The sequence below is a fragment of the Snodgrassella sp. M0110 genome, from assembly GCF_016101465.1.
Taxonomy (GTDB): Bacteria; Pseudomonadota; Gammaproteobacteria; order Burkholderiales; family Neisseriaceae; genus Snodgrassella; species Snodgrassella alvi.
In genome coordinates this window covers 57,672-115,342 of record NZ_JACFQM010000005.1, presented here as the reverse complement: position 1 = coordinate 115,342, position 57,671 = coordinate 57,672, and the positions used below count along the sequence as shown (strand labels likewise).

Sequence of the window (57,671 nt, the reverse complement as noted above, 5' to 3'; positions counted from 1 at the left end):
ACATTGTTGTTACCGAAGATGGCGGTATTGGCTGCCGAAATACCGTCTGTAATAAGGCTCCCCTTCGTATCAAAGTTCCCGCCTGTATTACTGTTACCCAGAGATAAAGTTTTATTTCCTTTAATATGGGTATAGCCTGTTGTTACATTCTTCTGTGTACCATCATCCTTGTTATAGGTAGTAGGTGTCTGTGCGCTGCCGATAGCAATTGATTGCTCACCATCTACCGCATTACCGGAACCGATACCGATACTTTGCTTGCCGGCAAGAATATTATCGTTACCAATGGCTACGCTGGAATCCAGTCCTGCATGAGCCCCTACCCCGACACCTACAGTACCGTCAGCATTAGCCCGTGCCTGCAAACCCAGCGCAACACTTCCCACACCATCAGACTGAGCCACAGAACCCAGAGCAACACCGGACACACCAGTAGCTTCAGATGAAATTCCGATCGCATTGGACGCCCGCCCGGAAGCCACAGCTGCCGCACCAAATGCCTGAGCTCCGCCGGCAGTAGCAGTAGTATTAACACCAAAAGCCAGGGAATAATTACCTGTTGTTAATGAAGCGCAACCATAGGAAAAAGACCCTACTCCATATGCCAATGGCATAACATTATTTTCTCCACCAGTAATTTGGTTCTGAAAACCGGCAGTACCGTATTTTCCACCTATAATAACTGTCGTATTGTTAGTAGCCCATTTTTCTGCTTGAGTGGTTGAACCATACGGTGTGAATTTACCATTCGCAGGAGTCGTAGTTGTAATTACTTTATTCTGTGCAAACCGCAAATATTCTTCTAGTGGGCTAATTCCTTTTTTTCCTGCATTTGAACGACCCTGAACAACATCATGACCACAGTGGTCATCATCGCCTACTATAGAAACTGCACTAAAGCTGGTTTTACTAGCAGACTTGTTAATATACGATCCCCAGAGAGAAGTCCGGTCAGCCGCTGCTACTGTATCAGCAGAATACAAAGATATATTGATCAGCGAGGCAAGTAATCCGAGTCTGAAAGTACAAAGACCCATCCTGGCCAACAGAGATGGCTTAGCAGTATCACTGGAAACCGCATTGGCCTTGGTTTTACTTTTTGCTAATTCAGAAGCGGCCACCCAAGTCTGAGTGGATTCGTTCCATATCGCACGATATATTTTATTCAATTGGTTTACTCCTAATTTTTTAAAATCATGCGTTTATCAAAATTACTTTAATAAATTAAAGATAGATTAAAATTAAGTTAAATTATTCAGAAATATAACATAAATATTTAAATGAATGCGAATGAATAAGTAACATTATTATACTTAAACACAGGCAAAATCATTCAAAAATCTCAGAAATAAATAATTTTAACTATATAATTTATATAATTTTTTTACGTTTATATTTTATCTATTTATTCTTATACGTTATTTGTTTATTTATTATCAAATGTATTATAAAAGCGACAATATATTAAATAAGTTAAATTTTAGTAACGATTAATCTGCATCCGTAATGGTTTAAATTTTTCTATTTAAACTACTATAATATATATATTTTTTGTGACACATTAATTTGTATTCCATTATTATTTATGCTGTTAAGATAAAGTGCTTTTTTTGAAAATAGTATTAATTATTAACAATATAATAAAATTATTATGCAATATTTATATCTTATAAATTAAAACTTTAAAAGCTAATTGATTCATATTAAACAATAGCAAGTCATCAATTTAAATAAATTTTTACGGATAAAATTAAATGCGCCGGACCATAGTTGCTATTTCTGCTTTATAAGAGGAATAAACCAACTATCAGAGAGTTAAACCTGCTCTTAAGTTAGAAAGCATCAGCCAGCCTGTACATAAAGCATCGGCTAGCGGCAACAATTGCTGATTTTTAATCAAAATTTCAGGGATAAATTTTTATCAGCGAGATGGTACAGCTGATGAAATAAGTAAACTATGACCAAAACCAATAGTCGAGCAAACTGCACATTTATCGGTATATGAATTTTGTATTACTGATTCAAACCGTTTGATTTAAATAAAAAATCTTCTCTTCTGCTGTTATCAGATAAGATACGTATTAGTTTAAATAAACCAGAATAAAAAATTTACAGCTTGTGTATAAATCTGTGGATATCATTCTATAGCAGATAATAAATCCACATATAACTACAAATATCGATCAAATATTCCCGAAGATTTTTCTGATGTTTCAATACTTGCTTTATTGACAGCAAATCATGGCAGCAGTTTCCAAATATCAGATTATATTGTTCTTGTTGTAACTCTTTATTAATAAAATATATTTTTATTATCCAAATTAAGAGAAATTTATCTTTTAGTTATTTCTCCACAGATATCTAATCGCAAACTTTCTTCTAATAAAACAAGAAATATTAAGCTTATTCTTTAAGTAGATTGCTGATTTTCAATACCTAGTTTCGCTGAATAAGCAAAAAGAGTGTTCCGTAATAAAACAAAAAATAAGATTATTTACTCTGTAAATTTTTATATTTATCGAATGCTAAGGGTTTTTATATCCATAAATAGTAAAAATATTATCTTTTCTGTTATAAGGTATATTCAGCCGGTTAAGTATTGTCCTGAAAGCTTCTGTTTCATCTAAAACTTCATTTTCCACTAAACGCCCACAATATTTGCTTAATTGCGGGCATACTTTTATCCATTCAATATTAAATAATGCTGATATACCTTCATGATAATAATTTGACCAGTCATTTATCCACCAGGGTATTTTTTCAAAAGAAGGTTCTGCAATATTGTCACCATCGGTAACACATCGCAGTATATACGGAGGCGGAAATGATAATTCTTTAACTGCATATTGAAGTTCAAGCCATTTAATGTCATTCATAAATGAAACAAGTTGCCTTTTTACAATGACGACAGAAACTTTTACTTTTAGCTTATTGATGAAGTTAAACTTTCTAATCTTTTTAAGTGATCATTCATTGCTCAGTTGCTCTTCGTTTAACTGAGGCTTCAATTTTTTTTGCTAGTTCATATATCTCATCTTTTGTCAGCGGAGTTTTGCCTTTGGATTCGCTCTGATTGCCGATTACTGATAATATTAACCAAGGGTGATTTTTTTTACTACTTACTGTATTTCTTGAATCGTCATCAACCACACTATAATATCCATAATCAGATGGTGACTTATCCTGATATTTTATCTCAACCAATCCTGCTATGCCTTGCCGACCATCCATTCTAATTCTTTTATATTTTGGAAATCCTAATAATATTATATTTTCAATATTGTAGTTATTAACATCATAATTATTGTTCCAAAAGCTATTAAATTCTTCTTTGGCATAATTATTCAATGAGTTAGTAAATGAACGAGTATTTTCTGCAAAAGAAATTACAATATCGGGATGTTCATTCAATCGAAATGAGACTGTAAGATTTACAGGAGTACTTGAATCATCATCAGCCACAAAACTATAGGGAAAGCATTTTCCCGCCATTTGCGGTACTTCAAATAAGTTGCGTGTTGAAAAACCATTTATAATTGCTTTAGCGTTTTGTTCATAAAAATCAAAGTCTCTTTTTTTACCTTGATAATCAGAATAGAAAGAATAAATTTTATTATTTTCAGCAAAAATTACACGTGAAGCGACTGTAGCATAAAATCCAAAATTATTTTTTTTATTCCACAATTCTGCTAAAATTTCAGGGTTTTCTTTCTTAACTTGTTGAATAGAATTCTGCATCTTTTTTTTAACGTTAATGAATTCAGTATCAGTCCAATTCGCAGTAATTGACAAGTTATTATGATTATAATTAAAAGTTGATAAAAGCGCCCATTTACCATCTGAAAAATAGACTGGAAATCTTGTTTTAGGTTCAAAATATTTATTGGTAGGATACAATGCAACCTCAATATTATCGGGTAGATCAATCGTATAAGATCCGATGCATTCGGTTTTAAACGACAAATCAGATGCCATCGTAATATTGCTGATAGTCATACAAATTGTTAATAAAATAGCTTTTTTCACGTTGTTATCCTTATATTACTAACCGGATATGGTAAGAAATAGCATTATTTTCACCCTCAGTCGAATGAATTGGTAGCAGTGTAAATAGTTGCTATGGTGACTAATAATAGTCTTATATTCTTCATATAATTCTGCTGCTGAGTTCGGCTTATTTGAAGACATATATTTCCGGCATTGTATATTTCACACTGATAATTCAACCAAGCATATTAAAGGAAGATATTGATGCCAGCACTGACATTCCAGGATACAGATTTTACAGCAGGTTTGCTAAGCCGAACTGATAAATCGGTTAGCAGCGTTATATCTGCTTATTTTTTAATGTCAAACTAACCGGAACAAGCAATAGTACCTGGTACTGAAGTATTTATCTAACCTCAAACACATCATAGGAAATAAGATAAGATACTCAAAAAAGCTGTCGGATTGAATATAGCAGCAGACTGATTATCACTAACTATTGACTTATCAAAAGAAGATTTGGAGCGGATAACGGGATTCGAACCCGCCCGAACTGCTTGGGAAGCAGTTATGCTACCACTACATCATATCCGCACAGCAATTGCTTATTATAAATATGCAATGTTGCCGGTAAGCTTACCGTTGTGGATTATAGCCTTATTAATACCAAACAACCAGATAACATTTCTCTCCAGTTTAGAAATTCAGGATTAGGCACAGCAATAGTTAGCATCGCCTATTCAATATCCGGCTAATTCACTGAGAATTGCAACAGATTATTTTCTCCGTCCATTGAAATTTTGACAGATTATTAGGCCTGATTTGAAATTTACTGATCACTAATAGTTAACATCTTTTCTGGAAAAAATTTCAGCATACTTTTAAATAAAATAGGTGCTTAAAAACCATATTTTTGGCCAGAAATCCGTCGACTGTGGATAAATACTGGATAAATGACTATGTGCAGACAATCCAGTATTGATGACAACTATCATTTTATATGGTGTCTGTTATCAATAATCGATATCTGAATGAGTCATATTTAATTTTGATTATAATTGCTGATAATACACAGTTAATAAAGAATATTCTGATGCTTAAATCCTCTTATTGAAACCTGTTCAAATTTTTCGCATAAAACAGTTTTATACTGATCTCTCAAAATCGTTAGAATATGCCGATTTATTTTAACTGCTGAGGATATAATCAAGTTATAGACAGCATTATCCATAGCATCATTTTTATATTTATCCACAGAATCGATTTAATTACAGTTTTATATTCTTATCATTTGCCTGTGCTAAACTAAAATTGTATATCACCATAATCAAATTTATCTTAATAATTTGATAGTGCATACTAATTATCTGGTTTAGCCAAAAAATTATGTATTCTGTTCGGCTAAACTAAACAGAATACATAATTAAAATATCTGTTGATAAACAGGATAAAATATAAAAATCAGATTTAGTTATCCACAGCTTTTAATGCTTTTGCACCAATATCATGCCGGTATTGCATACCGGCAAATTTTATCGATGCCAGAGCAGTATAAGCTTTGGTTTGTGCAGTTTTGATATCTGCACCTAATCCGACTACACATAATACCCGGCCGCCATGAGTAACCAGTTCATGCCGGGAATTAAGCGCGGTACCGGCATGGAAAACTTTTCCGGTTTGATTAGCTTCAGTAATCCCGGAAATTACATCTCCCTTACGCGGATCCTGTGGATAACCAGCCGCCGCCAGTACCACACCAACAGCAGCCTGATCTCGCCATTCAGCGGTCACCGTATCAAGCCGGCCGTCCAGAGCAGCTTCTATCAGCTCCACCAGATCACTTTGTAACCGACACATAATCGGCTGAGTTTCAGGATCACCAAACCGGCAGTTAAATTCTATGGTATACGGTACTCCACTATCATCTATCATCAAACCGGCATACAGAAAGCCGCGATAAGGGTGGCCGTCAGCCTGCATCCCCTTTACTACAGGTAGAATAATTTCATCCATTACCCGCTGATATACAGCTTCAGTCACTACCGGAGCAGGAGAATAAGCACCCATTCCGCCGGTATTTGGGCCTTTATCGAAATCAAGCAGGCGTTTGTGATCCTGACTGGTAGCCATGGGTAAAACATGCTCACCATCCACCATAACAATAAAGCTGGCTTCTTCTCCCTGTAAAAAATCTTCGATTACCACCCGGCTACCGGCAGCACCCATAGCATTGTCCCGCAACATATCATCTACAGCCTGATGAGCTTCGGCCAGTGTCATGGCAACAATCACTCCTTTACCGGCTGCCAGACCATCAGCCTTGATAACAATCGGTGCGCCTTTCTGACTGATATACTGATGAGCAGCTTCAGCATCAGTAAAAGTCTGATAGGCAGCTGTGGGGATACCCGTTCTAGCCATAAACGCCTTAGCAAAATCTTTAGAGCTTTCCAGCTGAGCGCAATATTGGCTCGGACCAAAAACAGCCAGACCAGCGGCCGTAAATTTATCCACAATACCGGCTGCCAGTGGTGCTTCCGGTCCGACTACTGTAAATGCTATTTGCTGTTCACGACAGAAGGCAATCAACTGCTGATGATCAGATACAGCAAGGTTGAGCAGCTTTGGTTCTGTTGCAGTACCGGCATTACCCGGAGCAACATAAACCGTATTTACTTTGGGAGACTGTGCCAAACGCCAGGCCAGAGCGTGTTCCCTTCCACCGCTGCCGATAACCAGTAATTTCATATACCCCTTCTCCAAAATAAGGTGTGTATGCAGCCAGCCGGCTGCATTTTATAGCATTAACCAGTAATAATATTCAGTTATCCAGTTTAACATCAATCATCCGCAGCTTGCGTAAAGATGACAGCCCACTTTCCAGCTGAGCAAGCGGCAGGCGGACAGACAGACAGCACTGCTGTTGCAGATCCTGCTGTATTATCTGTGCCTGCTGCTGCCGGCACCAGCGCATTGCTTCACTCAAATGAGCATAATCACAATAAAGCCATAATTGCCGGCATACATCCAGACAAATTTTATCAGCAGCTTCTATCGCTGCCGCAGTAGCAGATTTATAAGCATGGATCAGCCCAGGCACTCCCAGCAAAGTGCCACCAAAATAACGTATCACTATCACTAAAACGTCAGTGATATTCGCAGAATCAATCTGTCCGAGAATCGGCCGGCCGGCACTGCCGGCAGGTTCTCCATCATCATTGGCACGATAACGGTTACCGTCTACACCCAGACGCCATGCAAAACAGCAATGACGCGCCTTGTGATGCTGTTCCCGTAAAGTTTGCACATACTGGCGAATTTCTGATTCATCCTGCACCGGATAGGCAAAGGCCAGAAAACGGCTGCCTTTATCTTTAAATTCAGCCTGCGCCGGTGCTGCCAGCGTTGTGTACTGATAAATTGTACTCATTTTTCCGCAATAGCCTGCCTGATTGCGGCCGCAAATGCATCAACTTGTTCAGGCGTGGTATCAAAACTGGTCATCCAGCGTACCTCTCCTTTGCTTTCATCCCAGTCATAAAAATGAAACTGCTGATGCAAACGGGCACGAGCATTAGCAGGTAATATGGCAAATATGGCATTTGCCTGAACTTTTTGAGTAACCGATACTTGCTCAATTGCGGTCAATGATGCAGCCAGCCGCTTTGCCATCAGATTACTGCTGGCGGCCAGATCCAGCCACAGATCGTCTTCCAGCCATGCCAGAAATTGTGCTGAAATAAAACGCATTTTTGCGCCAAGCTGAGCATTAATTTTACGCAGATACGGCATAGCAGCATGAGTATCTGCGCGCATACTGATGATACATTCGCCCTGCAGCATACCATTTTTAGTACCGCCCAGATTAAGCATATCCACACCTGTATCAGTAATCATGGTTCTGGCGTCAGTATTTTCCGCTACCAGTGCATTCGCCAGCCGTGCTCCATCCAGATAAAGCTGCATATTATGTTTATGACAATATTCGGCCAGATTACGGATTTCAGCCACACTATAACAAGTGCCCAGCTCAGTAGTCTGGCTGATATACACAACTGCCGGCTGAGCACGATGTTCCATTCCAAAACCCCAGGCTTGCCGGGCTACCTGTTGCGGGGTTAATTTACCATCATCAGTAGCAACTGTCAGGAGCTTTACGCCGGCCAGATGTTCAGGCGCCACTCCTTCATCACACTGAACATGTGCGCTCTCCGCACAAATCACCGCACCCCAGCGCGGCAACAATGCCTGTAAAGCGGTAACATTGGCTCCGGTTCCGTTAAATACCGGAAAAGCTTCAGCCTGCTCACCAAATAACTGTTTGATTTTCTGTTGCAGAGCAAGCGTATACACATCAGCACCATAAGCAGGCTGATGTCCGCCATTAGCAATTGTCAGTGCCTGGATAATTTTCGAGTGGACACCTGAATAATTATCTGATGCAAATGCATAATTTTGATTATCATGTAATCGGTTCATCGTTTTAAGCTGAATTTTTTATAAAAGACATCATAAAAATTGCCTGAATACTGGGTATATTCAGGCAGTTTACCGGCAATCAGTTACAGCAAACCGGATACTTTTTACCTGTTTGTTTCAAGGCTAAACTGTTGAATAATGTTTCACGTGAAACATTATTCAACAACCATCAGCAATTTAATGTCCGAGAGCCTTTAACTGTTCGAGCAGTTCTGGTACAGCAGTATTTAAATCAGCAACCAGCGCATAATCAGCTACATTAAAAATTGGAGCATCAGCATCTTTATTAATAGCCACAATAACTTTACTGTCTTTCATTCCGGCCAGATGCTGAATGGCTCCTGAAATACCAATAGCAATATATAACTCCGGTGCGACTACTTTCCCTGTCTGCCCTACCTGATAATCGTTCGGAGCATAACCGGCATCCACAGCCGCGCGTGAAGCACCGATAGCTGCATTCAGGGTATCGGCAAGCGAGTTGAGAAGTGCAGCAAAATTTTCAGCACTGCCCAAACCACGTCCGCCACTGACTACCACTTTAGCAGTAGTCAGCTCAGGATGATCTGATTTGGTCAGTTTACGTTCAATAAAACGGCTTAATTCAGGCACAGGAACAGCGGCAACAGATTCAATTGCTGCTTGCCCGCCAGCAGATTCAGCCAGAGCAAATGAGGTAGTCCGGATTGTCAGCAACTGTTTCGATTGTTCACTACGCACTGTCTGCAAAGCATTTCCGGCATAAATCGGATGAACAAATGTCTGACTGTCAATAATGGCAACAACATCAGAAACAGGGGCACAATCAAGTAAAGCCGCAATACGCGGTAATAAATTTTTACCGAAACAAGTAGCTGCTGCAATAATATGATCATATAAATCAGCAAGTTGCACTACCAGCGGAGCTACTGCTTCCGCCAATACCTGAGCATAGTCAGGAGCATCAGCCAGTAATACTTTTCGTACCCCGCTAATTTGCTGTGCCTGGGCAGCGATACCGGCCACATTGTGCCCGGCTATCAAAATATCAATTTCTCCCAGTTGCTGTGCTGCAGATACAGCATGCAAAGTAGCCTCATCCAGACAGGATTGCTGATACTCAGCAATAATCAATACAGACATTAATATCTCCTTTAAATGACTTTTGCTTCGTGATGCAATCTGTCTACCAGCTCGGCCACATTTCCAACCCGGATGCCGGCAGCCCGCTCAGCCGGTTCAGTTACCTTTAACTGTACTAACCGCGGGCTGATATCCACGCCTAGCTCAGCTACAGTTTTTTTCTCAAGCGGTTTCTTTTTTGCCTGCATGATATTCGGCAGCTTGATATAGCGAGGTTCATTCAGCCGCAAATCCGTACTGATTACAGCAGGTAATTTCAGCGCAAGCTGTTCCTGTCCGCCGTCAATTTCACGGGTAACCAGCACTTCATCTGCTTTAAGCTCTATTTTGCTGGCAAAAGTACCCTGCGCAAGCTGCATTAAAGCGGCAAGCATTTGTGCCGTCTGATTGGCATCATCATCAATTGCCTGCTTACCCAGCAACAATAACTGCGGTTGCTCAGTTTCGGCCACCGCTTTTAATAACTTAGCCACGGCCAGCGGCTCGAGCTTTTCATCTGTTTCAACATGAATGGCACGATCAGCACCCATTGCCAGAGCTGTACGCAAAGTTTCTTCACACTGTTTTACGCCTAAAGATACCACCACCACCTCAGTGGCTTTACCGGCCTCCTTTAAACGTACAGCTTCTTCCACAGCTATTTCATCAAACGGATTCATCGACATTTTCACATTGCCAATATCCACATCTGATTCATCAGGTTTAACACGTACTTTCACGTTGTAATCGACAACACGCTTTACCGCTACCAATATTTTCATCTGAACCACCCTTAGATTAATCATAACCGGCAATCATCAGTGATTACCGGTATTCTGATTGCAGATTAACCACCGCAATACAGATAAATCAGCTAATCAGTGTAATTTAATTATGACCACTCACTTATATTTAACCGGATATAGTAACAGAAATACAGGCAAACTGCCGATAATCAATCTGTAATATCTTTTTACCAGTCAGAACCGCTGTGAATAACTGTCAGCCGGCCAGAATTAAATCAGACCGGTTATCTGAAGTTTACATTATGGTTTAATTAGCACCAATAAAAATAGAAATATTCATTCACTCTGATTTCTGCTTCTGAAATAAACACAGCTGCCGCTGAGATCTGTTAGGCAAATATAGTAATTAACTATTGACAAATCATATATTTATCCACTTCCCTACTCTGTTATATTCAGCCACAGTTCAAATATCAGCTCTCAGTCAGCGACAGAATACCAATCTGCGAGTCATATTCCTGAAACAATCAGTCTGATAACCTGTTTTTAAACAGACCAGCAAATAAAAGCTGTTTTAGCCGGTAATAAATAATTATCCACAGGTAGGATCAGTTTATTTTAATTATTGATAATAATTTTTTTAAAATATTTAAAGCTGGCTAACCGGATACACTAGTATATTTCAAAAACATCTTTTTTTTATTCACAAATACACACAATCCAGATAAACAGGGTAAATTTTATATTTATCCGTTAATTTAATTATAAAATTTCATTACAAAATATCAATGTGATGATGGTGATATACCATAATTAAGCTACTGGAAAAAACAAAATCAAAAAAAACAATAAACTGAATAATTTATCCACAATTTATATACAGACATATACACCAATTACCGTACAATACAGCAGTTCTGATTCACAATAATGTATATTGCTTTTATGTCTGATTCTACAGTCAGTACCAGTCCGCACTGGATAATCCGTCCGATTGGTTACATTTATTCTCCCTATAAACAAAAATTTGGGGTTGCCCGGCAGCCCGGTCTGGTACCAGCAGCTCAGGCATATATCGATTTATCCACAGAATTTACTGCTGAATGTGTACGCGGTTTAAGTGATTATGAATATATCTGGATTCAGTTTATTTTTCATGCCACGATTAAAGATGGCTGGCAACCATTAATTCGTCCTCCGAAACTAGGCGGTAAAGAAAAAAAAGGGGTTTTTGCTACTCGCAGTCCGCACCGGCCTAATCATTTGGGTTTATCACTGGTAAAACTGGAGCGGATTGAATGTAACAAACAGATTCGATTGTATGTAAGTGGTGTGGATTTTCTCGATCAGACACCAGTAATTGATATCAAACCCTATATTCCGTTTGTTGAGGCTAAACCTTATGCACATAGCAGTTTTGCACATGAACGCGAATTACTGACAGTTCACTGGTCACAGCATGCATTAAATCAAATGCAATTTTTTTCATTAGATTCAGAATATTTTCAATTAGTTAATCAAAGTCTGGCTCAAGATCCGCGACCGGTGCATCAGCACCATACAGACAAAGTTTTTGTTATGCATCTGGGTAATTTTGATGTTTTATTTCAATTCAGAGATAAATCTGTTGAAGTAACCGGATTACGCGAACATGTCGAAATTTAAAATTATTATTCAAATAAAAATATAAATAATAAATGGATGAAGACAAAGACGAAGCCATACATCCTGTGGAAAACTTAAAATATCACTATAAATCATATTTTTATTTGTAGATAAGTTATTAAATACATCTGCGGATGATTTGTGGATTATGTGGATAATTTTTCTGATACTATTGTTCGCTGTGGATAATTAACAGAAATCAATGCTGATAGCAATAATTTATCCACTGTTTGGCAAATTTCATTACCTTTACCAGTGAAATTCGTTACCATAGGATGGTCGGATTGATCAGGAACAGAATATGCTGCAGCGCACATTGGCAAAAAGTATCAGTGTTACAGGAGTGGGTTTGCATTCCGGGGAACGGGTACGCCTGAGTCTGCATCCGGCTGCTTCGGATAGCGGTATTCGTTTTCGCCGTACGGATCTAAACGGAGAACTTGGCCGGCTTGTGCCACTGACTCCTGAACTGATTAACGATACCCGTTTATCTTCTACGGTTGTTACGCCGGACGGTATTCGTATCGGCACCATCGAGCATATTATGTCGGCATTTGCTGCCTATGGAATCGATAATATTATTGTTGAGCTTAATGCACCGGAAATTCCCATTATGGATGGTTCCAGCTTGCCTTTTATTTATCTGTTACAGGATGCCGGGGTAATTGATCAACCTGTCGAAAAAAGATTTTTGCGTATTAAACAACCGCTGGTACTGACAGAGGGAGATAAATGGGTAAAATTTACTCCGTATGAAGGATTTCAGATTACATTAACCATAAATTTTGATCATCCGGTTTTTAATCGCAGTAACCAGACTTTCCGGATTGATTTTGCCGGACAGTCATATGTTGATGAAATTTCCCGGGCGCGGACATTTGGTTTTATGCAGGAAGTAGAACTGATGCGCAGTCACAATTTGGGGCTGGGGGGTAATCTGAGTAATGCGATTGTAATTGATGATATGGATGTGCTTAATCCTGAAGGATTGCGCTATCCGGATGAATTTGTCCGGCATAAAATTCTTGATGCTGTCGGAGATCTTTATACCCTTGGTCACCCGATTATCGGCGCCTTTGAGGGGCATAAATCCGGCCATGCAATCAATAATGCGCTGTTAAGGCAGCTTTTGGCACAGCCGCAAGCCTATGAATGGGTAACTTTTCCGCATAATTATCAACTGCCGGCCGCATTTCATCAGTTACCGCATGCAGCCTGATTTGCGGCCATGATAATATTCATGTTAAGAATATGTTATAATTACTTAACAAAATCAGGTTAGACTGGCCGGATAATATTTAACCGGCTTCACTTTATTATTCCGGGATATAAATGCAATGGATTATCAAGCTGTTGTAGCGCAATTACTAAACGTAGAAGGTGCACTGGCGGCGGCGGTGGTTGATTATGATAATGGTATGTTGATGGCCGGTAATGCCATTAATAAAATTGATCTGGAAATTGCCGCGGCCAGCAGTACGGAAGTTATCCGTTCTAAAATCAAAACTATGCAGATGCTGGATCTTAACGATGAAATTGAGGATATACTGATCACACTGGGGCAGCAGTATCATCTGATCCGGCCGCTGAAAAAACTGGGCAGCCTTTTTTTGTATTCAGTACTTGATAGCAACCGTGCCAATCTAGCTCTATCGCGCCGGGCGCTGATTGATGTTGAAAAACAAATGGAGCAGTAACCGGATTATATAGATTCGATATGGCTGCTGATTGATTTGAATATGGTTGTTAAACCAGTATTCCGGCTACATGGTTACTAATTAAAAATTGGATTTTTCTGTAATTAATTATTCAGAGTTATATTTTTAATTCAGATTAACAATATGCTATTTATTAATTTAAATAGCATATTGTTTTTACAGTCAGACCATTTTTGCTTCGTACCTTTCTGCATAACATTCTGTTATGCCTTGATTTGGATTTCCTGACTATTCTGCTTTTCTCTGCGAATATGGATACATTTTCTGTATCTGTCTGTTTTGATAAATTAATATTATGGCCGGATCAAATTCTATTCTGCTATGCAGAAACGATAGTACACAAAATACAATTCAGATGATGTGCAAGCGTAATTTAATTGCGGTCAATTTGCTTCGTTTAGCTGATTAATAACTATTTTTACTTTCATCACTGTATTTATTCAAGTGGCTAGTAAACGAAAAGCAAATAATAAATCTAACTGCCTAAAACCATTTATTTGGATCAGATTTGTTTAGGTGTAATAAAAATGCCAATATAATTTTTTAATTTTGAGAGATCGGGTTAATCAGATTACTGTGGTGTTAATAAGACAATAATAACATATAAACAATCTATTTGATTAACATATTTATATATTTAATTTTTGAAATGAATATAAAAAAATAATTAAATTTCAAATATTTATTTTTATAAAAAATATAATTTTTATCGGGTTTACTAAATATCATTTAAATTTGTTCAATACATACAAGCAAGTAGATTATGTTATATTGCTTAAAGATTTAATTTTAAAATTTAACTTTATTTAAGTTTATACAAATTTTGTTTGACGGCATGATTTCTAATCAGGAGTAAACCAATTGAATAAAATATATCGTGCTATATGGAATGAAACGACCCAGACCTGGGTGGCCGCCTCCGAACTAGCTAAGAGCAAAACCAAGTCCGATACCGTAGCCTGCTTGCCAGCCACAGGCATGATAAACAGTAAGTCCCGATTCAGATCAGTCTTTAAACGGAGTCTTATTGCTTCAATTCTGAATTTTTCACTTGTTATTCCGAATGTTTTTGCTGCAAATACGGCACTGGTTGGTGGTGTTAGTTTAAGTCACCCTGGTATTGAAGTAAACTATGCAGATAAAAATGGTAAGGTATGGGCAAGTCATGGTTCTGTAGTTATCAATGGGATTAATGGTTTTGCTAAAGATGGTACAAACTGCAGAGCCGATGAAGTTGCGGGCAGGAGTGATCCGGAGCGTACGGTTACTGGTGCATTAATCTCTGCATTGGACGAATATAGACGCTTTGCTTATCAAAATGATCCGGCCTATGGTACAACAACAACGGCTGTTAATGCGAATAAAGCTGTTCAGCAAGGGGACGCAGCCTCAAATAAAATGCCGGTAGCTTATGGTGTCCATTCTTTTGCATCCGGTTGTGGTGCTTATACATCTGGTAACTACTCAGTAGCATTCGGTACCAACGCCACCGCTACTGCCGGCGGCGCGATGGCCATCGGAACTGCTGCTCTGGCTTCCGGGCGGGCCTCGATTGCTTTTGGTGTCGGCGCTGAAGCTACAGGTGTTTCCAGTGTGGCTTTAGGTTCGGTTGCATCTTCTAATGGTGTGGGTAGTGTGGCTGCCGGTTTGAAATCTCAGGCCAGTGCTGATGGTACTGTTGCCTTAGGTGTGCAGGCACAAGCTACAGCAGATTCTGCCGTAGCTATCGGTAATACAGCTCAGGCCACTGGCGAACAAAGTATCAGTATAGGCTCAGCCAATCAGGTAAGCGGAAACAGATCCGGTGCGATTGGCGGCTCTCAGACAACAACTGCTTATGATTCAGTCAATGGTGAAATTGCAGATGAAGATAAAGATCAGGCAACCGGCATCACAAGAGTAACAGGGAATGACACGTATTCTTTCGGTAATCAGAATGGTACGATTGCTGCTGATAATACTGGTATATTTGGTAATAGTAATTCTGTAGATGTAGCACTTGATTCAAAAGGCCATTCAAAAACTAATGATATAAGAATATTAGGTAATCTGAATAAAGTTTCTGCAAATGCTACCGGGGCCATGATTGTAGGTAATAAAGCTGAAGTTTCTGCTGCTGATGTCCTGGCACTGGGTAACAATATTCGAGTTAGTGGTACGAATGGTGTAGCCATCGGTACAGCGGCTAATGCCAGTTCTGATGACGGCGTGGCTATAGGCAGTAATTCTGCAACTACAGCCGCAGCAGGTGTGGCTGGCTATGATCCTGCTGGTGCGGTTCATGATGCCACATCATCTACCTGGAACAGTACCAGAGGCTCGGTGGCGATTGGTAATGCCAGTGCCGGTGTCACACGGCAGATTACCGGCCTGGCAGCCGGTACACAGGATACTGATGCTGTCAATGTGGCTCAGTTAAAAAGCCTGGGCGATTCTGTGTCAACCAGTCTGTATGATCTGTCTTCTTCAACAGTAAGCCATTTAACTAAAAACGACAAAGAATTAAATGAACTGATAAATACGACCAATTCAACTTTAGTTACATATGACAGCAAGCTGGTAGATACAGCCGGCTTACTGGACAGCCGGCTTACTGAAACTAATAACAAACTTGATGCAATAAATACTTCAGTTTTAACCAGTATCAGCCAGATGCAGGAAAATGCATTACGGTGGAATGACGATGTACAGGCTTATGATGCAGTTCACGGTCAGGCAAATACAGCAAAAATTATCAATGTTGCGGCCGGTGATTTATCGCCAGAATCAACTGATGCTATTAATGGCGGACAGCTTTATAGTACCAATTCAGCATTGAGCAGTTTGTCAACTGTTGCGATAAGCAGTATTTCCACTGCGCTATCGAATTCCACTTCAATGTCTGCTTCAATCAGTACAACCCTGTCAGAAACTTCAAATAAGCTCAATCAGCTTCTGGACAATACTTCAACCAGCATGAATCAATTAAGCCGGGATGCACTACAGTTAAAAGATGGTGTATTTGATGCTGAACGTGACGGAAAAGCCCAGAAAATCACGCATGTTGCGGCCGGTGATATTTCTTCGGCTCATTCCAGTGACGTGGTTATTGGTTCCCAGTTATATGAAACCAATACAAATCTGACTAATTTATCAGAAAGTTTTGCTTCAAGTTTGACCAGCCTGTCAAATTCAGTGGGTAATTCAAATATAGCAGATATTGCTAGTTTGTCTACAGTAGCCAGTGGTGTAAGTAGCAGCCTGTCTAGTTTGCAAAATAACGCTTTACTGTGGAAAGCAGGTGACAATGGGGTAAATGGTGCCTATGATGCTGAGCGTAACGGAAAAGCTCAGAAAATTACCAATGTTGCAGACGGCAGTACTGAACAGGGATCAACAGATGTAATTACCGGCGGACAGTTATACAGTCTTTCGACCGCTACTGTAGCTAAACTGAATAACGTAACCAGCACAATAAGTACAAATCTGGCAGACAGTAACCAAAAAATAGACGATGTAAGTAATAAAGCTCTGTTATGGAATGAAAGTAAAATCGCTTATGATGCCGGTAATCGGAAAATTACAGGTGTTGCGGCCGGTGCCTTAACAGCAGATTCATCTGATGTGGTGATCGGAGCACAGTTATATACAACCAATAATTTTCTGAATAATCTATCTTTATCAACTACAGGTGGGTTAGACAGTCTGAGTACGGCCTTAAGCAGCTCTTCTCAGTCGATTATTAGTAGTCTTTCCGGACTTGTGGGAAACAATCAGCGCGAAGTTGCGGCCTTGCAGGATAATGCTTTGCAATGGAATGATACTGATAAGGCATACAGTGCTAAACATCCGGCACTTGGTAATCAGCGCATTACCAATGTAGCAGACGGCAGAGAGGGTGCTGACTCAACCGATGCGGTGACCGGTAAACAGCTGTTTAGTCTTTCTAGTTCTACAGCAGAAAGTTTGAATAATTTATCCAGTTCTCTGCAGAATCTATCTGCGGATGGTGTGGGCAGTTTATCTACAGCTCTTAGTACAGGTTTGAATAATATCAATTCCAATATTACTAACTTGCAGCAGGATGCTTTACAGTGGAAAGACGGTGCTTACGATGCCAGCCATGGTGTTGAAAATGGTGTACAGAAAATTACCCATGTTAAAGATGGTGATCTGAGTGATCAATCCACTGATGTTGTCACCGGTAAGCAATTATTTGACACCAATACCAGTGTGGCTACTCTGTCTGCCGGTTTGGATAGCAGATTGGTAAGTTTGTCTGGTTCGACATCTGCCAGTTTGAATAATATTTCAGCTGATTTAAATCAATCGCTGAGTACCGGTCTGAGCTCTCTTTCTGCAGCGGCCAATACGGGGTTAAGCTCTGTTAATTCAAATATAGCTACATTACAGCAGAATGCGCTGCAATGGAATAGCAATATATCTGCTTATGATGCCAGTCATGCAACCGGTACTGCACAAAAAATTACCAATGTAGCCCAAGGTAGTCTGGCAGCAGACTCAAGTGATGTAATTACCGGCGGGCAATTGTTTGATACCAATACTCAGGTTAGCAGCCTGTCCGGTAATCTAAACGACGTTTCCAGCAGTGTGGTAACAGGTTTAAATAGCCTGTCTTCATCATTGTCTGAAATTAGTGGTAATCGATTATCCAGTTTGTCTACTGGTATCGACAGTACCAACAGCAGATTGACTGAACTGTCTGCATCAGCATCAAGCAGCCTGGCAGCGACTGACTCTCATGTAAAAACATTACAGCAGAATGCGCTATTGTGGAAAGATGGTGCTTATGATGCTATGCGTGACGGAAAAGTCCAGAAAATTACCAATGTAGCTGATGGCAATATTGAAAAGGGATCAAGTGATGTTGCTACTGCCGGCCAGTTATATACAACTAATACTAATATTACGGAACTTTCCAGCAGTGTTAGTACCAGTTTCGATCATTTCACGTCATCTTTGAGTACGATTACTCAAACTGGTGGTAATGATGTGATCAGTCTGTCTACTGTTGCAAGCAATATTGATAACAGGGTAACTAATTTAAAGCAGAATGCACTGCAATGGAATGATGATATTGCTGCTTATGATGCCAGTCGTGCAACCAAAAATCCGGCAAAAATTACCAATGTTGCTGCCGGTGAAGTATCAGCAGATTCAACTGATGTGATTACTGGTGCGCAGCTTGATCAGGCTAATGCAAATTATGCCAGCAGTCTGGCAGAAGTATCAGGATCAGTCTCTAGTGGTTTAAGCTCAGTTCAGGATAAAGTAAACGGTTTATCTACAGACTGGCCGGACAGACTAAATAGTCTGTCTACCACAACTTCCAGCGGATTAAGCAGTCTGTCTACCGCAGCATCAAATGCTTTGAGCAGTTTATCTTCGACTACTTCAAGCACGATAGCCAGCCTGTCTAACAGTACTTCTAGCGGATTGAACAGTTTATCTTCCAGTGCAGCTAGCGGATTGAGCAGTCTGTCTTCCAGTACTGCCATCGGACTGAATAGCCTTTCTTCCAGTACTTCAACGATACTGGGACAATTAGACAATACGATCAGTACTGCCACCAGTAATGTTGCCGGACTACAGCAGGATGCCCTGCAATGGAATGGCGGTGTAAGTGCATATGATGCCAGTCATGGAAGCGGAAGTGCACAAAGAATTACCCATGTAGCTGCCGGTAATGTATCAGCAGATTCAACTGATGCAATTAACGGAGGTCAGCTCTTTGCTCTGTCCAGCTCAGCCTCAACCGGTCTGAATAGTTTATCAACCAGCATGAGCAGCCTGGCAGATATTCAGCAGGGTAGTATATCCACAATCATTGCTGATAACCTGAAAGATGTAAATCAAAACGTATCCAGCCTGTCAACAGGACTGAACACAGCTAATAACGATATAGCCAGCCTGTCAAGCGGATATGTAAATATCAATAACCAGGTATCTTCATTAAATCAGGATGCCCTGCAATGGAATGGCGGTATAAGTGCATATGATGCCAGTCATGGAAGCGGTAGTGCACAAAGAATTACCCATGTAGCAGCCGGTAATGTATCAGCGGATTCAACTGATGCAATTAACGGAGGTCAGCTCTTTGCTCTGTCCAACTCAGCATCAACCGGTCTGAGCAGTTTATCAACCAGCATGAGCAGCATGGCAGACATTCAGCAGGGCAGCATATCCACAATCATTGCTGATAACCTGAAAGATGTAAATCAAAACGTATCCAGCCTGTCAACCGGTCTGAGCACAGCTAATAGCGGCATAAACAGCCTGTCAAGCGGATATGCTAGTATCAATAACCAGGTATCTTCATTAAATCAGGATGCCCTGCAATGGAATAGCGGTATAAGTGCATATGATGCCAGTCATGGAAGCGGTAATGCACAAAGAATTACCCATGTAGCTGCCGGTAATGTATCAGCAGATTCAACTGATGCAATTAACGGAGGTCAGCTCTTTGCTCTGTCCAGCTCAGCATCAACCGGTCTGAATAGTTTATCAACCAGCATGAGCAGCCTGGCAGATATTCAGCAGGGTAGTATATCCACAATCATTGCTGATAACCTGAAAGATGTAAATCAAAACGTATCCAGCCTGTCAACAGGACTGAACACAGCTAATAACGATATAGCCAGCCTGTCAAGCGGATATGTAAATATCAATAACCAGGTATCTTCATTAAATCAGGATGCCCTGCAATGGAATAGCGGTATAAGTGCATATGATGCCAGTCATGGAAGCGGAAGTGCACAAAGAATTACCCATGTAGCTGCCGGTGATGTATCAGCACATTCAACCGATGCAATTAACGGAGGCCAGCTCTTTGCTCTGTCCAACTCAGCATCAACCGGTCTGAACAGTTTATCAACCAGCATGAGCAACATGGCAGACATTCAGCAGGGTAGTATATCCACAATCATTGCTGATAACCTGAAAGAGGTAAATCAAAACGTATCCAGCCTATCAACCGGTCTGAACACAGCTAATAGCAGCATAAACAGCCTGTCAAGCGGATATGTTAATATCAATAACCAGGTATCTTCATTAAATCAGGATGCCCTGCAATGGAATAGCGGTATAAGTGCATATGATGCCAGTCACGGAAGCGGAAGTGCACAAAGAATTACCCATGTAGCTGCCGGTGATGTATCAGCACATTCAACCGATGCAATTAACGGAGGTCAGTTCTTTGCTCTGTCCACCTCAGCTTCAACCGGTCTGAGCAGTCTGTTAACAACTGTTTCCTCAACTGTTTTCGAAAATGTTTCTCCTCAGATCGCCAGTATAAGTAGTTCTCTGTCCACCGGATATCAAGGTCTTTCAAAAAGTGTAAGCGACTTGGCAAGCGCTTCTAAATCCATAAAGGGACGAGTGGATTATCTAGAAGAGCATACGATCACATGGAATAAAGATAAAGACGGATTTGATGCAGGCCAAACCAACAACGGTATGACTCGTGATTCTATTCCTACTTATCGCAAAATTGTGAATCTGGCAGAAGGTGAGCTTGCTCCAGGTTCGCATGATGCGGTAAATGGCGGCCAGTTATACGAAGTAAAAACTTCGCTGTCTACCGATCTGAGTTCTTTGTCAACATCCACTTCAACAGCGATATCAGATTTATTGATTGGCACAGCCCCAGGTAGTATGAGCACCAGTATCGCTAATCTGAATGCGAATGCGTTACAGTGGAATGGTACAGTTTATGATGCTGCCCGCGGAGGTATTGCACAGACAATTACCGGTGTTAAAGGCGGTAATATAGTAGCCGGCTCTCTTGATGCAGTGAATGCTGGTCAGTTGTGGGATGTAAAACAAAGTATCAGTACCCTATCATCAAGCATGTCAACTGGTTTATCAAGCCTGTCAACAGCAGTAGGCGGTCTGCCCGCAGGCACTGGCACTATTTCTGATGATGCACTGTCGAGTCTGTCAACTGCAATCAGTAAAAGAACAGAAAGTCAGCTTTCTAGTATAACTGCCGGTTTAGGTAAGCCAAGTGGATATGATCCAAGTACAGGTCAGATTAAGCCGCCTAAATATGAAACCACTACCCCGACAGGCAATATAGTAAGTACGGATAATGTTGCTGATGCTCTGCAGAATATTCAGGATTACGGCACTAAATATGCAAAGAGTAACTCAGCAAAAGCAGCCTCAATCGCTCAGGGGGTTGATTCAGTTGCAATAGGCGGTGCATCAATGGCCAGCGGCACCTCAGCAGTTGCCATAGGTGATTCTGCCAGCGCATCGTCAGCCAATGGTGTTGCTCTGGGCAGTCAGGCGAAAGTAACTCAGAGCGGAGGCGTAGCACTTGGATCTGGATCGGTAGCAAGTACAGCAGCCGGTAAAGAGGGCTATATACCGGTAACGGCAACGCAGCAGCAGGCAGCAGCAATCCGGGCAACGAAGAGTACAGAAGGAGCGGTATCTGTAGGAGATGCATCGAAAGGTGTATACCGTCAGATAACCGGGGTTGCCGCTGGTACAGCTGATACTGATGCAGTCAATGTGGCTCAGCTTAAGGGTGTGAATAATCAGATTACCAACATCAATAAGTATGTAAATCAGGTAAATGATCGTGTTCAGCGGACTGAACGCCGTGCCTATTCCGGTACGGCACTGGCCATGGCTCTGTCCGGTGCTTATCTGCCCTCTCTGAATGCCGGTGAACAGGCTGTTGGTGTAGGTGTTGGTACCTATCGTGGCTATACTGCGGTAGGAGCTAATTATAAAGCCATGAGTAACAGCGGTAATATTGGCTGGGGTGCAGGTGTTTCCACTACAGGCAAAGAAGTTGGCTTTAATGCCGGTGTCGGCTTTAAGTGGGGTCACAATTAAACTGTTTTTACTCAGTAGTCTGACTAACTTCCGGATTTATCTGAATCCGGAAGTTTTTTTATGGGTTGGAAAATGTTAAGTGATAAAAGATAGCGGATATACCGTATCTTCCCGGTTTACGGATGAATCAATTGGCGCCGATTTTATGGATAAAGTGGTTCCCGGACACAGGATTAGAAAATATTTAGTTGACAATGATATGGTTCAGATTGAAAAAAATCATAAAATTCAGGTGTGTGTACCGGATATTGACAGGCTGATATACATATACAGGAACCGTAGAAGATATTAATATTAAGATACTGTGCGCCGACCGGCTTTATTGATTTACTATAGCCGGTATTATATATTTAATAATATTAAATTATTTTTACATAAATATGGAAATGGCAATATGCATACTGGTCGGCAGCCTGCCGGAATGCAAACTGCACTGGTTGTAGAAGGCGGAGGAATGCGTGCCGCATTCAGCAGCGGTGTGACTGATGCCTTCTTACAGGCAGATTTTAACCCGTTTAGTTTACTGGTCGGAGTATCTTCCGGAGCCAGTACTATTGCCAGTTATCTGTCCAAACAGGAAGGGCGTAATCTGGCTGTACTGCTTGATCAGTCCTGCCGGCCGGAATTTATCCGCTGGTCACGCTTTATGCGTGGCGGCGACCTGATGGATATCGATTGGTTATGGCAGGTTGTGCAACAGGAAAATCCGCTGGACTGTGAACGTATGTTTGCACAGCAGCGTGATTTCAGGATTGTGTTAAGTAATGCGCTTAGCGGTGAGCCGGAATATGCTGTGGCTCAGCCCGATTCTTTTCTGGATGTACTGCGCGCTTCCAGCTCAATTCCGTTTATGATCCGTAAGCCGGTAGCAATCGGTAGTGAATTTTATTTTGACGGCGGAGTAGCTGATGCTCTGCCGGTACAGTGGGCTCTGTCCCGGCCAAATATTAATCGAGTCGTGGTAATCCGTACCCGGGCACAAAATTATGTAAAAAAAGGTACCCTGAGTGATAGTCTGTTGGCAAAGTTTCTGCCTGCCGGCGGGTTTGCTCAGGCATTACGGCAGCGGGTAAAGCATTATAATGCTACTCTGGCATGGATGCAGCAGCCTGAGAACTGCCGGTATATTGTTGAAATCCACCCTCCGGATGATGGCAAAATGGCCGGACGTCTGTGCCGGGATGCCGGTCGTTTGCGTTACAGCTATGCAGCCGGTCTGGAGTGCGGTCGTGCGCTATTGCAGCAATGGCCGGTAAATTGAATGGTTTTTTCTACCCTAAGGGTAAACGGGTAATTTGGTGAAGTAATGAAAACGGATTCGACTGTATCGAAAACACAGCACCGGCTTAGTCTTTTTGTCGCTATTCTGGCTCTGGCTTTTGTTTTGCGCGGCCCTCTGACAGGTGTGGGGCCTTTATTACAGAATATTCAGGCACAGCTGCAGATAAGCAGTACACTGGCAGGCATGCTGACTACGGTACCATTGCTGACATTTGGTCTGTTTTCGATTTTTATTCCCAGGCTTGCAGCACGTCTGGGCTCGGAGCAGATGGTCTTTTTTGCATTATGGATTTTAACGCTGGGGCTGGTGCTGCGCTGTGGTTCCGGGTTGTTTCTGTTACTGGCCGGTACGGCTTTGCTCAGCTGTGCCATTGCTGTTGGCAATGTGCTGATTCCCAGTATGGTAAAGCAGTATTTTCCGTTTAAAATGGGGCTGGTTACCGCATTATATGCACTGGTGATGAATATGGGCGGTGCGGCCGGTTCTGCTTTAAGTGCCCCACTTGCTCACAGTAATCTATGGGGCTGGCGCGGTGCTCTGGTAATCTGGGTTCTGCCGGCGCTGGTAGCCATGGTTATCTGGTGGCTGCCTTTTAAAGCAGCCAATGCTATGCCCAAGGCGGCTGTACGTGCGCGTCAGGTAAAAACACATCTGTGGCGCAATCCGCTGGCCTGGCAGGTAACGCTGTTTATGGGGTTTCAGTCATTCCTGTTTTATTCTACAGTCAGCTGGTTGCCGCAGATTGTAGCCAAGGCCGGAGTATCCGCAACGGAAGCCGGTGGCTGGCTCGGGCTGATGCAGCTGGTGATGATACCAACCAATTTGCTGATACCGATTTATGCAGCCAGATTAAAGCAGCAGCACTGGATAGGGTCGATGTGCGGCGTGGCTTTAATCTTGTCGGTATTATTGCTGATGTCGCCATGGCGCAGCTGTTATTTTCCGGCTGTATTGCTGCTGGGACTGGGCATCAGCGGGGCTTTCTGTCTGAGTATGATGTTTTTCAGCTTGCGCAGCGACAGTGTTACTGAGGGGGTACTGTTATCTGGCATGGCTCAAACCTGTGGTTATCTGTTTGCAGCCGCAGGTCCGGTACTGATGGGTGCTTTGCATGACATGCTGCATTCCTGGTTTCCAGCACTGTGTTTAATGTTAATTGCTGCTCTGGTTATTACTGTATCTGGCTGGAATGCCGGTCAGGATCGTAAACTATCTGATTTTGATTAATAAAAATATCCACAGTTTTATCCACAAATTTCTGTGGATAAAACTGGCTGCCCGCATACCGGACAATCCGGATTGGCAGCCAGCTGCAGGCGCTGCCATTGAAAAGAACAAGCGTCAAAACAGTGTAGCCAGCAGCCCTCAGGGTGAATATCGGCAATTATCTGCAATGCTTCACTGGCCTGTGCCGCGCCCATAATACCGAGTAAAGGTGCAAAAACTCCGTTTTTAGCACAACTGGCACCTTCATCATTCATTTCTCCTTCAAACAGGCACTGATAGCAGGGGCCGCGACCATCACGAAAATCATATACTGCCAGCTGACCGGCAAATACCAGTGCAGAGGCTGAAACCAGTGGTTTGCGTGCATTAAAACAGGCCTGATTAATCAGCCGGCGGCTGGCAAAATTGTCGGTACAATCCAGAATGATATCGGTATGCTGAACCAGTTGCTCTAACAGGCTGGCATCAGCTCTGGCTACAATGGGCTTTAATCCGGTTTGCGGATATTGTGTCTGTAGCTGCCGGCACAATATCGCGGCTTTTGCCTGACCGATATCTTGATCATTAAACCAGAACTGGCGTTGCAGATTACTGATTTCGATAGTGTCGTTATCCACAACGGTAATATGCCCTATTCCGCTGGAAGCCAGATAAGTCAGAGCCGGATGTGCCAGGCCGCCGGCACCGATTACCAGAGCACGGGCAGCAAGAATTGCTTCCTGTCCGGCAATATCCAGCTTATCCAGTAATATATGACGGCTGTAACGCAATAGTTGTTCATCAGTAATCATGATTGTCTCTGGTGGTTGGGTGGCTGTGACCGGTACGGGTGTAGTCTGGTTTATTCTGCCCTGCTATTATAATAGTTTAGTCTAGTTTCTCAGAATATTTATGCGCCATCCTGCCCGTCCGTCCGGCCGGTTTTTATATCGTCTGCGCAGCCATCTGCATCGTGGCGGTTTGATTGCTTATCCTACAGAAGGCAGTTATGGGCTAGGCTGTCTGCCTGATTGTGTGCCGGCGGTGCGTAAAGTCATTGCATTGAAAAAGCGACCGCAACATAAAGGGCTGATTGTTATTGCTGCTGATTTCACTCAGTTACAGCCTTTGCTCGCACCTTTGTCCGCAACCGATATAGCGGCTGTCAGCCGGCAGTGGCCGGCACCCAGAACTTTACTGTTACCGATACGCAAACAGGTTTCACCTGTGTTACGCGGGCGGGGCAGACAAACTCTGGCTGTACGGGTTCCGGACCTGGTAACTGCTCGGTTTTTATGCAGAGCAGCAGGTACGGCGCTGGTATCTACTTCTTGTAACCGGGCGGGAAAAAAAGCCTGTCGTACCGAGCGTGAAGTCAGACGCCAGTTTGGAAAACAGGTGATGATTCTGGGCGGGCGCACCGGCGGAAGAAAACAGCCCAGTCAGATTATTGACTGGGCTTCCGGTAAGCGGCTGCGTTAGTTATTTTATTAATAAGCTGATCTGTAAATAAGTTATATCTGTGATTTACTGAATTACTGCGCAGACAATGTTTATATATTCGTAGTTTGCTGTTGCTTGGCGCATTTTTAATGATTGCGAGCAACAACAAATTGCGCCAGTGCGCGAAGATGAGATGCACGCTGGTCAAAACTGCTTAAAGCATCAATAGCCTGTTGTACCAGATTTTCTGCATACTGGCGTGCTGTATCAAGTCCCATCAGGCTAACGTAGGTAGGTTTATTGGTTTGTGCATCTTTTCCGGCGGTTTTACCCAGTGTGCTGCTATCCTGCTCGTAATCCAGTACATCATCGATAACCTGAAAGGCCAAGCCCAGATGAGCGGCATAATGGTCGAGTGCGGTTAATGTCTGCTGGCTGATATCCTGACAGCAAAGTCCGCCCAGTGTAACTGCTGCTCTGATCAGCGCACCGGTTTTCAACTGGTGCATGTGTTCCAGTTCGGCCTGATTCAGACCTACCCCTACGCAGGCTAAATCGATAGCCTGTCCGCCGGCCATGCCATGACAGCCGGCAGCCTGTGCCAGAGTCTGTATCATTTGCAGCTGACGCGCAGCGTCCAGACTAGTTGGCCGGCTCAGCAGGCTGAATGCCATACTTTGCAGGGCATCACCAACCAACAAGGCTGTTGCCGGTGTATATTGTATGTGACAGGCAGGTTTTCCGTGACGCAGACTGTCGTTATCCATCTCCGGCATATCGTCGTGCACAAGCGAATAGATATGTATGCATTCGATTGCAGCCAGAGCATAATCTGCGGCTTCTGTAACCGCACTACCTAGCTCCGCCGCCGCCAGAACCAGCATTGGCCGCAACCGTTTACCGCCATCCAGCGCCGCATAGCGCATGGCTTCAATCAGTGGTGCGGGAAGTTGTCCGGCCGGCGGAAGTAATCGGGTTAATGTTTCTTCCGTATGTGTCTGTACATGTTTTTGCCAGTCGGCAAAATTACTCCCCTGTTTCAAGCTTCAGCTCCTTTAATTCACCATTATCCAGTACCTGTAGTTTTTGTTCTACCTCCGCCAGCTTCTGCTGGCAGTATTGCACCAGTTCCTGACCATATTCATATGCAGCCAGTGATTCTTCCAGCGGAAGATCATTGTTTTGCATGGATTCGGTTATTTTTTCCAGTTGCCGGATAGCTTCTTCATAGCTTTTTGGGGTTATTTTTTTCATATCATAGGTCTTTACATGAATTTATGGCTATTGTAACACTCGCACTATGGCTATTGCTGTGGATATCTGTATCATACAATTCTGGTAAGAAATTTCTGATAACAGGCTGGTGTATTTCTTAGTATGATCTGTATAAGCAGACATGAATATTAATAATATTATTATTTTCGAACAGAAATTATTGTGTATTAAACAACATACTGATATTTTATTTTGATCCTGCTAGCCAGATTCAAACCCGCATTTTCTGTTGTAATATCTGATTTGTTTTTTATTAAAAAAATTAGATATTATTGAAAATTTACTATATATAGTAATAATATAGCTAATTACATTTTCTGATACAGGTGATTGCACTGGCAAAAAAATTTACATGCTAATAAAGGTAAATTTTGGTTTTATTGAGTATATATTTAAAGTGTATATTTAATTTTATGATAATAATCTGCGATTTTGGCAATGTATTGTATAAATTTATCTATGAGTATATTTAGCAGATTATTCTTTTGGTATTTATAAAAACTTTTTATTGTTATGAATATTCTTATTGGATAAATGTTTTTACTGTTTATTTATCAGTTTTTAAAGCATAATATTGTTTTAAGCATAATTATATTGTAATAACTTTAAGTAATTGTTTTCTTAAATAATTAAAACATAGAATTATTTAATTTGTATGTTTTGACATTTGAATATATAAAAAACGGATGTGATTGTCTGAAACAGCATTACAGTTCGGACATAAAATCTGAGATTGAGTACAGCCGTTTATAATTATATAAAGAAATATTATCTGAATCTGTTTTACAGATTACCTGGATGGTTTCTTTGGTTTAAGTAGGTGTTATGGGTAAACATATTTTTTATGAGGAGTCAGGTCAGTTTAAAGTAGCGGAAATAGTTCAGGAAAATGATGCTACTTTTCTGGTTAATACACAACATGGTAAGCGGGCAAAAATCAAGGCCAGCCACGTTTTTCTGGTGTTTGATGGTGATGCTGCGCAATTTTTACAACAGGCTGCTGAAGCAGCTGCCGGTATTGATATCAGTCTGCTCTGGGAAGCGGTAGGCACTGAAAGTGAATTTACCGCAGCCAGTGCAGCCAGTGAATATTTTGGCAATAGCAGCGGGAATATTGAGCTGGCAGCCACACTGATGGCTCTGTATGCAGCGCCTATGTATTTTTACAAAAAAAATAAAGGTGTATTCAAAGCTGCGCCGGCAGAAACATTACAGCAGGCGCTGGCAGCCATTGAACGGCGCAAACAGCAGGAAGAGCAAATCAATGGCTGGATACAGGAATTGCTGGCCGGTCGCCTGCCGGATGAAATTGCTGCTGAAGCCAAAATGATTCTGCATGCACCTGATAAACAAAGTCTGAAATACAAAGCAGTGGTCAAAGCTGCTGATCAGAAAAAAACCTCACTGTTTGCCCTGCTCCAGAGCGTTGGTGCAGTACCGCCTCTGCCTGAATATTTTCTGGATGGTTTTTTACTTACCCAGTTTCCCAAAGGTATGGATTGCGGTAACTATCCTGTACCGGTTATGCGCAATCTGCCAGATGCCGATACCGCAGTACGCGCATTTTCCATTGATGACATTGAAACCAGTGAGGTAGATGATGCATTCAGTGTACGTGACCTGCCCAATGGCAACAAACTGGTCGGAATTCATATTGCTGCCCCGGCTCTGGCAATAGATGCTGAGTCTTTGCTGGAAAAGCTGATATTTGAACGTTTAAGTACTGTGTATTATCCCGGCAGTAAAATTACCATGCTGCCGGATAACTGGATAGCTGCTTTCAGTCTGGATGAAGGAGCAGCACGACCGGCAGTCAGTCTGTATGCAGAAATCAATCCGCAGTTTGAGGTGATACGTTATGAATCACGAATTGAATCGGTGTATATAGACTGTAATTTACGTATTGAAAATATTGAGCAGGCATTTCAGCCTTTGCAGCCGCGCAGTGATACTGAAGCTTTTGCACATCAGCATGAAATGAACTGGTTATATGATTTTGCTGTGGCCAGAATGCAGGCGCGGGGTAAATATGATCCGGAACGTTTACCACAGTACGATTATGGAATTAAGCTTGGGGCGGATAATACTGTACATATCAGCGTGCGTGAACGCGGAGCACCAATTGATACGCTGGTCAGTGAACTGATGATTTTTGCCAACAGCACCTGGGCGCAGATGCTGGATGAGGCTGAAATGGCGGGATTATTCCGTGTACAGCCTACCGGCAGAGTACGGATGAGTACTCAGTCTGAACCGCATATTGGTCTGGGGCTGAAACATTATGCCTGGTTTACTTCACCACTGCGCCGTGCTACTGATTATATTAATCAGAAGCAGCTGATCAGTTTACTGGATCCGGAAGCAGAGCCACGTTTTGAACCGCAGGATGCCATGCTGTTTGCGGTATTGCGTGATTTTGAGTCGGCTTATGCAGCCTACAATGATTTTCAGCGCCATATGGAAGCATACTGGAGTCTGATATATATTCAGCAGGAACAGTTGCAGGAGCTGACTGCTCAGTTAATACGTGATGATTTAGTGCGTATTGAAGGCCTGCCACTGGTAAGCCGTGTTAACGGTGTACCGGTGGATGCCATGCCAAAATGCCGGATGAAGGTATCGATAACCGGAATCGATCCGATACAGGTAAGTGTCGGACTAAACTATATTAATGTTTTGCTGCCGGCAGATAATGCCAGCCAAATATCCGGCTGAATTATTTAAAATGCTTTGAAGATTACCTGATGGATGGTGCACGATTAGATTGGCTACTTTGCTGACAGTATAAATATACGGGTGTGACCGTTGATTCTTTGTCTGCCTGATTGTTTTCAGGCCGTATATTGTGCTTCGGTCAGAAATAACTTTTACTTAAAACCTTGTTTTTATACATGCAGCCCATATATGGGTTGCATTTCTATTATCTATCCGGTTTTGCTGTTCAGGCATCCTGCTGTTTAAGAGCAGGTTGCCTGCAAACCTTTGGAATAAAATTATGACTGAAGTAGATTTTTATGAAGTACTGGGTATAAGCCGTACTGCAGGGGATGAGGAAATCAAAAAAGCTTATCGTAAGCTGGCCATGAAATACCATCCTGACCGTAATCAGGGCGATAAAAACGCCGAAGAAAAATTTAAAGAAGTACAGCGTGCTTATGAAGTATTGTCTGATTCTCAAAAACGTGCTGCCTATGACCAGTTTGGACATGCCGGTGTAGACGGCAATATGGGTGCCGGAGCCGGCGGCTTTTCCGGCGGTTTTGATTTTGGTGATATTTTCAGCCAGATGTTTGGCGGCGGAGCCGGCGGACGGTCGCAGCAGAATAATCAGGGCGCTGATTTACAATATAATATTGAAATCAGTCTGGAAGAGGCTGCGCGCGGTATTAAGAAAAAAATCACTATTCCTACTCATGAAGAATGTGATGTCTGCCACGGCAGTGGTGCTAAAGTCGGGACTTCTGCCACTACTTGCAGCATGTGTGGCGGCAGTGGTGTCGTTCAGGTACGGCAGGCCATTTTCCAGTTACAGCAGACCTGCCCGACCTGTCACGGCAGTGGTAAACAGATTAAGGATCCGTGTGTTAAATGTCATGGCGACGGACTGGTAAAAACCCGCAAGACTGTTGAGGTTTCCATTCCGGCCGGAATTGATGACGGTCAGCGTATCCGCCTGAGCGGTGAAGGTGAACCCGGTAAGCATGGTGCGCCTGCCGGTGATTTATATGTGATGGTGAACGTGCGCCCGCATCCGGTCTTTGAGCGTGACGGCATGGATTTGCACTGTGAATTGCCTATCAGTTTTACGATAGCAGCGCTTGGCGGGGAGGTTGAGGTGCCTACGCTGGATGGTAAAGTCAAACTGAATATTCCGAAAGAAACACAAACCGGTCGTCGCATGCGGGTACGTGGTAAAGGAATTAAATCTGTACGTTCGGCTGCTGTGGGTGATTTATATTGTCATATCGTGGTAGAGACACCGGTAAATCTGACCGATCGTCAGCGTGAATTACTGGAAGAGTTTGAAAAAATCTCTACCGGTATGGACAGGGCTCAGACGCCGCGGCAAAAATCATTCATGGACAAACTGCGTGATTTATTTGAATAAAATACGAAAGTACCACAGTTCAGAAGTGTTTATTCCGGATGTATGAATAATTAATACTGGTTATACTGTGTAAAAGCCCGCAGAGCATAATTTTTCTGCGGGCTTTTGTTATCAGAAGAAAAGATACAGGCCGGTTAAGGCTTGCTTCTGCTGAAACCGGCAGAAAAAAATGATTTGTCGCATTTCCTGTTGATGAAAAGCGTAAGCAGGCGTTTTAGTGAATTAAGTTCCGCTAAATATGCAGGATATGGCTAGTCTGTAATCACAAAGGCGTTTAAGCTGAAACTGACTGAACAATTTAATCTGTATTGACCAGGAAATAAATTATCGCTCCGTTTACCGAAAGGTGCAGGAGCGACAGGGAGATTTGGTACAACAACTGAATCATTGTGGACAAATTTGTAGTATTTAACTGGATAAAAATCAGTCTTTATGCTTAATTCCTTATAAAACAAGGGTTATAGCATAATAAATACTATTTATTTTACTGATTATCTGTGGATAATTCTGTGGATAATTATTGAATCAAAAAATGGTCAGGCCAGTTCTGCACGTAATTGTGCAGCCAGTTGCGCCAGTTCTGCCTGATCAGCAGCCACACTTTCATGTTTACCCAGTTCATGGATATGTCCGGGAATCAGATGAATGTGATAATGAAATACAGACTGACCGGCCTGTTCGCCAGACAACTGTAATTGCACAACGCCATTACGATGTAACACTTTACGTTGCGCATTAATAATCTTTTTGGCTGCACTGAATACGGCAGCAAGGTAATCTTGCGGTATGTCAGTTAACTCTATTGCTTCACATTTAGGAATCACCAGTACATGGCCGCGAGCCTGTGGCATCACATCCATAAAGGCCAGTGTCTGCTCATCCTCATAGACTTTATGGCAAGGAATTTCACCACGGATAATTCGGGCAAAAATATTGTTACTGTCGTATTGTTGCATGACTGTCTCCTCTCAGGCTTTTGCTTACCAGCCGTTACCTGAGCAATTGTTTAAGAAATAATACTTAGCTTGCTTTTGGCAAATACGGTATCCAGCTCTTTAATCCCCTGTTTACCGAAATTGATGGTCAGGCGTGCCCCTTCAGCTTTCCGGGTAGCATCTATGATGACACCTGTGCCGAAACGTTCATGATAAACATTCTGTCCCAGCTGAAAGCCGTCAAAATCCGTGTTCTCCTGTGTTTCTGCCAGTTTGCTGCGGCTGTGAAACGGATTGGTTCTCTGCGTGGACTGTTGCCGGGCTATCAGAGAGTTTCTGTGAGCAGACAGATATTGCAATACTTCTTCCGGTATTTCATCCACAAAGCGTGATGGCAGGGCAAAATGCGTTTGTCCGTGTAACAGGCGTTGTTCTGCCATTGTTAAATACAGGCGTTTTCGTGCTCTGGTGATGGCTACATACATCAGGCGCCGCTCTTCTTCCAGCCCGTCGCGTTCGGCCATGCTGTATTCACTGGGGAATAAACCTTCTTCCAGCCCTGTCAGAAATACACCATCAAATTCCAACCCCTTGGCTGCATGCACAGTCATTAACTGCAAGGCATCTTCACCCTGACCGGCCTGATGCTCTCCTGCTTCCAGCGAGGCTGTACTTAAAAAAGACAGTACCGGAAATAAAGGATCGTTTTCATCATACTCAGGTTCCATATCAAAACCGGATTCCTGCGGTTTAAATGCCACTGCCGCATTCAGTAATTCTTCCAGGTTGTTGATGCGTTCCTGCTGTTCACCTTTCTGGGTACGGTAGTGTTCCATCAGACCGCTATCATAGATGGCAGCAGCCATCAGTTCCTGCAGAGAAACTTGCGCAGCCTGTTGCTGTAAATTTTCAATCAGGCGGATAAAAGCAGCAATTTTACTGTTTTTCGCTGACAGGCTGATGGCCGCCTGCCATAACGAAGTATGGGCTTCATTGGCTGCCGCCTGAATGTTTTCAACACTCCGCGCGCCGATACCGCGTGCCGGCACATTGATTACGCGTAATAAGGCATTATCATCATTGGGGTTAACCGCCAGACGCAGGTAAGCCAGTGCATGTTTGATTTCCTGACGCTCATAAAAGCGCAGGCCGCCATAAATTTTGTAAGGTATACCGGCGCGGAACAGAGCCTGTTCCAGAACCCGCGACTGGGCATTACTGCGATACAGGACAGCCATCTGCATATAATTCAGCCCTTCGCGGTGTAAAGCCTTCACTTCATCAACCACAAACTGCGCTTCTTCAAGATCATTAATTGCCTGAAGTACACGGATTTTTTCGCCATCGCCGGCCTGAGTGCGCAGATTTTTACCCAAACGGCTGGCGTTGTGTGCAATCACCGCGTTGGCTGCAGTCAGAATATTGCCTACCGAACGGTAATTTTGTTCCAGCCGGATAGGTTCGCCAACATGAAATTCATTCAGAAAGCGGGTCATATTGGCTACTTCGGCACCGCGAAAGCGATAAATACTCTGGTCGTCGTCTCCCACAGCGAAAACCGCTGCATGCTCTCCGGCCAGTAATTTTAGCCATGCATACTGTAATTTATTTGTATCCTGAAATTCATCAATCAGCACATGATTAAAACGGTTCTGGTAATGATTGCGCAATATTTCATTACTCTGCAGAATTTCATAACTGCGTAACATTAATTCCGCGAAATCCACTACACCTTCATTCCGGCACAAACTGTCATAGGCGGCATAACATTCAATCATTTGCCGTTCATGCGGGTCGCGAGCTGATAAACGCGAAGCACGCAATCCGTTTTCTTTTTGTGCATTAATGAATCCCTGCAGACTGCGTGGTGAGATAATTTCTTCAGCAATATTCAGTTGTTTGAGCAAGCGCTTGACTACAGAAAGCTGATCACCCATATCCAGAATCTGAAAGGTCTTGGGCAGTGCTGCTTCCTGATGGTGCAGTCGTAAAAACCGATGGCACAGCCCGTGAAATGTCCCCAGCCACATCGCCCGTACCGAAACCGGTAACAGCGTGCTCAGGCGCAATTGCATTTCTTTAGCCGCCTTATTGGTAAAGGTAACAGCCAGAATGCTGTGTACACTGGCCTGGCCAGTCTGCAATAACCAGGCAATACGTGTGGTTAGTACTCTGGTTTTACCACTTCCTGCACCCGCCAGTACCAGTGCCGGTTGCGCAGGCCAGGTAACGGCGGCTAATTGTTCACTATTAAGACCGGTCAGCAGACCGGCAGAAGATAAAATTTCCATAGCGCTTATTGTAGCTGATTAAGCCTGAAAAATCGCTTTGAAAAATATGCTTATAGCTTATTTTATACAGCATAAGAAGATTTATCTGACATCTGCACAAACTGAGCTTAAGCAGGACAATGGATGTTGCGTAAAATTCTGGCTGACAATACCAAAAAAGAGCAGAGCAAAATATCAGCGCTTTGCCGAATATCTGCCCTGCTCCTTTAATAAATCAGATTGACGGTTGCAGATTAGTCCGGCGTGCTGAGCGGGCTGAGTCCGGGTAAGTCGGCAAAGCTGCGTTCGCGCACAATCTGGCAGAAATTATCCAGATAGCTTTTATTACTGTCTGTTTCGCGCATGGCGGCATACAATTCACTTTGCAGCGGTATATCGCCAATCTGCCGTGCTACTACATAGCCTTTTTCCAGATACGGCATAACCGTCCAGTAAGGCAAAGCAGCAATGCCGCGCCGGCTGGAAACCAGCTGAATAATGGCTATCGTCAGTTCACTGTTACGCCGTGCCGGCTGTACTCCGGCCGGTTTTAAAACCTTACGCAGTAAATCCAGCATATCATCCGGTACCGGATAGGTGATCAGTGTTTCATTCTCAAAATCCTGAGCCTGCCACACACTTTTAGCCGCCAGCGGGTGATCCTTCGCGCAAATGCCGACCATTTCATAGGCAAACAGTGGCTGAAAAATAATCCCCGGCTGCGGAGCATATTCGGATACGATTGCCAGATCTGCACGGTGAGTCAGCAATAACCCAACCGGATCGGCCTGAAAGCCGGAAACAATATCCAGCTCTACTTTAGGCCACAGCGCCCGGAAAGCATCCATGGCCGGCATCAGCCAGTCAAAGCAGGTATGGCACTCTACCGCTACCCTCAGCTCTCCTGCCTCACCTTCAATTATCTGTGCCATATCCAGCTCTGCTACTGTAACCAGCGGCGTGATTTCTCGTGCCAGCTGTAACAGCCGCACACCTACCGGAGTAAAGTGAATCGGGTTGGATTTACGTTCAAACAGGGGGGTACCATAAAACTGTTCCAGAACACGAATCTGGTGTGAAAGTGCAGACTGGGTCAGAAAAACCCTTTTTGCCGCCATCGATACGCTGCCGGTTTCTTCCAGAGCCAGCAAAGTGCGCAGATGGCGCAGTTCAATAATCGACTCCATGTATTCCGCCTTTGATGAGTATTTTTAACTACAAATTCAAGTTAAAAAATTCATAAACAGCCAGACTGCTTATAAATATCATTTATATGAATAGAACAATAATTACCTTACTGATAGCCAGTTATCTATTTACAAACCGGACACCTGTATACCATATCATACTCTTGGATTACACCAGTCTGAAATATAGTATTAAAAAAATTCATACAGAACTGCAAAATTTATCGCTTGTCGTAATGTCATAACTCACGCACACTGGCCGTTATTGAAATCCATCATTCGTAATAGGGAGAAACAAATATGAATACATTCCATCTGTCTGGTTATCCGCGTGTTGGTGCTAAGCGTGAATTAAAATTTGCCGTTGAAGCATTCTGGAAAGGCGCAAAAAGCGAAGCCGAGCTGCGCCAGACAGCGGCAGATATCCGCCAGAAAAACTGGGCAACCCAGATTGCCGCTGGTGCCGATCTGCTGCCGGTAGGTGATTTTTCATATTACGACCACGTACTGGATACACTGTGTGCACTGGGCGCCATTCCGGCACGTTTTGGTTTTGACGCAGATAAACTGACCCTGTCTCAGTATTTTGAACTGGCACGCGGTAATGCCAGTCAGGTAGCCATGGAAATGACCAAATGGTTTGATACCAACTACCACTATATCGTACCTGAATGGCATCAGAACACCAGTTTTAAGGCCAATGCAGCCAGTCTGATTGCCCAGATAGAAGAAGCCAAAGCCACCGGACATGATATTAAACCTACACTGGTGGGTCCGCTTACTCTGTTGTGGCTGGGTAAAGAAAAAGATGCCGGTCATAATCGTCTGGAATTATTGCCGCGTCTGCTGCCTGAATATCAGAAACTGTTACGTGAACTGGCCAATGCCGGTGTTGACTGGATACAGATTGACGAACCGATTCTTGCCGTAGATATTGCCCGTGAGTGGCTGGATGCCTTTGCTCCCACTTATCAGGAGCTGGCGATTACCGGTACCCGTATTATTATCGGCACCTATTTTGGCAGCGTTGCCGAACATATTAATCTGCTCAAAAACCTGCCGGTTAACGGTGTACATATTGATTGTGTGCGTGCACCTGAGCAACTGGCTGAATTTGCCAATGCATGGCCGGAAAATAAAGTATTGTCGGTTGGTCTGATCGACGGACGTAACGTATGGCGCGCCAATCTGCGTGAAGTGATAGAACTGCTGGCGCCGGTAGCTACTCAGCTGGGTAATAATTTATGGATTGCGCCGAGCTGTTCACTGTTGCACAGTCCGCAGGATTTAAGTGTAGAGGAGAAACTTAACCCTGAAATCAGAAACTGGCTTGCCTTTGCCGCCCAGAAACTACAGGAACTGGGTATCATCAAACAGGCACTGGCACATGGTAAAGATTCCGTACAGGAAGCTCTTGCGGCTTCTGATGCTGCGGCTGCCGGACGCAAAACCAGTAAACTGATTCATAATGATAAAGTTGCACAACGCGTAGCCAGCCTGCGCGAACATGCCGACCAGCGCCATAGCCCGTTTGCACAACGGATTGAAAAACAACAGCAATGGATGAATCTGCCTCTGCTGCCAACCACCACTATCGGTTCATTTCCACAGACACAGGAAATTCGTCAGGCACGCGCCGCCTTTAAAAAGGGTGAACTGAGCGCTGCCGATTACGAAGCGGCCATGAAAAAAGACATTGCCTACTGTGTTGAGCAGCAGGAGCAGCTGGATATCGATGTACTGGTGCATGGTGAAGCTGAGCGCAATGATATGGTTGAATACTTTGGTGAACAGCTGGATGGTTACTGCTTTACTCAGTATGGCTGGGTACAGAGCTATGGTTCCCGCTGTGTTAAACCACCGATTATTTTTGGTGATGTGGCACGCCCGAAAGCCATGACTGTTGCCTGGTCTTCTTATGCACAATCTCTGACCAAACGTCCGATGAAAGGTATGCTTACCGGACCGGTAACCATGATGAAGTGGAGTTTTGTACGCAACGATGTACCATTAAGTCTGGTGTGCAAACAGATTGCGCTGGCACTGAACGACGAAGTACTGGATCTGGAAAAAGCCGGTATTCGCGTTATTCAGATTGATGAACCGGCCATTCGTGAAGCCTTGCCGCTGAAACGTGCGCAATGGGATGAATATCTGGCCTGGGCATGTGAATCATTCCGCCTCACTTCCACTGATGCGGATGACAGCACTCAGATTCATACACATATGTGCTATTCTGAATTTAATGATATTCTGCCGGCTATTGCCAGTATGGATGCTGATGTAATTACCATTGAAACTTCCCGTTCTGATATGGAATTACTGGATGCTTTTGTTAAATTCAGCTATCCGAATGATATCGGTCCCGGCGTATATGATATCCACAGCCCGCGTGTGCCTACTGAAGCCGAAGTCGAACATCTGTTGCGTAAAGCATTGAAAGTCATTGATCAGCGTCGGTTGTGGGTAAATCCGGATTGTGGACTGAAAACACGCGGATGGCCGGAAACCAAAGCAGCGCTGGAAGTTATGGTTAATGTAACCAAAAAACTGCGTGCAGAATTAACTGCATAATTCAGATTTAGCTTAACACACCGCTCCGGTTTACCGGAGCGGTTTTGTATGCCTGATTTTCAGAATATACCAATAATATTAAGTTAATTTTACTTTTAATCAAACAAGATAATCAGTTATCTATATGTTCTTATAAATTGAAATATATCTGAGTGAGTGCTCAGTTTATCATATAAATATATTTATATAATTATGTATATGGCATTAAATATTGCTGATGGCAGATAAAAAACTTATGATGATTATTTTGGTGCGATAGGTAAGACAAATTTAAAAATTATACCACATGGTTATCAGGATAAATTTCAGGGAAGAAATATCTTTATGACTGAAGCTGTCGGTTTTTATATAAAAGATACCTATGATTTTCTCGGTAATGAATTTTTGGGTGTCTGGCATAAAGATGGAGTACTTAACAAAAAACAGATGCTACTATATGTAGGCTTTTACGGAAGTCGAGATTGGGTAAGTGTTGCTAATATGAATATGCAGTGGGCTGCGCAAGTTTATAATAGTGATTTCAGAAAATGGCAGCAAGTGAGAAATACCGGTGTTGATTTTATGGTTTTTTCGGATGTTCTCTGGCTTAAACCTTTAGACGAGCATAGAAAGATTGAATTAGATGCTAAATAATTTAGAAATTTTTTCAGTTTTGGCTGTTTCCTGAGTAGATATTGATGCCGGATTTAAATCTTCCGAGAGTAATGAAAAATATTTAGCTTTTTAGAAAAAGTGATGGTTATGATGGTATTAATATCAATATAAAATCAAATAAAACTATAGGAAATAAAATGAAACATAATATCCATATATTTTTTAAAAATATACTACGCAAAAATGCTGTATTTATAAAAATTATATTAGTGTTAATTATGGTGATGTGGTGGTGGTTTTTCTCGTCCTCCAGTTTTTATGGTGATTTTAATTTGTCCAGTACAAGAGAAGGTAGAGATGGTGAATATTACATGAATATGTATCAGCATCTGCCAACAACCCCGCTGGCAGTCTATAAATTGATACAGGGGAAGCGATATTTTTATGTTTTATATAACAAACAAGGTAAGAAAATTTGGCATTCACCTTATTATGCTTATGAATCCGATCATTTAATAACTGATTTTGTGCTACCTACTAAAAATAGTAATTCATTTAAATATTATGATGAAGAATGGAAAACAGTTGATATAACAAATAAAATAAATTAAGAATGTAGTAAGAGCATAATCAGCATTAAAGATGAAACCAATCTATAATAAAAGTATGGAGCGACGGATTATGAAAAAAAGTATAAAAATGATAAAAATAATAGGTTTATTTGCTTTTTTCTATTGGCTGTGTCTGTTTTCGTCATCCAGTTTTTACGGAAATTTTAATCTTTATACAACCATAAAAAGTGAAGATGGTGAGTACTATGCCAATATATACAAACATTTGCCCACTTCACCAATTTCAATTATGCAAATATTAGGCGGTAATAAATATTTTACTGTCCTATATAATAAAAAGGGAGAAGAGTTATGGAGAGTATCTTATTTTGAATATATTAGTGAACAAGTAATGTATGAAATGATGTCTTTTCCTGATAAAACAGATAATACTTTTATTTGTGCGACAAATCATGGCGTAGACGGACACGATTTTTCTACAACCATACGTAATCATAAAGTAGTGTCAATCAAGTAATTTAAACCGAGTTAGCAAAATATTTGGATGCAGGATAGGATTAAGTCGATTTAACTTAAAAATCAAACGAGATAAAATAGTAAATAATAAAAGCCTCCTTTTTTGCTTGCATATTTCATATCATAACAAATGACAAAAATTTATTTTATACGATAAATATTTGTAGTAAGTTGGAGCTTATTCAGTTTGGCTGTTTCCTGAATAGATATTGATGCCGGATTAAAATTTTCCGGGCGTGATGAAAAAAATTTAGCTTTTTAGAAAAAGTGATGGTTATGATGATATTAATGTCAATATAAAATTAAACAAAACTATAGGGAATAACATGAAACATAATATCCATATATTTTTTGAAAATATACTACGCAAAAATGCTGTATTTATAAAAATTATATTAGCGCTAATAATGGTGATGTGGTGGTGGTTTTTCTCGTCCTCCAGTTTTTATGGTGATTTTAATCTGTACGGTACAGTAGAAGGAGTGGATGGTGAGTATTACATAAATATGTATCAGCATCTGCCAACAACTCCGTTGACAGTCTATGAATAGATCAGGGGGATCGGTAAAATATATTACTGAATGGGTATATTTTAAAGGACCAGGTAATCCACCAGTAGAGTTTGATGGATGGATACCTAGATTTTGTCTATTTTTAGAAGCTAAAGCGCGTTACGATCATTTATTTAAAGAAGAGAAAGGAAGAATAGTAGTAGCATAATGGGCTACCACCTTACAAGGTAAAATAGAGGCTCAAGCACGTAGGCAAAATATTGTATGTAGTACTAATTATCCTGCTAAATGCTGTTGGGTGTGGATGACTATAAAGGCATGCCAATATTTTAATAGTATAAAGCGAAATTATCCTAATTTATATTCAATTTATGTACCATTATCAAAATAACATGGATTATTAATTATGAAAAGAAGCATAGTTTTCGATATCTATTTCAACCCTAAAAAGTATTTGTCACTTTTAACATGTATAGAGCAAATTAATGGCATTTTAAAAATCCAGCATCAATATCTAGTCGAAAGACAAGATTGGTATTTATGTGCTACATCGAAAAAAAACTCATCGATTTATAAAATGTTTGATAAAGATGGTGTTACTGAAATTGGGTTAAAAAAAATGACACAACGATATAATAAAGAAAAAGACTGTTTTAGTTTAGCTATCTGGGATAAGAAAACAGAACAGGGCTCATTAGTGTATATGTTATCCGATGAAGGTTCTGGACAATCTTTTAAAGTTCATATCAATATTGTTTTTCGTTCATTAGAAATAACTTTAGATGATGCTCAAAAATTTTGTCTTGCTTTATCTGAGCATTTTGATGATGCATATATTACAGTTAATAATAATTATTCAGAGGATAAAATGGCTTTTCCTGATAGGCTTTCGGCTGCATGGATGATTTACTTACCTAAAGTTCAGTTATCCCATAATATAGTTCCACAGGCGTTTGATGTGATTAGCCCCACAGATCATGAAGGACATGCAGCTGGGTCGCTAGTTGTTACCGTTCCACACTTCTTTGATAATAGGAATACAGATGATATCAAAGCAGTACGTCGTGTCGATATCAAGTTACATGAATTAGGCTTATTGCCTCGTTATGCAGATTTCTAAAGATAAAGGGGATGATGAATTTATGAAAGATTATAATACTTTTAGTTTATTCTCTGATAGCAAATGTGGTAAATGTTGTCATAAAAAAAAAGCAAATGAGGTATATTGAGTTAATTATCCTACTCAATGTTGTTGGGTGTGGATGACTAGTAAGGCATACCGTTATTTTCAAACGATAAAGAAAAATTATCCTAACTTATACACAATTTATATTCCACTATCAAAATAACATGGATCATTAATTATGAAAAAAAATTTAATTTTTGATATCTTTTTTTATCCTAAAAAGTATTTATCACTTATAACATGTATAGAGCATGTTAATAACATTTTAAAAATCCAATACCAATATCTATACAGAGAACAAGATTGGTATTTATGTAGCTCATCGAAAAAAAAATCATCGATTCATAAGGTGTTTGACAAAGATGGTATTACAGAAATTGGTTTAAAAAAATTAACACAAGAATATCATAAAGACAAAAGACATTTTGGCTTAGCTATCTGGGATAAAAAAACAGAGGGGGCCGCATTAGTGTATAGTATATATGAACAAACTTGTGGACAACCATTTAAGGTTAAGATCAGGTTGGATTATGATATTCTTTTATCAGAAATAGATTTAAATAATATTCAAAAATTTTGTCTTGCTTTGTCTGAGCAATTTGATGGCGCATATATTATGGTAAATAATAATTATACACCTGAGAAAACAGTTTTTCCAGATAGGCTTTCGGCTGCATGGATGATTTACTTACCTAAAGTTCAGTTATCCCATAATATAGTTCCACAGGCGTTTGATGTGATTAGCCCCACAGATCATGAAGGACATGCAGCTGGGTCGCTAGTTGTTACCGTTCCACACTTCTTTGATAATAGGAATACAGATGATATCAAAGCAGTACGTCGTGTCGATATCAAGTTACATGAATTAGGCTTATTGCCTCGTTATGCAGATTTCTAAAGATAAAGGGGATGATGAATTTATGAAAGATTATAATACTTTTAGTTTATTCTCTGATAGCAAATGTGGTAAATGTTGTCATAAAAAAAAAAGCAAATGAGGTATATTGAGTTAATTATCCTACTCAATGTTGTTGGGTGTGGATGACTAAAAAAAGTATACCATTATTTTTTAACAATAAATAAAAGATAACCTAACTTATACTCAATTTAGATCTAATTATTAAACTAATATGGATCATTAATTATGAAAAGAAATATAGTTTTCGAAATCTATTTCAACCCTAAAAAGTATTTGTCACTTTTAACATGTATAGAGCAAATTAATGGCATTTTAAAAATCCAGCATCAATATCTAGTCAAAAGACAAGATTGGTATTTATGTGCTACATCGAAAAAAAAAGCATCGATTTATAAAATGTTTGATAAAGATGGTGTTACTGAAATTGGGTTAAAAAAAATGACACAACGATATAATAAAGAAAAAGACTATTTTGGTTTACCTATCTGGGATAAGGAAACAGAGCAGGCCTCATTACTGTATATATTATCCGAAGGAAGTTTTGGACAATCATTTAAAGTTTATGTCATTATTGATTTTCGTTCATTAGAAATAACTTTAGATGATGCTCAAAAATTTTGTCTTGCTTTATCTGAGCATTTTGATGATGCATATATTACAGTTAATAATAATTATTCAGAGGATAAAATGGCTTTTCCTGATAGGCTTTCGGCTGCATGGATGATTTACTTACCTAAAGTTCAGTTATCCCATAATATAGTTCCACAGGCGTTTGATGTGATTAGCCCCACAGATCATGAAGGACATGCAGCTGGGTCGCTAGTTGTTACCGTTCCACACTTCTTTGATAATAGGAATACAGATGATATCAAAGCAGTACGTCGTGTCGATATCAAGTTACATGAATTAGGCTTATTGCCTCGTTATGCAGATTTTCAAAGATAAAGGGGATGATGAATTTATGAAAGATTATAATTCTTTTAGTTTATTCTCTGATAGTAAATGTGGTAATTGTTGTCATAAAAAAAAAGCAAATGAGGTATATTAAGTTAATTATCCTACTCAATGTTGTTGGGTGTGGATGACTAAAAAAAGTATACCATTATTTTTTAACAATAAATAAAAGATAACCTAACTTATACTCAATTTATATCTAATTATTAAACTAATATGGATCATCAATTATGAAAAGAAATTTAGTATTTGATATCTTTTTTTATCCTAAAAAGTATTTATCACTTATAACATGCATAGAGCATGTTAATAACATTTTAAAAATCCAACAACAATATCTATACAAAGAACAAGATTGGTATTTATGTAGCACCACAAAAAAAAATCATCGATTCATAAGGGGTTTGATAGGAATGGTGTTACTGAAATTGGATTACATAAATTAACAAAGGAATATAATAAAGACAAAAAACATTTTTGTTTAGGTATCTGGGATAAAAAAACAGAGGAGGCCGGATTAGCATATAGTATATATGAACAAACTTGTGGACAACCATTTAAGGTTGAGATTAGATTGGATTATGATGTTCTTTTATCAGAAATAGCTTTAAATAATATTCAAAAATTTTGTCTTGCTTTGTCTGAGCAATTTGATGGAGCATATATTATGGTAAATAATAATTATACACCTGAGAAAACAGTTTTTCCAGATAGGCTTTCGGCTGCATGGATGATTTACTTACCTAAAGTTCAGTTATCCCATAATATGGTTCCACAGGCGTTTGATGTGATTAGCCCCACAGATCATGAAGGACATGCAGCTGGATCGTTGGTTATTACTCTACCACACTTTTTTGATGAGAAAAATACAGATGATATCAAAGCTGTAAATAGTGTCGATATTAAGTTACGTGAATTAGGTTTATTGCCTCTTTATGCAGATTTCTAAAGATAAAGGGGATGATGAATTTATGAAAGATTATAATTCTTTTAGTTTATTACCATGTAACAAATGTGGTAAATATTAGCAGAACGTTGGAAAAAGTCTGCAAACAAAATTTCTTGATCGTGGTGATTCAACTTACGTGCATTTTGATGAAGTGACAAATTTGTGTAAAATCTATAAAGATCGCCCTTTGATTTGTCGTGTTGAAAGCTACCATCGGATTTATCTTACTAATCAATATAGTTAGTTGGTTAGATTAGTTGAATTGATTCGTATTTCCTATTTTACATAATAGGAAATATGTATTTAGAGTAAATATACCTTTTAAAGGAGGATAGTGTCGAGGTAGTGTCAATCAAGTAATTTAAACAGGGTTAGCAAAATTTTTGGATGCAGGATAGGATTAAGTCGATTTAACTCAAAAATCAAACGAGATAAAATATTAAATAATAAAAGCCCCTTTTTTTGCTTGCATATTTGATATCATAACAAATGACAAAAATTTATTTTATACGAAAAACATGTGCAGAAAGTTGGAAGTTATTATTTGGATTGGCTATTTCCTGAATAGATATCGATGCCGGATTTAAATCTTCCAGATGTAATGAAAAAAATTTAGCTTTTAGAAAAAGTGATGGTTATGATGATATTAATGTCAATATAAAATTAAACAAAACCATAGGGAATAACATGAAACATAATATCCATATATTTTTTAAAAATATACTACGCAAAAATGCTGTATTTTTAAAAATTATATTAGTGCTAATTATGGTGATGTGGTGGTTTTTCTCGTCCTCCAGTTTTTATGGTGATTTTAATCTGGCCGGTACAGTAGAAGGAGTGGATGGTGAGTATTACATAAATATGTATCAGCATCTGCCAACAACCCCGCTGGCAGTCTATGAATTGATAAAGGGGGATCGGTATTTTTATGTTTTATATAACAAACAAGGTAAGAAAATATGGCGTTCACCTCATTATGCTTATCTAAGCGATGGTGGTATACATTCTTTTATGTTACCGACTAAAAAAAGTAATTTATTAAAATATTTTGATGACGGCAGAAAAACAGTTGATATAACAAATAAAATAAATTAAGAATGTAGTAAGAGCATAATCAGTATTAAAGATGAAACCAATCTATAATAAAAGTATGGAGCGACGGATTATGAAAAAAAGTATAAAAATGATAAAAATAATAGGTTTATTTGCTTTTTTCTATTGGCTGTGTCTGTTTTCGTCATCCAGTTTTTACGGAAATTTTAATCTTCATTCAACAGTAAAAAGTGAAGATGGTGAGTACTATGCCAATATATATAAACATCTGCCCACTTCACCAATTTCAATTGTAGAAATATTAGGTGGTAATAAATACTTCGTCGTTTTATACAATAAAAAGGGAGAAGAACTATGGAGATGCTCTTATTTTGAATATCTTAGTAAAGAGGCGATATTATATCAAGAAATTTTTTTTCCTAATAAAACAGGAAATGATTTTCTATTTTTTACAGATCATGGTTTAGAAGGACACGATTTTTCTACAACTATACGTAATCATAAAGTAGTACTAATCAAGTAATTTAAACAGGGTTAGCAAAATTTTTGGATGATTATTTATTTTTGTTTCACTTATAAAAAATCATCTTAGCTTAAGAAGTTTCTTAAATGCAGGGCAGTAAATATAAACTCTGGTTTAACTGATATAGAAGATATACAAGTATCAATAAAGCAATACCAGATGAATCAATCATTAAAATACCGATGAAACCAATTTGTAAATTGTGAAGTTAGATATATATCATTTTGATATCGCTGATATAACAGATAGCAGCAATTAAGACATGGCATTAACCACAAATTCAATAAAAATATTGTGTTTTGATGGCCGCTGTCTGTCGGCTGTATAAAGCAGATGTACTTCTTTTTCCGGTGGTAAAAAATCTTGTAATATGGGGAGTAACTTATTTTGTCTGATGGCATCGCTAAGCATGGATTCGGGCAACATAGTAACACCCAGTCCTTCAATTGCGGCTTTTGCTAATACCAGAGTCTCATTGCTTTGTAATGAACCTGATATAGAAATGTTAACTTTTTTTCCATTTATCATAAATGGCCAAAGGTAATCATTTTTATTTGGATTCATATACTGATAAATAAGACAATTGTGCTTCTCTAAATCCTTTGGTACAGACGGAACACCATGCTGAGACAGATAAGAGGGAGAAGCAGCAAAAGTGAGTTGATAGGGTTTTAATTTTCGCGCAATTAAACCTGAATCAGCTAACTGGCCAATACGAAACACAATATCAAAATTGTCCTGAACCAAATCTACATAGCGATCACTTAATTGAATATCAACTTCTACTTTGGGATAGCGTTTCATAAAATCGCTGATTACCGGTATTAAATTGTAATAACCATAGCTTACGGGAGCACTAATTCTTAAATTGCCTTTTGGCTCTTCACTGAATTGTTGTGCAAGTACTTTAGTTGCCTGGATTTCCGCTAAAATAGATAAGCATTTCGGGTAATATTGTTTGCCGAATTCAGTCAGATTTTGTGACCGTGTGGTTCGGTTAAGCAGTTTTAATCCTAAATAATTTTCTAAAAATGCTATGTATTTAGCAATCATTTGCGGTGATGTATTTAATGAAACGGACGCTGCGGCAAAAGAACCGGTTTTTACGGTCAGAATGAATGCTTGCATACATCGGAATAAATTCATATTGCCAACTCTCAGTTGTTAATCAATCAATTTTATTTGTATTTATTGTTTTTTAATTTGTACTGATAATACAGCGCACTATTTAGAAAAGGAAATATTACGATGAAAAAGATTGGCATTATCGGAGCAGGATTTATCGGTCAGGCCTGGGCAAAGCTATTTATGCAGGCAGGCTATCAAGTGATGGTGAGTAATTCCAGAGGGAAAAATACATTGTTCAGTGTGGCCAGCAGCATAGGCTGTGAAATTGGAAGCCAGGAAGAAGCTATTGAGTTTGCAGAAATTATTCTGATTGCTATTCCATTTAATAATTATCTGCAACTACCTGCTGAATCAATGAGTAATAAAATAATATTAGATACCATGAACTATTATCCTGATCGCGACGGGCACTGGCCGCAATTAGATAAGCGTGAAATCACAACCAGTGAATTGGTTGCTCAGCATTTTTCGAAATCTAAAGTGGTTAAAGTTTTTAATGCGATTCTGGCAAGAGATGTTATTAAAGATGCCAGACCAAACGATAAATTAAACAGAAGAGCCATTCCAGTGGCAGGCAATGATTTAACTGCTAAACAAACTATATTTAAAATATTGGATCAGGTCGGTTATGATTTTGTTGATGCCGGCCTGCTGTCTGATAGCTGGCGATTTGAGCGGGCTAAACCTGCTTATTGTGTTCCGTTAAATATCCGGCAATTACAAGAGGCACTGGAGCAAGCTCAAAGAAATATTGATTTACCTGAAAATTCATGGAAATAAAAAAGTGAATGTTACTAAGATATAAACAGGCTTCATTATTTTTCTATCCTGATTGAATTTGGTAATTAAACAAATTAAAAAGCCCGTAATAATCGGGCTTTTTATGAGTTATATAAATTCAGAAATAGTATTCGGTTAGCTTTTTTTGCCATCAGCCAGTAATCTGTTCTATGGTTAAAATTCATTAAATCAGCGGTTATTCAGTTTGCAATATTTTAATTAGTATTAACCAGAATAAAAACGCAGACTGCCACACAGGCAGTCTGCATAGGTTGCTCACTGTTTTATATGGTTTAGTTAACCTGATATTTCGCCAGTGCCGCACGAATTTGCGGTAAGGCTGCTCTGGCAGCCTGTTCACCCAGCCGGATAGCCTGAGTTTTCTGGTCAAAACCGCCTACTGTACCCAGTTTCTGTACCTGAGGACGGATTACGACCTGAGCTTTGCTCAGTTCGCTGTTCAGGGCTGATGCGCTCATGATATTCAGGCTCTGGTCAAGATACGAAAAGAATCCCTGACTGGTCAGACGTGCCGGCTTAGCAGATATATCTACCGCGATAACTACATTGGCGCCCAGCTGTTTGGCTGCTGTGACCGGTACCGGAGCAACCAGACCACCATCGACAAAACTTTTATTGCCGATTACTGTGGGCTGAAAAACATTGGGTATACTAGCTGATGCGCGTACTGCCTGTCCGGCATTACCACTGTTGAAAACAGCCATGCGGCCGGTACCGAATTCAGTAGCCACTGCGCCGAAACGGATAGGAAACTGCTGAATCGGTTTATTACGAACTTTATTGTTGATGTAATCCTGCAGTTTTTGTCCTTTGATAAAGCCGGATGTAGACAGTACCGGATCAACTAAATCGGTTTTATTCAGTATTTCAGCCTCAAGCTCCAGCCTGTCCGGACTCATACCGGAAGCATACATGCTGCCAACTAGCGCACCGGCACTGGTACCGGTAACAACCCGTACCGGAATATGGTTTTCCTGTAAGACTTTAATTACCCCTATATGTGCAAAGCCTTTAGAAACTCCGCCTCCAAGCGCCAGCCCGATAACAGCGCGTGGTTTGGCCGGAGCAGGAGGAGTAACCGGTGTGGTGTTTTTACAGGCAGTGATGGTAACGAATGTAGTAATAATAAGAATGCTATTACGCAATAATGCCGAGAATTTCATATTATATTAATGTTCGGATTCTAAGTTGTAGATGAGGGATAAAATTGTACTGGTGCCGTATTGTCGGGCAGTACCTGTTTTTTAACACCGTGTCCGTATACTAGCTCAAGCGTAACATTTTGAATATCATTGCTCTGCCATGCATCAGCCAGAATACGAACTGCATCGATTTCACTGTTAAATTGCAGACTTTGCCATAGTCCGGCTGTGCGCATGTCATCAATAAAGCGCTCTGCATTGGTGTATTGCAGAGTCAGCATATCCATGTCTGTTACCGGATCATAAAAACCGTGCTGAAACAACATGTCCCCAAGATCGTGCATATCGATCAGATTCGGTGTTTTCACTACTATACCCTTTGTACGCCAAAGTGTCATGACTTCTTTCAGGGTATCCGGACCAAAGTGGCTGAAAAAAAGCAAACCATCCGGTTTTAAAGCTCCGGCCCAGTTTTTGATAACAGCCACAGGATCATTCTGGTGAATCAGACCAAGGTTACTCCAGACCATATCAGCAGACTGGTTGCCGGGAAGCTGGTCGGAAACGGTTTGTGCAGGTAGATTGCTATGGAGTTTTTGCCACCAATTTTGCTTGGCTTTGCGAATAATCTGTGCTGCCTGTAAATAAGCCTCGCGACTGTCATACTCCTGAAAATGCGCATGTGGATAACGCATGCTGAGCAAACGGTAACTTTCATCACCGTCTGCTGCTGCGAGGATAATCTGTTCCGGCGGTTGTTTCAGAATACACAGACGTTCATCCAGCGTAGCGGCCAGATGTGCATGGAGAAACCAGTCTGGCTTGTGTGGCAGAGTTGTCATGTGTGACGCTCCCAAAATTGGCACAGTGCACGGGCAAATTGATCAGGATGGCTTAAAAACGGTGTATGTGCAGCCTGTGGCAGGAGGCACCATTCGCTTTGCGGCAGCCGCTGATGAATGTATTCACCCATACGTGGCGGGGTAATGGCATCGCGATCACCATAAACCAGTAATACTGGACAGTTTATGCTAGTGAGTAAAGGGCGTAAATCAGCCTGTTCTAACGCATGCAAAGCCGCGTTAAGAGCAGCAGGCGGCCCATACTGACAAATAGCCGGTATCAGGCTGTTAACACTGGCTTGTACTGAAGTGTCTGCATACAGCATCTGTAATTGTAGAAACTGCTGCATGTATTTGGGATAATCTTCACGAAATTTATCGGCCATAATATTGAGATTGGTACGTTTCAGACCTTGCGGATAATCGCTGCCGGCCAGCAGTCTGACCAGACTGGCAGTCAGACACAGTGTGGCTACTTTCTCCGGATAGCGGGCAGCCAGAGTCAGTGCCACCATCCCGCCCAGTGACCAGCCAAGCAGATGTGCAGGAGCCGTAAGCTGTGCGGCCAGCTGGTCTGCAATACTGTCTATACTGAAATTGCCGTTAAACGGTGCACAACCATGCCCGGGCAGGTCTGGGGTATACCAGTTTTGTTGCCATGGGGCTGGCAGATATGCCTGTAAAGGGTCGAATATATGGTGGTTAGCACCCCAGCCATGTATCAATAACGTTCGTGAAGGTGTGATCATGAGTATAACTTCATTGCTTACTTCATTCTGGCACGCCTGCATTGGCGCACCGCATTGTTTATTATGCCACGATTGTGCGGATGTCTCAGGTTTGTGCCGGGCATGCCAGCAGGATATGGCCGCTTTGCGGCGTACTGATACTGATATCTGTCTGCGTTGCCGTGCCGGCGGGCTGACAGCCGGAGTGTGTGAACAGTGCGGCCAGAAGTGGCCTTTTACAACTTTATATGCCAGTTACCGTTATGCTGCACCATTACAGCAAATGCTGCGTGCATTTAAGCATCAGCGGCAGCTTGCTTTACTGGATACGCTGGCAGCACTGATGCTGGCACAGCCGCCGCAGTGGCTGGAGAAGGTAAAAATAGATGCTGTACTGGCTATGCCGCTGAGCCGCAGGCGCCTGTTTGAGCGTGGTTTCAATCAGAGCCAGTTACTGGCTGCAATTATTGCCAGACACTATACCTTGCCGATAGTGACATCAGACTGGATAGAGCGTTGTCACCGGCCACCGCAATCAACTTTAAAAAAATCAGCACGGTTGCATAATGTACGCGGTGTATTCCGCCTTAATAGCGCAGTTAAAAAACGTAACTTGTTGTTAATAGATGATGTTGTGACCACCGGCGCAACAATTTTCGAATTGGCTCAGACCCTTAAGAAATCAGGTGTTGCGCAGGTTTATGTCTGGACACTCGCACATCCGGAATGAAAAAATCTTTGACAGACTGAAGTCTGTTTGGCATAGTGTCGCCCAGTTAAATAACTGATTCAATTGTTAACTGCGTTACAATCAAGGCGATTTTGCCGGTTAGTAAGCAATTTTCAGAACCCGCCAGTGTGCTGTTTTAATCACAGCCGGTGTTTGTTCTTGCCAATTGAGGCACCTAGCCTCTTCTGCCACATTTTAAAAGTGGCCGCCACTGTTTTTTGCTGTCTTAGTAAAAATTCAGTCTTTACCGGACTATGTACTGTTTACCCGCAAATGGTAATTGCGTGTCTGGTTTTTGCGTCTTTTACTCAAAGAAACGGAAATACGGTTTGATCAGAATTAAATTGTTATTTATTAGTGTTGCCATGGTACTTGGATTGAGTGCGGCATATGCCGGACCATCGGGTAATTTGTCTGCACCAGTTTATCATCCCAAAAAATCAGTATCTAATCTTACAGTAGTACCCGCAGAGCATCTGCATAAAACAGCTAATCTTAGCTATCAGGTAGCGGGCAAACGTTATTATCCGCTACAAAAAGTGGCCAGTTTCAGTCAGGTAGGTAAAGCTTCCTACTATGGCAAAAATTTTCATGGCCGTAAAACTTCATCAGGCGAGCGCTTTGACAGCCAGATGCTGACCGCCGCCCATCCGACTTTACCTATCCCCAGTTATGCACGGGTAACCAATCTGTCCAATGGAAAGACAGTGGTTGTACGTATTAATGATCGCGGTCCCTTTCATGCTAACCGGGTAATGGATGTATCCTATGCTGCTGCACAGCAGTTAGGGTTTGTACGTGCCGGTACTGCTCAGGTACGGGTAGAGCAGATTCTGCCCGGAGAGCGTCTGCAACCGGCAGGTACCAGTGGTAATATTTACGTGGATCTGCAGAAATTTGACAGTAAGGAGCAGGCTCAGAAATATCTGAAAACCACTTCACGTCATTTACAGAGTGCAGGAAGCGAACAGCAGGCTAAGCTTGTGAAAGTTCAAAACAGCTATGTTGTCCGCATGGGGCCGTTTAAACAGCAGCAGCGTGCCGATGAGGCCAAAAAATCAATGCTGACTGTATTGTAAAATTGCTCAAGCTCAGAAAAAAGCCCGTGATATGATGCACGGGCTTTTATATATCTGGTTGTTGGGAAGGGAATATCATGATTAGCCGTTTACGCGGAATCATATTGGAAAAAAATCCGCCGGTAGTGGTACTGGATGTTCATGGTGTAGGCTATGAAGCTCAGGTTTCCATGCAAACCTTTTATACTTTACCGGCCGCAGGTGAAGAAACTGCACTGTATACGCAGCTGGTCGTGCGTGAAGATGCTCATCTGCTATTTGGTTTCGGCTCCCGCGAAGAACGGGAAACATTCCGTGCATTAGTAAAAGTAAGCGGTATCGGAGCCAAAAGTGCTCTGGGTATTTTATCCGCACTGACCAGTGAGGAACTGGCTGCCGCTATTGCTACTGAAGATATTAAACGCCTGACAGCTGCACCAGGCATCGGTAAAAAAACCGCAGAACGCATGGTACTGGAATTGCGTGGCAAACTTGCCGCCGCCAGTGATGATGCTACCGGTTTGTTTACACAGAATACAGCCGGCAATAACGAAGATATTATTAATACATTGCTTGCTTTAGGCTATACCGATAAAGAAGCCCGTACTGCCTGTAAAAATATACCGGCAGGTACGGATGTCAGTGAAGGTGTACGGCTGGCTTTAAAAAACATGCTATAAATTAATTTGCTTTATAATCATATACGCCACCACGGGAATTTGTATGGCATCTAAATTGATTTTGCTGGATCAGGATGGTGTTCTGGCCGACTTTGAGCAGGGAGTAAGACAACTATGGCAGCAAACCTATCAGCAACCGCTGCCTCTGAAAGAACGCAGACATTTTTACCTGCGTGATGATATGGCTCCCGAATTTCACCGGCAACTGGCGCAAATTTATAGCAGTAAAGGTTTTTTTGCTTCATTACCGCCTATGCAGCATGGTATTTCAGCAGCTAAGCGCTTGCTGCAGGCCGGCCATGATGTGCGTATTTGTACTTCGCCTATACAGGATTATCACTATTGTGTATCTGAAAAATTTGACTGGGTATGCCAGCATCTGGGTGAAGACTGGATGCAGCGCATAATTCTGGCCAAAGATAAAACCTGGGTGCGCGGCGATATTCTGATTGATGATAAACCCCAGATAAGCGGCAGTCTGGTGCCGCAATGGCAACACTGGATTTATGATCAGCCCTATAATCGGCATCAGACTGAATTGTATCGGATAAACTGGGAACAACCGGAAACATGGTCTGAATTACTAAATAATTAAGTTTAGTGACCGGACTATACAAAAAAGAGAGGCTGGAAACTACAATGCAAACGATTTTTTTAACATCTTACATTGCTGGAACCGGTCAAAAGCTAGCCGATTTTATGCAGAACAATAAAATTAATAGCAAGCGTGTTCTGTTTATTCCTACAGCCGGTAATGTTGAAGGCTACACAAAATATATAGATGAAGGTAAATCAGTATTAACACAGCTTGGATTGAAACTTGATTTACTGGATATCGCCACAGCGGATATCCGCCAGTGCCATACTGCTTTTTCGGCAGCAAAAATCATTTGCATAACCGGCGGTAATACATTTTATTTATTGCAGGAACTGAAAAGAAAAAATCTTGACCGGCTGCTTGCTCAGAGAATTGCTGAAGGCTGCGTTTATATTGGGGAATCTGCCGGTGCAATTATTCTGGCAGCAGACATAGAATATAATAGAATAATGGATGACAGCAGCCTGGCTCCAGAACTAAACAATTATACAGGTTTAAATTGCATCGATTTTTATCCTCTGCCGCATTATATTGATGAACCTTTTGTCCAGTCAGCCCAACAAACCTATGCAGAATATAGTAAACGTTTGAATTTGGTAACTTTTAATAACTCTCAGGCTATTGTTGTTATTAATCATAATTATGTGGTGGTGTAAATTCAGAGCTGTCAATACGCAGCCAGCCCAGTTTGTTCTGTCTGATTTTTAGCCTGTACAGAAGTACTTTAAGGCAAAACTATCTGAATAAAATAAATAATAGTATCGCAGCACATTATCAAATAAACCTCTGTAAGCTACAATAGCACAATTATTCCAATGCCAAAGATCGGTTGTGATTCAGCTTTGGCCTTATATCGTATTCAGGAAAGCCCATGTTTGGATTTTTTAAACGAAAAAAAAATACTGAGCCAGTTGCTGAGCAGCCCGTACCGGCCCCTCACCAGCAGGAAAACTCAGAACAATTACAGAATATAGCTGATGATTCTGTTCAGACTGAAGTAATACCGCAGCCTGAACCGGCTATCAGTGATCCTGTTGCAGAAAAACCTGAGCAGGCAGCCACCGTTTCCGTTCAACCACAGACCGAAACAGAACAAGATATTATTGTACCCACAACAGTAGATGAACCGGCAGCCATTGCTGTAACAGACGATACTGCCTCACCCGTTCAGACACCTGTCGCTACTGAAAACACAGTTGTGATAGCTGCTGAGCCGGATACAGTGAGTGAGCAGACAGAAAAACCGGCTAAACTGAGCTGGGCTGCACGACTAAAACAGGGGCTGAGCAAATCCCGCAATCAAATGGCCAAATCTCTGGCTTCTGTATTTGGCGGCGGTAAAATCGACGAAGATTTGTATGAAGAACTGGAAACCGTATTGCTGACCAGTGATATGGGAATTGAAGCCACAGAAAAACTGCTGGCACAGGTGCGTCAGCGGGTTACCCTGAAAGGGCTGAAAAACGGAGATGAGCTGCGCAGTGCTCTGAAAGAAGCTTTGTATGAATTACTGTTGCCGCTGGATCAGCCACTGATTTTACCGGATGATAAAAAGCCCTTTGTGATTATGATGGCCGGTGTGAACGGTGCCGGTAAAACTACCAGTATCGGTAAACTGGCGAAATATTTTCAAAGTCAGGGTAAAAGCGTGCTGCTGGCTGCCGGTGATACCTTTCGTGCAGCAGCCCGCGAACAATTGCAGCAATGGGGTGAACGCAATAATGTCACCGTGATTGCTCAGGCTTCCGGCGACTCAGCAGCAGTCTGTTATGATGCTCTGGAGGCGGCCAAAGCACGCGGTATTGATGTGGTACTGGCAGACACTGCCGGTCGCCTGCCTACTCAGCTGCATCTGATGGAAGAAATCAAAAAAGTAAAACGCGTTCTGCAAAAATCCTTGCCTGATGCTCCGCATGAAGTCATGCTGGTACTGGATGCCAATGTGGGTCAGAATGCTATCAATCAGGTTGTAGCCTTTGATGATGCGCTAGGATTAACCGGTCTGATTGTTTCCAAACTGGATGGTACTGCCAAAGGCGGTATTCTCGCGGCACTAGCAGCCAAGCGACCAGTTCCGGTACGCTTTATCGGCGTGGGTGAAGGTATTGATGATTTACGCCCGTTTGATGCCCGAGCATTTGTGGATGCATTAATTGAGGATGAATAATAAATGTCAGATAAAAGCCGGCTATAAGAATGAATAGACGGCTTTTTACTGTTTCAGTATAAACTGATGTTTTCGATAAAGTGTAATTATAGAAATAGCAGCCGGAACATTGAGCAGAATATATCAAAAATACTTTAAGAATTAATTAGTCTTACTATACAAAATTATTGACATTAAAATAAATTAATAAAGCAGCTGATTATTAAAGTGGAGATACAAATGGCAGAAAATGAAACTAGATTAAACCGCAATTTATTCAAACAATATCAGAAGTTTGGTTTCGATATCATGGAGTATCTGGCTGATTTTTTTGAAAAAGCGGAGTTAGAAGAAATTGATGAGCAGGCCGTAGACAGTGTAGATGGTTGTTATCAGCAACTAACTTTTCCTGATCAGTCTTCTATTCGTTATACTTCCTGGAATAATGGACAGCCGTTTTACATTATTTTATTTAACTCACGTGATAATTATATTTTTCAACTGGATTTATCCAGACTGGTTTGTATCGAAGACAGATTTACCTGGTATCTGGCTAAGCCGGTTAATCAGGAGTCAAGAGAGGTTTTAGCAAAACAACTAGACTTGGTACAGATTCCTTCTGATTATATATCATGGGTAAATCATCAGAAAATGATGTTAAAACAAGGTGAAAAGATTAATAAAGAAGGATTTTTACTGGCAGAAGATAGTAACTGGAAAGAATTAGTTGAAAAACTGGCTGCTCTTATTCAGGTATATCCAAAAAATACGTGATTGGCGGCGGATAGGTAATCAGGGTAGATAATCTAAATTATTCATTGTTGGTAGGTATACAATTACACTGACTTAATAAACGCAGAAGATTTTTTCTGATCAGACTGGAATCTTCCTGTAAATTAATGGTAGAAAATCTAATTATATGGTTTTGAATAATGACATGTTCATTTATGTTCTCATCAATAGCCGGATACAGTAACATCCCGCTTGCATGACAAGATGGGGCATCAGTAGTGTTTTCCTGGCTTCTCAGGTAGGCATAAAGCTGATAAATATGTTCACTTTTAAACTTTTTGTTATTATAAAAACTTGATTGCCGAATAATAGAGGTACATTTTGTATCGATAATCATACGATGCTGGCAGGCAGAGTGTTCAATAATTAAATCTGTTTGCATATTGGGTAGAAAATCTTCTATATGGTTACTTGCAAACTCC

General features: G+C 41.1%; 48 protein-coding genes, 1 tRNA gene and 1 pseudogene (2 of these 50 cut by a window edge). 30 read left to right on the top strand and 20 right to left on the bottom strand.

Features of this window, described 5'->3' with window-relative positions:
• The 9 genes from H3T84_RS08405 to H3T84_RS08365 form a co-directional block, all read right to left on the bottom strand.
• Window positions 1-1,169, bottom strand: the 5' portion of a protein-coding gene (locus H3T84_RS08405; RefSeq protein WP_198218842.1) for an ESPR-type extended signal peptide-containing protein. The gene continues 7,546 nt to the left of window position 1, outside the view; only the first 1,169 of its 8,715 coding nucleotides appear in the window; its start codon is at window positions 1,167-1,169; its stop codon lies beyond the left edge, outside the window.
• A 1,356-nt stretch (window positions 1,170-2,525) separates the two neighbouring features.
• Complete coding sequence (locus H3T84_RS08400) at window positions 2,526-2,903, bottom strand: DUF6678 family protein (RefSeq protein WP_370524098.1); 378 nt, start codon at window positions 2,901-2,903, stop codon at window positions 2,526-2,528.
• A gap of 67 nt (window positions 2,904-2,970) precedes the next feature.
• Window positions 2,971-4,026 carry a T6SS immunity protein Tli4 family protein gene (locus H3T84_RS12500; protein WP_198218840.1) on the bottom strand — a complete coding sequence of 352 codons (1,056 nt, stop codon included), beginning with the start codon at window positions 4,024-4,026 and terminating at the stop codon, window positions 2,971-2,973.
• A 481-nt stretch (window positions 4,027-4,507) separates the two neighbouring features.
• Window positions 4,508-4,581, bottom strand: a tRNA-Gly gene (locus H3T84_RS08390).
• 873 nt (window positions 4,582-5,454) lie between these two features.
• Complete coding sequence (gene purD / locus H3T84_RS08385; protein ID WP_198218839.1) at window positions 5,455-6,735, bottom strand: phosphoribosylamine--glycine ligase; 1,281 nt, start codon at window positions 6,733-6,735, stop codon at window positions 5,455-5,457.
• Window positions 6,736-6,808: 73 nt separating this feature from the next.
• Window positions 6,809-7,417 carry a YigZ family protein gene (locus H3T84_RS08380; RefSeq protein ID WP_198218838.1) on the bottom strand — a complete coding sequence of 203 codons (609 nt, stop codon included), beginning with the start codon at window positions 7,415-7,417 and terminating at the stop codon, window positions 6,809-6,811.
• Window positions 7,414-8,466, bottom strand: coding sequence for a low specificity L-threonine aldolase (locus H3T84_RS08375; RefSeq protein WP_198218837.1), 1,053 nt, complete (start codon window positions 8,464-8,466; stop codon window positions 7,414-7,416). Before H3T84_RS08375 ends, H3T84_RS08380 begins: the two co-directional genes overlap by 4 nt.
• A gap of 177 nt (window positions 8,467-8,643) precedes the next feature.
• Complete coding sequence (locus tag H3T84_RS08370; RefSeq protein ID WP_198218836.1) at window positions 8,644-9,588, bottom strand: electron transfer flavoprotein subunit alpha/FixB family protein; 945 nt, start codon at window positions 9,586-9,588, stop codon at window positions 8,644-8,646.
• 11 nt (window positions 9,589-9,599) lie between these two features.
• The gene (locus H3T84_RS08365) at window positions 9,600-10,349 is read right to left on the bottom strand and encodes an electron transfer flavoprotein subunit beta/FixA family protein (RefSeq protein ID WP_084585079.1); all 750 of its coding nucleotides are present in this window, start codon (window positions 10,347-10,349) and stop codon (window positions 9,600-9,602) included.
• Between the two features lie 909 nt (window positions 10,350-11,258).
• Here H3T84_RS08365 and tsaA point away from each other — a divergent pair.
• The 6 genes from tsaA to H3T84_RS08335 all read left to right on the top strand — a co-directional run bounded on the left by tsaA (window position 11,259) and on the right by H3T84_RS08335 (window position 25,052).
• Window positions 11,259-11,978, top strand: coding sequence for a tRNA (N6-threonylcarbamoyladenosine(37)-N6)-methyltransferase TrmO (tsaA, locus tag H3T84_RS08360; RefSeq protein ID WP_198218835.1), 720 nt, complete (start codon window positions 11,259-11,261; stop codon window positions 11,976-11,978).
• A 301-nt stretch (window positions 11,979-12,279) separates the two neighbouring features.
• The gene (lpxC, locus tag H3T84_RS08355; RefSeq protein ID WP_198218834.1) at window positions 12,280-13,197 is read left to right on the top strand and encodes a UDP-3-O-acyl-N-acetylglucosamine deacetylase; all 918 of its coding nucleotides are present in this window, start codon (window positions 12,280-12,282) and stop codon (window positions 13,195-13,197) included.
• Between the two features lie 118 nt (window positions 13,198-13,315).
• On the top strand, window positions 13,316-13,675 hold the full coding sequence (locus H3T84_RS08350; protein ID WP_100115532.1) for a hypothetical protein: 360 nt from the start codon (window positions 13,316-13,318) through the stop codon (window positions 13,673-13,675).
• 882 nt (window positions 13,676-14,557) lie between these two features.
• Window positions 14,558-22,543 (top strand): ESPR-type extended signal peptide-containing protein, encoded by a 7,986-nt coding sequence (locus H3T84_RS08345; RefSeq protein ID WP_198218833.1) that lies wholly within the window; start codon window positions 14,558-14,560, stop codon window positions 22,541-22,543.
• Between the two features lie 394 nt (window positions 22,544-22,937).
• Window positions 22,938-23,804: a patatin family protein gene (locus H3T84_RS08340; RefSeq protein ID WP_198218832.1), complete on the top strand. Its 867-nt coding sequence runs from the start codon at window positions 22,938-22,940 to the stop codon at window positions 23,802-23,804.
• Between the two features lie 45 nt (window positions 23,805-23,849).
• A complete protein-coding gene (locus H3T84_RS08335) occupies window positions 23,850-25,052 on the top strand; it encodes an MFS transporter (RefSeq protein WP_198218831.1) in 1,203 nt (400 codons plus the stop codon).
• 17 nt (window positions 25,053-25,069) lie between these two features.
• Here H3T84_RS08335 and H3T84_RS08330 read toward each other — a convergent pair whose 3' ends face one another.
• On the bottom strand, window positions 25,070-25,843 hold the full coding sequence (locus H3T84_RS08330; RefSeq protein WP_232346155.1) for a HesA/MoeB/ThiF family protein: 774 nt from the start codon (window positions 25,841-25,843) through the stop codon (window positions 25,070-25,072).
• A 100-nt stretch (window positions 25,844-25,943) separates the two neighbouring features.
• Here H3T84_RS08330 and H3T84_RS08325 point away from each other — a divergent pair, with 100 nt between their 5' ends.
• Window positions 25,944-26,513: an L-threonylcarbamoyladenylate synthase gene (locus H3T84_RS08325; RefSeq protein ID WP_110414770.1), complete on the top strand. Its 570-nt coding sequence runs from the start codon at window positions 25,944-25,946 to the stop codon at window positions 26,511-26,513.
• Between the two features lie 107 nt (window positions 26,514-26,620).
• Here the strand turns inward: H3T84_RS08325 and H3T84_RS08320 are convergent, their stop codons facing one another.
• Window positions 26,621-27,517 carry a polyprenyl synthetase family protein gene (locus H3T84_RS08320; RefSeq protein WP_232346156.1) on the bottom strand — a complete coding sequence of 299 codons (897 nt, stop codon included), beginning with the start codon at window positions 27,515-27,517 and terminating at the stop codon, window positions 26,621-26,623.
• Window positions 27,501-27,728 carry an exodeoxyribonuclease VII small subunit gene (locus H3T84_RS08315; RefSeq protein ID WP_084551709.1) on the bottom strand — a complete coding sequence of 76 codons (228 nt, stop codon included), beginning with the start codon at window positions 27,726-27,728 and terminating at the stop codon, window positions 27,501-27,503. Before H3T84_RS08315 ends, H3T84_RS08320 begins: the two co-directional genes overlap by 17 nt.
• An 846-nt stretch (window positions 27,729-28,574) precedes the next feature.
• Between H3T84_RS08315 and H3T84_RS08310 the strand changes: the two genes are divergently transcribed.
• The gene (locus H3T84_RS08310; protein WP_198218830.1) at window positions 28,575-30,464 is read left to right on the top strand and encodes a ribonuclease catalytic domain-containing protein; all 1,890 of its coding nucleotides are present in this window, start codon (window positions 28,575-28,577) and stop codon (window positions 30,462-30,464) included.
• Between the two features lie 280 nt (window positions 30,465-30,744).
• A complete protein-coding gene (dnaJ, locus tag H3T84_RS08305) occupies window positions 30,745-31,857 on the top strand; it encodes a molecular chaperone DnaJ (RefSeq protein ID WP_037392221.1) in 1,113 nt (370 codons plus the stop codon).
• Window positions 31,858-32,393: 536 nt separating this feature from the next.
• Here the strand turns inward: dnaJ and H3T84_RS08300 are convergent.
• The 3 genes from H3T84_RS08300 to H3T84_RS08290 all read right to left on the bottom strand — a co-directional run bounded on the left by H3T84_RS08300 (window position 32,394) and on the right by H3T84_RS08290 (window position 36,249).
• Window positions 32,394-32,813, bottom strand: a complete 420-nt coding sequence (locus H3T84_RS08300; protein ID WP_100126035.1) for an HIT family protein — start codon at window positions 32,811-32,813, stop codon at window positions 32,394-32,396.
• Window positions 32,814-32,863: 50 nt separating this feature from the next.
• On the bottom strand, window positions 32,864-35,083 hold the full coding sequence (locus H3T84_RS08295; RefSeq protein ID WP_198190357.1) for a UvrD-helicase domain-containing protein: 2,220 nt from the start codon (window positions 35,081-35,083) through the stop codon (window positions 32,864-32,866).
• A 233-nt stretch (window positions 35,084-35,316) separates the two neighbouring features.
• Window positions 35,317-36,249 (bottom strand): LysR family transcriptional regulator, encoded by a 933-nt coding sequence (locus tag H3T84_RS08290; protein WP_084548552.1) that lies wholly within the window; start codon window positions 36,247-36,249, stop codon window positions 35,317-35,319.
• A gap of 300 nt (window positions 36,250-36,549) precedes the next feature.
• Here H3T84_RS08290 and metE point away from each other — a divergent pair, with 300 nt between their 5' ends.
• The 13 genes and pseudogenes from metE to H3T84_RS08225 all read left to right on the top strand — a co-directional run bounded on the left by metE (window position 36,550) and on the right by H3T84_RS08225 (window position 46,604).
• Window positions 36,550-38,823 carry a 5-methyltetrahydropteroyltriglutamate--homocysteine S-methyltransferase gene (gene metE, locus H3T84_RS08285; RefSeq protein ID WP_198211295.1) on the top strand — a complete coding sequence of 758 codons (2,274 nt, stop codon included), beginning with the start codon at window positions 36,550-36,552 and terminating at the stop codon, window positions 38,821-38,823.
• A gap of 243 nt (window positions 38,824-39,066) precedes the next feature.
• Window positions 39,067-39,456: pseudogene (locus H3T84_RS08280) on the top strand (DUF6402 family protein); the annotation flags it as partial.
• 158 nt (window positions 39,457-39,614) lie between these two features.
• Entirely contained in the window at window positions 39,615-40,028 is a 414-nt protein-coding gene (locus H3T84_RS08275) for a DUF6201 family protein (protein WP_198218828.1), read from the top strand.
• Window positions 40,029-40,098: 70 nt separating this feature from the next.
• On the top strand, window positions 40,099-40,506 hold the full coding sequence (locus H3T84_RS08270) for a DUF6201 family protein (protein WP_174834389.1): 408 nt from the start codon (window positions 40,099-40,101) through the stop codon (window positions 40,504-40,506).
• A 325-nt stretch (window positions 40,507-40,831) separates the two neighbouring features.
• Window positions 40,832-41,056, top strand: coding sequence for a DUF6201 family protein (locus H3T84_RS08265; RefSeq protein WP_198218827.1), 225 nt, complete (start codon window positions 40,832-40,834; stop codon window positions 41,054-41,056).
• Window positions 41,049-41,225, top strand: a complete 177-nt coding sequence (locus tag H3T84_RS08260; protein ID WP_198218826.1) for a Tox-REase-5 domain-containing protein — start codon at window positions 41,049-41,051, stop codon at window positions 41,223-41,225. Before H3T84_RS08265 ends, H3T84_RS08260 begins: the two co-directional genes overlap by 8 nt.
• A 198-nt stretch (window positions 41,226-41,423) precedes the next feature.
• Window positions 41,424-42,137 carry an Imm52 family immunity protein gene (locus H3T84_RS08255; protein ID WP_084586398.1) on the top strand — a complete coding sequence of 238 codons (714 nt, stop codon included), beginning with the start codon at window positions 41,424-41,426 and terminating at the stop codon, window positions 42,135-42,137.
• Window positions 42,138-42,381: 244 nt separating this feature from the next.
• The gene (locus H3T84_RS08250) at window positions 42,382-43,101 is read left to right on the top strand and encodes an Imm52 family immunity protein (protein ID WP_198218825.1); all 720 of its coding nucleotides are present in this window, start codon (window positions 42,382-42,384) and stop codon (window positions 43,099-43,101) included.
• Between the two features lie 246 nt (window positions 43,102-43,347).
• On the top strand, window positions 43,348-44,067 hold the full coding sequence (locus H3T84_RS08245; protein ID WP_198218824.1) for an Imm52 family immunity protein: 720 nt from the start codon (window positions 43,348-43,350) through the stop codon (window positions 44,065-44,067).
• Window positions 44,068-44,650: 583 nt separating this feature from the next.
• On the top strand, window positions 44,651-45,025 hold the full coding sequence (locus H3T84_RS08240) for an Imm52 family immunity protein (RefSeq protein WP_198218823.1): 375 nt from the start codon (window positions 44,651-44,653) through the stop codon (window positions 45,023-45,025).
• A 136-nt stretch (window positions 45,026-45,161) separates the two neighbouring features.
• A complete protein-coding gene (locus tag H3T84_RS12495) occupies window positions 45,162-45,269 on the top strand; it encodes a YkgJ family cysteine cluster protein (RefSeq protein ID WP_367435232.1) in 108 nt (35 codons plus the stop codon).
• Between the two features lie 443 nt (window positions 45,270-45,712).
• Complete coding sequence (locus tag H3T84_RS08230) at window positions 45,713-46,123, top strand: DUF6201 family protein (RefSeq protein WP_198218821.1); 411 nt, start codon at window positions 45,713-45,715, stop codon at window positions 46,121-46,123.
• 70 nt (window positions 46,124-46,193) lie between these two features.
• Window positions 46,194-46,604, top strand: coding sequence for a DUF6201 family protein (locus tag H3T84_RS08225; protein WP_198211298.1), 411 nt, complete (start codon window positions 46,194-46,196; stop codon window positions 46,602-46,604).
• Between the two features lie 255 nt (window positions 46,605-46,859).
• On the opposite strand, the gene H3T84_RS08220 is transcribed toward H3T84_RS08225, so the two are convergent.
• A complete protein-coding gene (locus H3T84_RS08220; RefSeq protein ID WP_198218820.1) occupies window positions 46,860-47,732 on the bottom strand; it encodes a LysR family transcriptional regulator in 873 nt (290 codons plus the stop codon).
• Between the two features lie 120 nt (window positions 47,733-47,852).
• Here H3T84_RS08220 and H3T84_RS08215 point away from each other — a divergent pair, with 120 nt between their 5' ends.
• Window positions 47,853-48,512: an NADPH-dependent F420 reductase gene (locus H3T84_RS08215; RefSeq protein WP_198218819.1), complete on the top strand. Its 660-nt coding sequence runs from the start codon at window positions 47,853-47,855 to the stop codon at window positions 48,510-48,512.
• 293 nt (window positions 48,513-48,805) lie between these two features.
• On the opposite strand, the gene H3T84_RS08210 is transcribed toward H3T84_RS08215, so the two are convergent.
• From H3T84_RS08210 to bioH, 3 genes are read right to left on the bottom strand one after another with little or no spacing between them, the layout of a single operon-like run.
• Entirely contained in the window at window positions 48,806-49,696 is an 891-nt protein-coding gene (locus H3T84_RS08210; protein WP_078475239.1) for a patatin-like phospholipase family protein, read from the bottom strand.
• A 20-nt stretch (window positions 49,697-49,716) separates the two neighbouring features.
• On the bottom strand, window positions 49,717-50,517 hold the full coding sequence (locus tag H3T84_RS08205) for a methyltransferase domain-containing protein (RefSeq protein WP_198218818.1): 801 nt from the start codon (window positions 50,515-50,517) through the stop codon (window positions 49,717-49,719).
• Window positions 50,514-51,266 carry a pimeloyl-ACP methyl ester esterase BioH gene (gene bioH, locus H3T84_RS08200; RefSeq protein WP_198218817.1) on the bottom strand — a complete coding sequence of 251 codons (753 nt, stop codon included), beginning with the start codon at window positions 51,264-51,266 and terminating at the stop codon, window positions 50,514-50,516. Before bioH ends, H3T84_RS08205 begins: the two co-directional genes overlap by 4 nt.
• On the opposite strand from bioH, the gene H3T84_RS12190 reads away from it, so the two are divergent.
• The 7 genes from H3T84_RS12190 (at window position 51,265) to H3T84_RS08165 (ending at window position 57,231) form a co-directional block, all read left to right on the top strand.
• Window positions 51,265-51,975: a ComF family protein gene (locus H3T84_RS12190; protein ID WP_232346157.1), complete on the top strand. Its 711-nt coding sequence runs from the start codon at window positions 51,265-51,267 to the stop codon at window positions 51,973-51,975. The genes bioH and H3T84_RS12190 overlap by 2 nt on opposite strands.
• A gap of 329 nt (window positions 51,976-52,304) precedes the next feature.
• Window positions 52,305-53,054 (top strand): septal ring lytic transglycosylase RlpA family protein, encoded by a 750-nt coding sequence (locus H3T84_RS08190; RefSeq protein WP_269146745.1) that lies wholly within the window; start codon window positions 52,305-52,307, stop codon window positions 53,052-53,054.
• Between the two features lie 77 nt (window positions 53,055-53,131).
• Window positions 53,132-53,713: a Holliday junction branch migration protein RuvA gene (gene ruvA / locus H3T84_RS08185; RefSeq protein ID WP_025331789.1), complete on the top strand. Its 582-nt coding sequence runs from the start codon at window positions 53,132-53,134 to the stop codon at window positions 53,711-53,713.
• A 43-nt stretch (window positions 53,714-53,756) separates the two neighbouring features.
• Window positions 53,757-54,308 carry a 5'-3'-deoxyribonucleotidase gene (locus tag H3T84_RS08180; RefSeq protein ID WP_198218816.1) on the top strand — a complete coding sequence of 184 codons (552 nt, stop codon included), beginning with the start codon at window positions 53,757-53,759 and terminating at the stop codon, window positions 54,306-54,308.
• A 44-nt stretch (window positions 54,309-54,352) separates the two neighbouring features.
• Window positions 54,353-54,967, top strand: coding sequence for a Type 1 glutamine amidotransferase-like domain-containing protein (locus tag H3T84_RS08175; protein ID WP_198218815.1), 615 nt, complete (start codon window positions 54,353-54,355; stop codon window positions 54,965-54,967).
• Window positions 54,968-55,182: 215 nt separating this feature from the next.
• Window positions 55,183-56,478, top strand: a complete 1,296-nt coding sequence (gene ftsY, locus H3T84_RS08170; RefSeq protein WP_198218814.1) for a signal recognition particle-docking protein FtsY — start codon at window positions 55,183-55,185, stop codon at window positions 56,476-56,478.
• Window positions 56,479-56,697: 219 nt separating this feature from the next.
• Window positions 56,698-57,231 (top strand): hypothetical protein, encoded by a 534-nt coding sequence (locus tag H3T84_RS08165; RefSeq protein WP_198218813.1) that lies wholly within the window; start codon window positions 56,698-56,700, stop codon window positions 57,229-57,231.
• 37 nt (window positions 57,232-57,268) lie between these two features.
• Here H3T84_RS08165 and H3T84_RS08160 read toward each other — a convergent pair whose 3' ends face one another.
• A protein-coding gene (locus H3T84_RS08160) for a hypothetical protein (RefSeq protein WP_198218812.1) crosses the window boundary here: on the bottom strand, window positions 57,269-57,671 show its end. Its footprint extends 713 nt past the window's final position; 403 of the gene's 1,116 nt are visible here — the last part of the coding sequence; its start codon lies off the right edge, out of view — the gene reads right to left on this strand; it ends in the stop codon at window positions 57,269-57,271.

Coding starts and splice junctions, on each gene's coding strand:
- purD (WP_198218839.1), bottom strand. CDS start 6,735: ATGAAATTACTGGTTATCGGCAGCGGTGGAAGGGAACACGCTCTGGCC.
- H3T84_RS08380 (WP_198218838.1), bottom strand. CDS start 7,417: ATGAGTACAATTTATCAGTACACAACGCTGGCAGCACCGGCGCAGGCT.
- H3T84_RS08375 (WP_198218837.1), bottom strand. CDS start 8,466: ATGAACCGATTACATGATAATCAAAATTATGCATTTGCATCAGATAAT.
- H3T84_RS08370 (WP_198218836.1), bottom strand. CDS start 9,588: ATGTCTGTATTGATTATTGCTGAGTATCAGCAATCCTGTCTGGATGAG.
- H3T84_RS08365 (WP_084585079.1), bottom strand. CDS start 10,349: ATGAAAATATTGGTAGCGGTAAAGCGTGTTGTCGATTACAACGTGAAA.
- tsaA (WP_198218835.1), top strand. CDS start 11,259: ATGTCTGATTCTACAGTCAGTACCAGTCCGCACTGGATAATCCGTCCG.
- lpxC (WP_198218834.1), top strand. CDS start 12,280: ATGCTGCAGCGCACATTGGCAAAAAGTATCAGTGTTACAGGAGTGGGT.
- H3T84_RS08350 (WP_100115532.1), top strand. CDS start 13,316: ATGGATTATCAAGCTGTTGTAGCGCAATTACTAAACGTAGAAGGTGCA.
- H3T84_RS08340 (WP_198218832.1), top strand. CDS start 22,938: ATGCATACTGGTCGGCAGCCTGCCGGAATGCAAACTGCACTGGTTGTA.
- H3T84_RS08335 (WP_198218831.1), top strand. CDS start 23,850: ATGAAAACGGATTCGACTGTATCGAAAACACAGCACCGGCTTAGTCTT.
- H3T84_RS08330 (WP_232346155.1), bottom strand. CDS start 25,843: ATGATTACTGATGAACAACTATTGCGTTACAGCCGTCATATATTACTG.
- H3T84_RS08325 (WP_110414770.1), top strand. CDS start 25,944: ATGCGCCATCCTGCCCGTCCGTCCGGCCGGTTTTTATATCGTCTGCGC.
- H3T84_RS08315 (WP_084551709.1), bottom strand. CDS start 27,728: ATGAAAAAAATAACCCCAAAAAGCTATGAAGAAGCTATCCGGCAACTG.
- H3T84_RS08310 (WP_198218830.1), top strand. CDS start 28,575: ATGGGTAAACATATTTTTTATGAGGAGTCAGGTCAGTTTAAAGTAGCG.
- dnaJ (WP_037392221.1), top strand. CDS start 30,745: ATGACTGAAGTAGATTTTTATGAAGTACTGGGTATAAGCCGTACTGCA.
- H3T84_RS08300 (WP_100126035.1), bottom strand. CDS start 32,813: ATGCAACAATACGACAGTAACAATATTTTTGCCCGAATTATCCGTGGT.
- H3T84_RS08295 (WP_198190357.1), bottom strand. CDS start 35,083: ATGGAAATTTTATCTTCTGCCGGTCTGCTGACCGGTCTTAATAGTGAA.
- H3T84_RS08290 (WP_084548552.1), bottom strand. CDS start 36,249: ATGGAGTCGATTATTGAACTGCGCCATCTGCGCACTTTGCTGGCTCTG.
- metE (WP_198211295.1), top strand. CDS start 36,550: ATGAATACATTCCATCTGTCTGGTTATCCGCGTGTTGGTGCTAAGCGT.
- H3T84_RS08275 (WP_198218828.1), top strand. CDS start 39,615: ATGAAACATAATATCCATATATTTTTTAAAAATATACTACGCAAAAAT.
- H3T84_RS08270 (WP_174834389.1), top strand. CDS start 40,099: ATGAAAAAAAGTATAAAAATGATAAAAATAATAGGTTTATTTGCTTTT.
- H3T84_RS08265 (WP_198218827.1), top strand. CDS start 40,832: ATGAAACATAATATCCATATATTTTTTGAAAATATACTACGCAAAAAT.
- H3T84_RS08260 (WP_198218826.1), top strand. CDS start 41,049: ATGAATAGATCAGGGGGATCGGTAAAATATATTACTGAATGGGTATAT.
- H3T84_RS08255 (WP_084586398.1), top strand. CDS start 41,424: ATGAAAAGAAGCATAGTTTTCGATATCTATTTCAACCCTAAAAAGTAT.
- H3T84_RS08250 (WP_198218825.1), top strand. CDS start 42,382: ATGAAAAAAAATTTAATTTTTGATATCTTTTTTTATCCTAAAAAGTAT.
- H3T84_RS08245 (WP_198218824.1), top strand. CDS start 43,348: ATGAAAAGAAATATAGTTTTCGAAATCTATTTCAACCCTAAAAAGTAT.
- H3T84_RS08230 (WP_198218821.1), top strand. CDS start 45,713: ATGAAACATAATATCCATATATTTTTTAAAAATATACTACGCAAAAAT.
- H3T84_RS08225 (WP_198211298.1), top strand. CDS start 46,194: ATGAAAAAAAGTATAAAAATGATAAAAATAATAGGTTTATTTGCTTTT.
- H3T84_RS08220 (WP_198218820.1), bottom strand. CDS start 47,732: ATGCAAGCATTCATTCTGACCGTAAAAACCGGTTCTTTTGCCGCAGCG.
- H3T84_RS08215 (WP_198218819.1), top strand. CDS start 47,853: ATGAAAAAGATTGGCATTATCGGAGCAGGATTTATCGGTCAGGCCTGG.
- H3T84_RS08210 (WP_078475239.1), bottom strand. CDS start 49,696: ATGAAATTCTCGGCATTATTGCGTAATAGCATTCTTATTATTACTACA.
- H3T84_RS08205 (WP_198218818.1), bottom strand. CDS start 50,517: ATGACAACTCTGCCACACAAGCCAGACTGGTTTCTCCATGCACATCTG.
- H3T84_RS12190 (WP_232346157.1), top strand. CDS start 51,265: ATGAGTATAACTTCATTGCTTACTTCATTCTGGCACGCCTGCATTGGC.
- bioH (WP_198218817.1), bottom strand. CDS start 51,266: ATGATCACACCTTCACGAACGTTATTGATACATGGCTGGGGTGCTAAC.
- ruvA (WP_025331789.1), top strand. CDS start 53,132: ATGATTAGCCGTTTACGCGGAATCATATTGGAAAAAAATCCGCCGGTA.
- H3T84_RS08180 (WP_198218816.1), top strand. CDS start 53,757: ATGGCATCTAAATTGATTTTGCTGGATCAGGATGGTGTTCTGGCCGAC.
- H3T84_RS08175 (WP_198218815.1), top strand. CDS start 54,353: ATGCAAACGATTTTTTTAACATCTTACATTGCTGGAACCGGTCAAAAG.
- ftsY (WP_198218814.1), top strand. CDS start 55,183: ATGTTTGGATTTTTTAAACGAAAAAAAAATACTGAGCCAGTTGCTGAG.
- H3T84_RS08165 (WP_198218813.1), top strand. CDS start 56,698: ATGGCAGAAAATGAAACTAGATTAAACCGCAATTTATTCAAACAATAT.